This window comes from Hyphomonas sp. TMED31 (genome assembly GCF_002172815.1).
Lineage (GTDB): Bacteria > Pseudomonadota > Alphaproteobacteria > Caulobacterales > Hyphomonadaceae > Hyphomonas > Hyphomonas atlantica.
Genome location: NZ_NHCK01000021.1, coordinates 1 through 44,191, shown reverse-complemented (window position 1 = coordinate 44,191; position 44,191 = coordinate 1). Strand labels below are relative to the sequence as shown.

At 58.0% G+C, this 44,191-nt stretch carries 33 protein-coding genes and 1 pseudogene; 8 read left to right on the top strand and 26 right to left on the bottom strand.

Annotation, left to right across the window (positions count from 1 at the left end; all coding sequences use genetic code 11):
• The 4 genes and pseudogenes from CBB91_RS03865 to CBB91_RS03850 form a co-directional block, all read right to left on the bottom strand.
• Window positions 1-210 (bottom strand): annotated as a pseudogene (locus CBB91_RS03865) (hypothetical protein); the annotation flags it as partial.
• Window positions 207-590 carry a BlaI/MecI/CopY family transcriptional regulator gene (locus CBB91_RS03860; RefSeq protein WP_272981907.1) on the bottom strand — a complete coding sequence of 128 codons (384 nt, stop codon included), beginning with the start codon at window positions 588-590 and terminating at the stop codon, window positions 207-209. The gene CBB91_RS03860 and the pseudogene CBB91_RS03865, both read right to left, overlap by 4 nt.
• Window positions 591-718: 128 nt before the next feature.
• On the bottom strand, window positions 719-1,000 hold the full coding sequence (locus CBB91_RS03855) for a hypothetical protein (RefSeq protein WP_162175928.1): 282 nt from the start codon (window positions 998-1,000) through the stop codon (window positions 719-721).
• A 91-nt stretch (window positions 1,001-1,091) separates the two neighbouring features.
• A complete protein-coding gene (locus CBB91_RS03850; RefSeq protein ID WP_273012203.1) occupies window positions 1,092-1,802 on the bottom strand; it encodes a molecular chaperone DjiA in 711 nt (236 codons plus the stop codon).
• Between the two features lie 188 nt (window positions 1,803-1,990).
• On the opposite strand from CBB91_RS03850, the gene CBB91_RS03845 reads away from it, so the two are divergent.
• On the top strand, window positions 1,991-2,536 hold the full coding sequence (locus CBB91_RS03845; RefSeq protein WP_273012201.1) for a fasciclin domain-containing protein: 546 nt from the start codon (window positions 1,991-1,993) through the stop codon (window positions 2,534-2,536).
• 68 nt (window positions 2,537-2,604) lie between these two features.
• Here the strand turns inward: CBB91_RS03845 and CBB91_RS03840 are convergent, their stop codons facing one another.
• From CBB91_RS03840 to dusA, 6 genes are all read right to left on the bottom strand, one after another.
• Window positions 2,605-3,486 carry an ion transporter gene (locus CBB91_RS03840; RefSeq protein WP_273012199.1) on the bottom strand — a complete coding sequence of 294 codons (882 nt, stop codon included), beginning with the start codon at window positions 3,484-3,486 and terminating at the stop codon, window positions 2,605-2,607.
• Window positions 3,487-3,575: 89 nt separating this feature from the next.
• The gene (locus CBB91_RS03835) at window positions 3,576-4,046 is read right to left on the bottom strand and encodes a nuclear transport factor 2 family protein (protein ID WP_273012195.1); all 471 of its coding nucleotides are present in this window, start codon (window positions 4,044-4,046) and stop codon (window positions 3,576-3,578) included.
• A gap of 46 nt (window positions 4,047-4,092) precedes the next feature.
• Window positions 4,093-5,817, bottom strand: coding sequence for a hypothetical protein (locus CBB91_RS03830; protein ID WP_273012192.1), 1,725 nt, complete (start codon window positions 5,815-5,817; stop codon window positions 4,093-4,095).
• Window positions 5,814-7,304 (bottom strand): response regulator, encoded by a 1,491-nt coding sequence (locus CBB91_RS03825; RefSeq protein ID WP_273012190.1) that lies wholly within the window; start codon window positions 7,302-7,304, stop codon window positions 5,814-5,816. Before CBB91_RS03825 ends, CBB91_RS03830 begins: the two co-directional genes overlap by 4 nt.
• 35 nt (window positions 7,305-7,339) lie before the next feature.
• Window positions 7,340-8,896: a YifB family Mg chelatase-like AAA ATPase gene (locus CBB91_RS03820; protein ID WP_273012187.1), complete on the bottom strand. Its 1,557-nt coding sequence runs from the start codon at window positions 8,894-8,896 to the stop codon at window positions 7,340-7,342.
• 90 nt (window positions 8,897-8,986) lie between these two features.
• The gene (gene dusA / locus CBB91_RS03815) at window positions 8,987-9,958 is read right to left on the bottom strand and encodes a tRNA dihydrouridine(20/20a) synthase DusA (RefSeq protein ID WP_273012184.1); all 972 of its coding nucleotides are present in this window, start codon (window positions 9,956-9,958) and stop codon (window positions 8,987-8,989) included.
• A gap of 142 nt (window positions 9,959-10,100) precedes the next feature.
• Between dusA and CBB91_RS03810 the strand changes: the two genes are divergently transcribed.
• Window positions 10,101-10,772, top strand: coding sequence for a 4'-phosphopantetheinyl transferase superfamily protein (locus CBB91_RS03810; protein WP_273012181.1), 672 nt, complete (start codon window positions 10,101-10,103; stop codon window positions 10,770-10,772).
• Here CBB91_RS03810 and CBB91_RS03805 read toward each other — a convergent pair.
• The 4 genes from CBB91_RS03805 to CBB91_RS03790 all read right to left on the bottom strand — a co-directional run bounded on the left by CBB91_RS03805 (window position 10,769) and on the right by CBB91_RS03790 (window position 23,780).
• A complete protein-coding gene (locus CBB91_RS03805) occupies window positions 10,769-16,873 on the bottom strand; it encodes a beta-ketoacyl synthase N-terminal-like domain-containing protein (RefSeq protein WP_273012179.1) in 6,105 nt (2,034 codons plus the stop codon). The two genes, CBB91_RS03810 and CBB91_RS03805, sit on opposite strands and share 4 nt — an antisense overlap.
• Window positions 16,870-17,730: an SDR family NAD(P)-dependent oxidoreductase gene (locus CBB91_RS03800; RefSeq protein WP_273012177.1), complete on the bottom strand. Its 861-nt coding sequence runs from the start codon at window positions 17,728-17,730 to the stop codon at window positions 16,870-16,872. The genes CBB91_RS03805 and CBB91_RS03800 overlap by 4 nt, the downstream gene beginning before the upstream one ends.
• Before the next feature lie 590 nt (window positions 17,731-18,320).
• Window positions 18,321-22,235 (bottom strand): beta-ketoacyl synthase N-terminal-like domain-containing protein, encoded by a 3,915-nt coding sequence (locus tag CBB91_RS03795; RefSeq protein ID WP_273012174.1) that lies wholly within the window; start codon window positions 22,233-22,235, stop codon window positions 18,321-18,323.
• Between the two features lie 27 nt (window positions 22,236-22,262).
• Window positions 22,263-23,780: a PfaD family polyunsaturated fatty acid/polyketide biosynthesis protein gene (locus CBB91_RS03790; protein WP_273012172.1), complete on the bottom strand. Its 1,518-nt coding sequence runs from the start codon at window positions 23,778-23,780 to the stop codon at window positions 22,263-22,265.
• A 472-nt stretch (window positions 23,781-24,252) separates the two neighbouring features.
• On the opposite strand from CBB91_RS03790, the gene CBB91_RS03785 reads away from it, so the two are divergent.
• The 3 genes from CBB91_RS03785 to CBB91_RS03775 all read left to right on the top strand — a co-directional run bounded on the left by CBB91_RS03785 (window position 24,253) and on the right by CBB91_RS03775 (window position 27,261).
• Window positions 24,253-24,780 carry a RimK/LysX family protein gene (locus CBB91_RS03785; protein ID WP_273012170.1) on the top strand — a complete coding sequence of 176 codons (528 nt, stop codon included), beginning with the start codon at window positions 24,253-24,255 and terminating at the stop codon, window positions 24,778-24,780.
• Window positions 24,773-26,305 (top strand): UUP1 family membrane protein, encoded by a 1,533-nt coding sequence (locus CBB91_RS03780; protein ID WP_273012167.1) that lies wholly within the window; start codon window positions 24,773-24,775, stop codon window positions 26,303-26,305. The genes CBB91_RS03785 and CBB91_RS03780 overlap by 8 nt, the downstream gene beginning before the upstream one ends.
• The gene (locus CBB91_RS03775; protein WP_035547400.1) at window positions 26,302-27,261 is read left to right on the top strand and encodes an alpha-L-glutamate ligase-like protein; all 960 of its coding nucleotides are present in this window, start codon (window positions 26,302-26,304) and stop codon (window positions 27,259-27,261) included. Before CBB91_RS03780 ends, CBB91_RS03775 begins: the two co-directional genes overlap by 4 nt.
• Here CBB91_RS03775 and CBB91_RS03770 read toward each other — a convergent pair whose 3' ends face one another.
• The 8 genes from CBB91_RS03770 to CBB91_RS03735 all read right to left on the bottom strand — a co-directional run bounded on the left by CBB91_RS03770 (window position 27,262) and on the right by CBB91_RS03735 (window position 36,856).
• Entirely contained in the window at window positions 27,262-27,993 is a 732-nt protein-coding gene (locus tag CBB91_RS03770; protein WP_273012163.1) for a proteasome-type protease, read from the bottom strand.
• 33 nt (window positions 27,994-28,026) lie between these two features.
• On the bottom strand, window positions 28,027-28,827 hold the full coding sequence (locus CBB91_RS03765) for a transglutaminase family protein (protein ID WP_035547405.1): 801 nt from the start codon (window positions 28,825-28,827) through the stop codon (window positions 28,027-28,029).
• Between the two features lie 4 nt (window positions 28,828-28,831).
• Entirely contained in the window at window positions 28,832-29,773 is a 942-nt protein-coding gene (locus CBB91_RS03760) for an alpha-E domain-containing protein (RefSeq protein WP_035547409.1), read from the bottom strand.
• A gap of 3 nt (window positions 29,774-29,776) precedes the next feature.
• Window positions 29,777-31,207, bottom strand: coding sequence for a circularly permuted type 2 ATP-grasp protein (locus CBB91_RS03755; protein WP_035547412.1), 1,431 nt, complete (start codon window positions 31,205-31,207; stop codon window positions 29,777-29,779).
• A 90-nt stretch (window positions 31,208-31,297) separates the two neighbouring features.
• Window positions 31,298-33,064 (bottom strand): glycoside hydrolase family 15 protein, encoded by a 1,767-nt coding sequence (locus tag CBB91_RS03750; protein ID WP_272981879.1) that lies wholly within the window; start codon window positions 33,062-33,064, stop codon window positions 31,298-31,300.
• Window positions 33,061-33,837 (bottom strand): trehalose-phosphatase, encoded by a 777-nt coding sequence (gene otsB, locus CBB91_RS03745; protein ID WP_345906722.1) that lies wholly within the window; start codon window positions 33,835-33,837, stop codon window positions 33,061-33,063. The genes CBB91_RS03750 and otsB overlap by 4 nt, the downstream gene beginning before the upstream one ends.
• Window positions 33,792-35,186 (bottom strand): trehalose-6-phosphate synthase, encoded by a 1,395-nt coding sequence (locus CBB91_RS03740; RefSeq protein ID WP_273012155.1) that lies wholly within the window; start codon window positions 35,184-35,186, stop codon window positions 33,792-33,794. The genes otsB and CBB91_RS03740 overlap by 46 nt, the downstream gene beginning before the upstream one ends.
• A 176-nt stretch (window positions 35,187-35,362) precedes the next feature.
• A complete protein-coding gene (locus CBB91_RS03735; protein ID WP_345906721.1) occupies window positions 35,363-36,856 on the bottom strand; it encodes an FMN-binding glutamate synthase family protein in 1,494 nt (497 codons plus the stop codon).
• A 379-nt stretch (window positions 36,857-37,235) separates the two neighbouring features.
• On the opposite strand from CBB91_RS03735, the gene CBB91_RS03730 reads away from it, so the two are divergent.
• A complete protein-coding gene (locus tag CBB91_RS03730; RefSeq protein WP_081805978.1) occupies window positions 37,236-37,664 on the top strand; it encodes a DUF2853 family protein in 429 nt (142 codons plus the stop codon).
• A gap of 81 nt (window positions 37,665-37,745) precedes the next feature.
• Here CBB91_RS03730 and CBB91_RS03725 read toward each other — a convergent pair whose 3' ends face one another.
• The 4 genes from CBB91_RS03725 to CBB91_RS03710 form a co-directional block, all read right to left on the bottom strand.
• Entirely contained in the window at window positions 37,746-38,882 is a 1,137-nt protein-coding gene (locus CBB91_RS03725) for an acyl-CoA dehydrogenase family protein (RefSeq protein WP_273012150.1), read from the bottom strand.
• Complete coding sequence (locus CBB91_RS03720) at window positions 38,879-39,202, bottom strand: hypothetical protein (protein WP_035547429.1); 324 nt, start codon at window positions 39,200-39,202, stop codon at window positions 38,879-38,881. Before CBB91_RS03720 ends, CBB91_RS03725 begins: the two co-directional genes overlap by 4 nt.
• 3 nt (window positions 39,203-39,205) lie before the next feature.
• Entirely contained in the window at window positions 39,206-40,420 is a 1,215-nt protein-coding gene (locus tag CBB91_RS03715) for an acyl-CoA dehydrogenase family protein (RefSeq protein WP_273012148.1), read from the bottom strand.
• Window positions 40,421-40,531: 111 nt separating this feature from the next.
• Entirely contained in the window at window positions 40,532-41,965 is a 1,434-nt protein-coding gene (locus CBB91_RS03710; RefSeq protein WP_273012146.1) for a glycosyltransferase family 2 protein, read from the bottom strand.
• A 129-nt stretch (window positions 41,966-42,094) separates the two neighbouring features.
• Here CBB91_RS03710 and CBB91_RS03705 point away from each other — a divergent pair, with 129 nt between their 5' ends.
• Complete coding sequence (locus tag CBB91_RS03705; RefSeq protein WP_273012143.1) at window positions 42,095-43,633, top strand: FAD-binding domain-containing protein; 1,539 nt, start codon at window positions 42,095-42,097, stop codon at window positions 43,631-43,633.
• Between the two features lie 274 nt (window positions 43,634-43,907).
• The gene (locus CBB91_RS03700; RefSeq protein WP_273012141.1) at window positions 43,908-44,090 is read left to right on the top strand and encodes a hypothetical protein; all 183 of its coding nucleotides are present in this window, start codon (window positions 43,908-43,910) and stop codon (window positions 44,088-44,090) included.
• Window positions 44,091-44,191 lie beyond the last annotated feature (101 nt).

Below are 44,191 nucleotides of genomic sequence, written 5' to 3'. Positions count from 1 at the left end.
CGGCAAACCCGGCAGGGCCTGAACCGCGACCTGACCAACCCCCGGCATGAAGGCAGACGCGACAAACGGCGCAAACATCAGCGCGGCTGCACCGCGCCAGATAGCCTGTGCAGCTTTGGGCGACGGGTTAAGTGATGATAATGCTGACGCAAGCACCCACAATGCGGCGCTCCAGACAAAGGTCAGGCAAACAAGTCCGAGCACGCTCATGCCTTGTCCTCCTGTTCGCCCTCAGCTGCATTGATGATGGCGTCAAGCTCGTCCAGTTCCGCGTCAGAGAGNTGAGGACTTTCAGCAAAAAGCGCCGCTGGCAGTGGGCCNTCCATATCCAGAACCTGTCGCGCAAGATGGCGAACAAGCCCNCCNAGAGTCGCCGTGCGGTCAATAGCGGCAGTGAACACGGTTATTCCGTGAACATCCTGCCGTGTGACCCAGCCTTTCTCTTCCATACGGGCAATCACGGTCCGGGTGGTTGACGGCTTCCACCCCTGCCCCGGCCCAACGGCATCATGNACTTCGCGNGCACTCTGCCGGCCATGCGCCCAGAGGTGTTTCAGGACATTGAGTTCAGAAGGATTTGGCTGTGACATGGGCACCTCGCTAACANTGACACGAGAACGCTACATTTGTAGCGAGTCCGCGTCAAGTGAAACGTATGCGCCATCCCTTGCAACAGTATTGCAGCGCTTCGTAACTCAATTGTCGGAAAATATCGCGCCTACTCGACGGTCCAGCCGCGCGGCGTACGCCGGGCATCAAGTGTCATGGGCTGTTCATCTGGGCGCTGGGGCGCCGTGCGGCGTACACCCCTACGACCAGCAAACCGCATGACCAAAGCCGCCGCCGCAAGCAGAACGCCCGCAATTGCGGTCATCAGCGCCAGCATTCCGGCGAACAAGACGAGCAATAACCCAATGCACAATTGCGCCGCCAGGCTGATTGCACCTGATACGGCACCTGCAAGCTGAAAACGGGCGGAACTGGAAGCGGTGTGGGTCATCATTCTCTCGTCTGAACAACAAACATGGCGTCAGCGTTGCGTTCCGTCAATGGAATGCAATGCCGATACCATGTGAAATCACGCAATTGCCTCAATCGGGCCGGATGAGCAGGCCGCGTTCCGTGCGGATCTGGGCATAGGCCGCCGTGATCGACGCAGCCTTGGCGTGGGCTGCATCTTCGAATTCCCGTGGCGCGCCCATCTGCACAACGCGGTCAGGGTGATTGTCCGCCATCAACTGGCGATATGCCGCGCGAATGGCGGAAAAGTCGGCATCNTGCGCNACGCCNAGAATGTGATAGGGATCGTCCCCGTCTGGTCCCAGATGACTGGCCTTGATGCGGCGGAATGTTTGCTCAGTGAAACCAAACGCCTCGGAAACCGTGCGCAAATAATCGAGTTCATCGGCCGTAACAACGCCGTCTGCCCCGGCAATCTGAAACAGACCGTCCAGCACGCCTTCCAACAGGCANGGACGGTCGTGATAACGACGGCCAATCTTGCGGGCATACCCTTCATAGCCGCGAACCGTCTGGCGGGCGATGTTGAATACGCGACGCACGCTGTCGGCATCTTCNGGCGCAGCGCGGAANACCCGCGAAAACGTCATGATCTCTTCGTCGGACACATTGCCATCCGCGACGGCCAGCTTGGCGCCAAGGCCAACAACCGCCGCTGTGAAGCCGACATCGTTCGGATCTGGCGCGCAGGCGAAATCGCCCCCGTCGGCGGAATCGCCGTCGGAGTGATCCGGNTCGAACAGGCGACGTCCGCCTTCAAGCAGTCTGGTCCACAAAGACATTTCCCGCAAATCTATACCCCATTTTTCCAGATTTGGGAGAGCGGCATGCTGACAGTTACGTGAAGTACTGCTCACAATTTCAATCGTGAATAATTTTTTAGATTCTGATCCCGCACGCAGGTGGCTCGTACAGAGGGGCGCAGGTGGATATGGTTCCACCCGCCAATTCATATGTTGGACCCCCAGTTATGAAACACCTCATCGCGCTTTCCGCCGCCCTTGCCCTGACCGCAGNTCCTGCATTTGCCGAAACCTGCCAATATACGAAGCAAAAGACTGCCCATCAGGTTGAAGCCGAACTGGTCAAAGGCGAATGGACCAAGATGGACATTGTCGACACCGCAGCAGAAGCTGGACAGTTCGAGACGCTTCTGGCGGCCGCCACCGCTGCCGGCCTGGTTGACGCCCTGAAAGGTGATGGCCCGCTAACCGTTTTTGCGCCAACCGACGAGGCCTTCGCTGCACTGCCTGACGGCACGGTCGAAACTCTGCTGNTGCCGGAAAACAAGGACCANCTCGCCGGGATCCTGAAGCTGCACGTTATCGCCGGCAGCAAAGTGACGTCAGATCAACTCGCCGGACAGACACTCACCGTCGACACGCTGAATGGCGAAGTCGCGATTGACGGCACAAATGGTGTGATGGTGAACGACGCGACCGTCGTGAAAGCAGACATCATGGCCTCGAATGGTGTGATCCACGTCATCGACAAAGTATTGCTGCCGAGCAGCTAGGTCTGTACTCAAGCGCTAGAAATCTGGCCCGCCTGAAACTCTTCTGGCGGGCCTTTTATTGCGGCCGACTACTTCCTTTGAGACTCGACGACTGCCCGCAACGCGGCAATCTCTGACCGCATATCCTGGATCGCGCTCAACACGGCAACACGCCCCTTCTCCGCCGTCATCAGCTCGCCTTCCAGCTCCTCCTCGATCTCGTCGAGTCCCTCNTCAATGATGGCCTGCTGCTCGGCTGCCAGCGAGTCCACGATGAGCGCGATGAAGAGGTTCAGGATGGCGAAGCTGGCAATGAAGATGAAGATCAGGAAGAAAAGCCAGGCGTATGGATTGCCATCGTCAATAACTTTCTGAACCACTTCGAAACGCCAACCATCCATCGTCATGACCTGGAACAGCGAATAGGCAGAGCGCGGCAAATCTCCGAACAGNTCCGTGACTTCCTCATTGTCCGTATTGCCGAACATGTTGGTAGCCATGACTGCGGCGACATACGTGATCAGTGCAAGCACGGCGAAAATCGCGCCCATACCCGGAAGCGCCTTCATCAGCGCTTCCGTGATCCGCCGCATCATTGGGACAATGTGCAGGAGACGCAGCACGCGCAGCACACGGAGTGCCCGCAGCACACCAAATGCGGCACTGCCTGGCACCAGCGATACGCCGATCACGATGAAATCGAACCAGTTCCAACCACGCTTGAAGAACTGCATCCGATAGACGATCAGCTTCAACAGGATTTCGACCGCAAATATGTATGTGATGGACTGGTCGATGACATCCAGCGACCGTACCAGACCGGACGGCAGGCTCGCGCGATAGGTAAGAATACCCAGGATCACAGCATTGATGATAATCAATGCGATGATCGAATGTCGGAACCACGGCTTCTCAACCATGGCTTCCAGAGCAGAATTATGCGTGTCGAAATCGAGCGTTGCGCGTTTCATGGTCTGTGCCGTTCCCCTCCGGTCGATAGGCCACAAGGCGTTCTGCCCGCAACTGCCCGGCATGCCAAGTCATCGGATGTGGATCGCCCCTAGTCGGCTGACGTTGTCGTGTCCGACACGATGACCCATTCANCAGCGATCTTGCGCATGACCAGCGTGTAGAGACCGGACGGGTTGTCGCCNTCTACCTCCAGCATCCAGCGGCCATGCGCGATGGCCGCATCAGGGGAAAGCAGCTCGATCTCATAGTCCGAGGTGATCAATTGGCCCATCTTTTCGGGCGTGTCATACCGCTTTTCGTATCGCTCCAGCGTCGCATCCCANCCCCGCGCGACGTTGCCACCTGAAGCGAAGCGCAAATTCGGCGANTTCCAATAGCCCGCCATGAATGCCGGGATATCCCCGCGATTCCAGGCCTCGTCCTGCGCCTGCAGCACGGCAGTTATTGCGGCGGCCTCCTGCGCTTCAGCTGCGCCGCTCAGATGAGACGATGGCTCAGAATACGTAGCGCACCCTGTAGCAAGGATCGGCAAAATGACCGCNAAAACAGCTGACCGCATCACAAATCTCCNGGTTCGGANCCGCNTNAAAAAGCGGGGCAATGTCCTACCGTTTCAGATAGGCCTGACGGGCCCATTCTAGGGCACTCAGCGCAACCGCAACACCCCCTAGCCAGAAGGTGATGATGAACACGTCATAAAAGCCGTTCTGCTCGATCATTTCGCCAAGCCATGGCCGCCCGAGCGTGCCGATCAGCATCGTCAGGGACGCTAGCAGGGCATATTGAACCGCAGCGAAACGCGGGTTCACCACGGACGTCAGGTATGCCGTCATCGCCACAAGCGCGAACCCGCCCGCGATGTTTTCAGCAAAGATCGTCACCATCAGGCGCGCCATGCGCTGGCCTTGGTCTGACGCGATCATCACCTCCTCCGGCTGCAATTTCGCGGCCCATTCGGCAAAAGCAATCAGCGGCGCATCGAGATGCGTGAACGCGAGGAAGCCATCAACCGCCGCCGCGCCAGCGGCAAGGTCTGCGTAAAGCAGATTGGTAACCGCCGCGACGATGCCGCCAACGAAAAAGACAGGCATCCGGCCCAGCACAGCGATCAACGTCGCGCCAATCAGCGACCCGAGAATTGTGGCGACGACACCGAAGAATTTGGACGCAATCGCAACATCATCCAGCGTGTGGCCGAGGGCATCGAGATCNGTGCGCAGATAGAAGGGATAGGCGAACGATCCCCAGACGGCATCCGTGAACCGGTAGGTCAGCGCAAGAGCCAGCACGAGAATTGTCCACCAGCCGAGCCGGGAAATCAGTTCCATCAACGGATCAAAGATCGCCCGAAACAGGGTGGAGAGCAGCTTGTCACCACGTGTCTGCCCCGCAACAAATAGCGGCGCTTCTGTTGCAACGGCCTTCTGCGTGAATACAAGCAGCGCCGCCACGACGGCCGGTAGCACAACCGTCAGCAAGACAATGATAGGCCCCTGCTCTGACACGAAAACACGTGATGAAATATCAGCGCCAAGCGCCAGCTTTCTCACGACAAAGATACCGATCAAGGTGAAGCCGACCACCCAACTGAGCGATACGANGANNACGGCAGGCAGNGTCACTNTCCTTCGCAGNGACGGCAGGAAGCTCATCCGGCTCGTATCTGGCTTTGAAGAAGATTCCGGCTCCGGCGCAAGCAGACTGCCCAGGACAGTNAAGGCAATGAAGACCGCCATCATGACGTAGGAAACGGTCCATCCAACGCGCGCAGCGACCAACAGGGCGAGGAAACCGGATATGAATCCGCCTGATTTGTAACCGAACTGATACAGCGCCGACATCAGATCCTTGTCTTCTTCGGATCGCGCCACCTCGATCCGCCACGCATCGAGGATCAAATCGTGCGTCGGCCCAATTATGGTGATCACGAAACAGATCAGCGCGACGAGGCCTATGTTCTCGGGCGGATTGCTNAAGGCCAGAACGATCAGGAGCAGCGCTATCACCGACTGGCACAGGACCAGCCAGGATCGCCGCCCCCCAATACGCAAGAAAGGTACATTCCGGGCACGGCCAAACATGGGGGCCCACAAATACTTGAACGAATAGCCGAGCGAGACCAGCGCCAGAACGCCGATTGTGTCCGTATCGATTCCTTCCTGCGTCAGCCAGGCGGAGAGAACCCCGACAACCGCGCCATAGGGAATACTTGCCGCGAATGAGAGGATCAGCATCGCCGCCATACGGCGATCCTTCAACGCCTTGAAGGCGCGAACAGCGCGTGAGGGCTCTTTCACCGCGGGCGGCGTTGGCGCCGATGTATCGCTCATGCGGCGCCTTCGCGCCGGGCGGCGCCGATCGTCCAGTTGATGGCAAGTGTCCGCAAGGCTTCAGCATCCAATGGCTTGGCAGCAACCCCGTCTGCGCCGACCGCCTTGGCTTCGCGTTCAATATTCGGGTTCATTTCGGCGGACACTGCAATGATGGGCATGCGACCGCCGTGCTCGCGGATACGCCGCATGGCTTCAAAGCCATCCATAACAGGCATGCGCAAATCCATCAGGACGAGGTCAGGGGTCATCTGGGCGACAGTCTCCACGGCTTCGCTTCCGGTGGAGGCCACAGTGACGCTAAAACCGGCCGATTCCAAGGCACGACGTGCGATCAAGGCGTTTACCGGATTGTCATCTGCAATCAGAACATGACCTGCGCCGGTTTTCTGTTCCGGCTCGTCCGGCGCCAGCTCTCCCGACCTCACGACAAAGACGCGCTCNGCAATTGATGACGCGCGAAGCGGGCGAACCAGCCAACCGGCACATCCGAGACTACGGAAGCGATCAATTGCGCCGCGATCCTCCGGTCGCAAAACGACCAGAGATGGCTTCTGACTCGCAAAACTGCGGACAAGCATTTCGCGCAAGTCTGCACCGATGAGCAATACATCGACATTGGCTGGGACATCGGGATTGGACGGATTGATCAAGACAGTTCGCACGGACGCCCCGTGCAGCGCGGCTGCGGCGGCGAGGGTCGAGGCAGCAGGCAACCCAACCAGTCCGACAGTCATTTCCAGTTTCGGAAGATCATGGGTTGGCGCCATGTCTGCTTTGGCAAGCGGCAGAAACACATCAAAAGACGTGCCCAGTCCTGGCGCGCCCGAAATCTCGACCTTGCCTCCAAGCAAATCTGTCAATCGTTTTACAATGGCGAGCCCCAGGCCGACGCCGCCATCATTGAACGCATCGCGCGTGGTGGACTGCGTGAACGCGCTGAACAAGNTCTTGCGATCTGCTTCGGCAATGCCCGGGCCGGTATCAATGATCCGGAATTTCAACCCCTCTTCAAGGGCGATCACATCCAGCAGAACCGCCCCTTGCTGGGTGAATTTNAGAGCATTCCCCACCAGATTGAACAGGATCTGCCGTATACGACCNGCATCCCCGGAATAGGTCGGCATNGGCAGAGGATTCGCCCTGACNGCAAGATCAAGTCCGGCGGCGTGNGCGCGAGGACTGAGCAGCTCAATCACTTCGCGGCCAAGNCGGACGGGGCAGAAATTTTCGACTTCCAGATCAACCGCTGACGCATCCAGACGGGCATAATCAAGCACATTGTTGAGAAGATCGAGAAGCCGCGCGCCGCTCATACGGATAGCTTCAGCATACTCTCTTTGAGCTGGCGCAAGCTCCGTTTCCAGGAGCAGGGATACAGTTCCGAGAATGCCGTTCAGCGGCGTGCGTATCTCATGGCTGGCCGTAGCGAGGAATGTGTCTTCCGGCTTACCGACCTGTTCGGGGGATTTTGATGCGTCCGTCATGCCCCTCCCCATAAGGCAAAGCCTTTAGCATTCGTTTAACCGACGAGCCCGTCTTGCGCCGGGATTGTTGATGCTTCCGGCCCTCCAGCCGGGCGNTGCCGATAGGATAACGCCTCCGCGATGTGGATACGGCGGACGCCTTCNGATCCTTCCAGATCAGCAATCGTGCGCGCCACCTTGAGGACGCGGCTATAGCCCCGTGCCGTCAATTGAAGCCTGGCGGCTGCATCTGACAACAAGGCCGCACCCGCCTCATCGGGGGCAGCCGATTTCTCCAATTCCGGCAGCGGCGTGTCAGCGTTTACAGGTCGGCACGTATCGCTTGCCATATGCGCCAATCGCTCGGTCTGAATATCGCGCGCCCGGGCAACNCGCTCCCTCACTTCCGCAGAGCCTTCTGCGGGCGGCGGCAAAGCCAAGTCCACCGCTGTCACGGGTGGCGTGTCGTAGTAAAGGTCAATCCGGTCAAGAAACGGGCCGGACAATCGCGCCTGATATTGCTGTGCACAACGCGGGCCGCGCCTGCATGCGGCCGCGCCCGGTCCTCCCCCGCAACGACAGGGATTCATGGCGGCGATCAGTTGAAACCGGGCTGGATAGCGCACATGCCGGTTGGCACGCGACACGACGGCTTCGCCCGCCTCCAAAGGTTGACGGAGACTGTCGAGAACAGTGGCCGTGAATTCCGGCAACTCGTCCAGGAACAAGACGCCATGATGCGCCAATGACACTTCACCCGGCCGGGCCTTTATGCCGCCGCCGACCAGCGCCGCCATTGACGCAGAATGGTGTGGTGCCCGAAAGGGCCGGCGACGCGACAGTCGCCCTCGTTCCAGCAATCCGGCTATGGATTGTATCTGGGAGACTTCCAGCAATTCCCGGGCAGACAGTGGAGGCAATATCCCCGGCAAGCGCTGCGCCAACATGGATTTACCTGAGCCCGGCGGCCCGCAGAACAGGAGATTATGCCCACCGGCAGCGGCAATTTCGAGCGCGCGCTTGGCACCCTCCTGGCCTTTGACATCCCGCAGGTCTGGCCCCGCAGGCGGTGTGGCAAGCTCCCCCGGCTGAGGCGGGGAAATTACTGCGCGGCCCGTAAAGTGATTGATCAATGCGATGAGGCCAGTTGCCCCGACAACGCTGCCGCCCGCCCAAGCCGCCTCTGCGCCACAAATCTGTGGGCAGATTAGCTGGAGATCCATTGCCTCTGCTGCCATAGCCGCAGGCAACACACCTAATGTCTCCCCCAATGAGCCGTCGAGAGACAACTCGCCGATCGCTGCATAGGATTCGAGCTGATCTGGCGGGACCACGCCCATCATGGCGAGAATTGCCAACGCAATTGCCAGATCGTAGTGGCTGCCTTCCTTGGGCAAGTCCGCAGGCGCAAGGTTCACAATGACACGCTTTGGTGGCAATGCGAGGCCAAGAGACGCGAAAGCAGCCCTGACACGTTCGCGGCTTTCGCCAACGGCCTTGTCCGGAAGTCCGACAATATGAAATGCGGGTTGCCCGCCCGTCATTTGCACCTGCACGTCGACGGGTTGCGCCTCAACGCCTTCAAACGCAAATGTCGTGACCCTACAAACCATGTCCAAACCCCTTCAACCTGGGTGAAATGGTTAACAGAACTCCGCGAACAAATAAAGAACGAAATTCCGAAAAGTTGAAACGCCTTTACATCAGGCGTCGTGCATCACAGCGCTGAGCGCTTCGTCCAGAACCTCAAGGCCCGCGCCCTTTCGCACCGCTTTTTCAGACAGGGTACGACGCCACTGACGCGCACCGGGGCGGCCATTGAACAGACCCAGCATGTGCCGCGTCATGCCATGCAGTCCCATACCTTCTGCCAGGCGATCCGCCATGTAAGGCCGATATGCTTCGATTGCCTCGAAAGGCGATACCGCTGCCCCTTCGCCAAACAGGGCTGCGTCGATCTCTCCGAGCAAGGCGGGCGTCTGATAGGCCGCGCGCCCGAGCATAACGCCATCGAACGTATCCAGATGCTCTAGGCAATCTTCAAGGGTCGTGATGCCGCCGTTCAGAACAATGGTCAGGTCGGGCCGGGCAGCCTTCAGCCGCGCGACAAGTCCGTAGTCGAGCGGCGGAATATCCCGGTTCTCTTTCGGGCTGAGCCCTTTCAGCCAGGCTTTGCGCGCATGCACCGTAAACACATCACACCCTGCGGCGCTTACGGTTTCGACGAAGCCAAACAGGGTTTCTTCCGCTGGCAGATCGTCAATCGCGATGCGACATTTCACTGTGACTGGAATGGACACGCGAGCCCGCATCGCGCTTACACAATCGGCGACTTCCTGCGGCCGAGCCATCAGGCATGCGCCGAATGCCCCAGACTGAACCCGGTCTGATGGACATCCGCAGTTTATGTTCACCTCGTCATAGCCGAACTGTTCTGCAATCGCAGCGGCCTCGGCGAGCTTGACGGGTTCATTCCCCCCGAGCTGCAGGACGATCGGGTGCTCTGCCTCCGAGTAGCCAATCAAGCGCTCCCGATCACCATGAATTACCGCATCTGCGGTCACCATTTCTGACCAGAGCAGCGCACGCTTCGACAAGCACCGATGAAACATGCGGCAATGCCTGTCCGTCCAGTCCATCATCGGCGCAATGGAGAAAGTATAATTCAAAGGCATGGCGGAAATCACTTGGGGGCGGCGGATTGGAACGAGTGCGCCTTCTAGCGGAAATAAGTGGCCTGTGCATATTCTTCGCTGCACAATCGCGTTTCCCTACCGTTCCAAAAGTCACAGGCACAAGGCTTGCAGCTGGTTCTACATGGTTTCCATCGACCCATTCGCTTTCCATTTTGACGCTCATGTGCCGGATCACACGATTGTTCGGATCATGGATCATGCGGATGTTGCCGCACACTCCGGCATGCTGAGCACGGTGGATATCCAACGGCTTGCCATGCTCAAAGATGCGGGAAAGCGCCGCGATCTTGAACGCTCGCTGATCGCCGTAAAGCGGGAATTGGCGGATCTGACGGGAAAATCCGCCTCCCAAGTAGACGTGACGCACGATAGCAAGGGTGCCCCTGCCCTTTCATCCTCACCCGGCATGCACATTTCGATTTCAAGGACCGCTGGCTGGTCGGCCGTGGCAGTGTCGCGGCAAAATGCCTTGGGGATCGATATCGAGCATATGCGTCCCGTCGACTGGACGTCTATGCAGAACATGGTGTGTACGTCGGAGGAAACGGCATTTCTGTCCAGGCTGGGAGCTGATGCGCTCCCCGCCTTCTATCGTCTATGGACCGCAAAAGAAGCTGTGATGAAAGCCGTCGGCGAAGGATTTCGTATGGGCGCGCGCAGCCTGAGTCTTCCGAATGCGTTCCTGACAGGAGCAGAACCACACGCTCTCATTTCGACCGGACACGGAGTCTTCAGCGTAAGCTGCACTCATCATGATCATCTCATGGTCAGTTTGGCGACCGCCACAGACTAGACCCGGTCTTCCAGAGCAAGACTGAAGGGACCAACTTCATACACCCGAAGCCCATCNCGCCACAGACTGCCNCGAGCCGTAACCAGATATCCGTTTCCCCGCTCTTCAATCGAGGTGATTTCCATTACGGTTACGACCTCTTTCTTATCGGGCGTTACCTGACCTCTATAGCTCCATTTGAAGGGTGCGCCGGTTGCGATGGTTTNGAAANGCGGACTGCTCATCCCCTGATCCATTCCCTTGAGCAGGATGGCACGCGCAAGAAGCTGCGAGAGGGCATCGAGACCAAGTGAGCCTGGCTGAACTGGATCCTGATAAAAGTGCGCCTTGAAATACCANGCATGAGGATCAACCACCTGTCGCCCTCTTATCAGACCAAGCCCCGCTTCGCCGCCCTCGGCATCAAAATAGTCAACGCGGTCAAGCATGCGAAGCTGGCCACTGGGCAGGCGTTTCTCGATCCTCTTCGTCTTCACATTCTGGCCTGGTAGTTCGAACGCGTCTCGGAAATGAGGTTTGTCTGACAGGCCCGCCTGCCGCGCCAGTGCGGCAGCCGGGAAGAAACCAAACTGGGTCGTCAACTCCAGTACAGGCTCACCGCTGGCCAAGCTTACCTTCACGGCAAATGTAACAATCGTCATTGGTCCGACACGGGAGAAAGCAGTCAGCTCACTGTCGACAACCAATGTGCCGTCTTCTGGTCTCAGTTCACGGTGAAGGACACCTTCGCCTTCCAGGTTTCGGAATTTGAGGTCCCCAGAGAGCGCGAAACCACAATGGCTGGCCAGCCAACCGCAAGGCTGCAGTGCNATCTCGGACAGAACGGCAAAAGGCATGGCGCCATTGCGATTGTCGTGGAAGTACCAGGCATCTGGTGGAATGTCATATTCCGCACGAACCCGCGCGCCTTTTTCCGGAACTCCCGGACGCGTCGACACATCCAGAACGCGCGTCATCATATGATAGGGGTCCTGAGGCAGGCGCGGCACGATACCTTCCCGGTCGAACCGATCATACATGTCGCCGAAAGCTGCTGACGGCGCACCATTGGCGCAATCAAGCAAGGCTGCATGATCTCCACGACTCTCGCCCTGAGGGCCTGTCCGGATCGGTTGTTCAGCGACACGAGGCACCGGCCAATCCCTGCGCAAGCGCAGACCAAAGCGCGGGCAATGGAAGACCTTCTTGCCATCGGAGCTCGCCAATAAGGAGGCGTAGATTTCGGGGGCCTCGCCATCGACGATCTCATCGATGAACACTTCATAAGTCACGTCATGATCTGCATCCGGAATGACCTGTCCCCGGCACACGAACTTCGCCATATGCCCNGGCATTGGCTCAAAGACATAGCCATCCCGTTCGGTTAGCAGGCCCGCCGCCGCTGCGTAGAACTCCAGCGTCTGAACAGCCGCCTCTGCCATCAGGGTCCCCGGCATGCAGGGATCATTGTGGAAATGACCGTTGTAGAACCAGGCGTCCTTCGGCACATGCGCGCGAGCCTTGAGATACCCCCTGCCCCATGGGCCTCCATGTGGATCGAACATCTCCACATCATCGAACAGGGCAAGACGATCATCAGGCAAGCGATGCGGACGAGAGCGGGCTGCTGCCAGTTCGAACCCATCACCGAAGCAGGCCCATGCATCACCAGCCCGATAGGCTGCGATATCTTCGGCAGTGAAAGCGCGCTTGCGGCTGGCGCCCTCCGCCTTGAACTCNGCAGGCTGAGCGGTTGGTGGCGCGTCCTTTGTGGCATCCCACATGACGCCTTTTCCGGACGCAAGTTCGTCATCACTGAAGAAACCAGCCTGTCCATTGCGCACCGAGAAGACGCGACGATCACCCGCCAAACAATCGTATTGGAAGAAGAACATCCGCACGCCAGCCAATGTGGCGTGACCCGTTATCTCGATCTGNAAGCGTAGCGTTTCGCCAGGCTCCGGCAGGCCTCCGTCATGGAATGTGATTTCACACCCAAGCAGGCGGTAGACACGGTCATTCTGGTTCTTGAAGTCTGCCCCCATCCAGCCAATCAAGGTCAAATCCGCCTGGCCACTTTCAATCAGCGGCCCCGGCCTGATGCGACCGTCATGGATGAACCACTGGTCCCCAGTCAGATCCGTTTCGGTCCAGATGACACCGGTGCTCTCCACCCCTGCTTCAGCGTCGATTCCGGTAATCCGATCCACAAGCAGCAAAGGCGGCGCTGGCAGCCGAACTTGGCGGTCGTACGTATCCTGCTTCCTGAAGCTTTTNCCAAAAAACTCCGACATTTTCTCGCGAGCAGATTTCTCAATCTCCGGATAATCCCAGTTTGGTCCCACCGGCGTACGCGGCAGCAANGGCTCTGTACCCGCAATCACCTTGCGGGGCGGCGGTAATCGCCGGTCCGACGGAGGCGGCGCAAAGTGAACTGGCTCATCCATCGTCGCAGCGGGACTTGATGGAGGGTAGACAATATCAGAGAGCGCAGGTGCTGCGGGCATCCTGAAGGATGATGCAAGCGGGGGAACGATTGGCGGCGCGTAGGGGACCGGCCGAGTGAGTGGCCAAGCTTCGGGCCGCCTTGACGCATTGCGCCTCGCTGCGTCCAGTGCCTCCGCGACTGGCTTCATCTTGATGGCGCGCCCGTCTGCGAACAGGAATGCCGCCAACTCCGCAATCTGGGACAGGTCAGCAGATTCGATCCGGTCTGTGGCGACAGCCTTGAACTGCTTGCCTTCAAGAATGTTCGCCAGAGCAGATGTCAGTGTGTCTCGTGGGCCAAGCTCGACGAATGTTCGNACACCATCCTTCCATGCTCGCTCGACTGTGGGNGGAAAGTTTACCGTATCGACGGCCTGCCGGGTAAGCATGTCTGCNGCCAGTTCGCTTGTGGGCTCATAGGCTGCATTGATGGCGTTGGCATAGAGACGAACGTCTTTCCCTTTATGTAGCTTGCGCGTGTGCAGACGCCGCCAGGTTTCTGCGAATGGTTGCATCGCCTTGGCATGGACGATGAGGTGCTGATGCATCTTCGCGCCACTGCCGGGCCCCAATGCTGCGCAAACCTGTCGGCAGGCTTCGGCNGGGCCACCAATCATGCAGTCGGTCCGCGAATAAATGATCGTGATCTCGACACCGTCATGTTGTGTGACTTCTGCTTTTACGGCCTCAACCGGCGCCTGCACCCGCCAATTCGTCCAGTCCGCTGGAACGTTCGGTCCCCAGGCCTTTTTCGCAGTCTCGAAATCTCCTCCGATGTGACGCTCGTACATGGCCGCGTCAGAAATCTCGTCCAGCAGTGCGCCGGNATCTCGCCAGAATCCAAATGCGAACAGGGCATTGCTNTCGCCAAGCGACAGTCCGAGTGCGGCATCCGCTTTCACGCCGAGTATATCCTGCAGAAGGATCGCGTGTGCCTGGCTCAACAAGGTACCGGCGCACAATTGTTCAAATTCGCTCAGACTGGCGCGCGCCAACAATGGTGCAATCTCTTCAGCCTTGTCGAGTTTTGACAGGCGCTGACGCAATTCCGGAAATGCTGAAAGCAAGCCGCGTCCCATACGCGGATATACGGCGGCCGATCCAGTAAACATGAAAGCCAGCTCACCTTCGGGCTTGCCCTCACCAAACTGAATGCCCTCCCCGTCTGGAATTTCATCCTGCTCCAACTGTTTTTGTACGGATTTCTGCCGCTCCCGAAGCGCGTCTTCTGTCGGCGCGAGAATTGCGATGCGGCATTTCCCTCTGCCCCCCGCCTTCCCCGATGCAATTCGACTCGCGAGCGTTGCCTTGTCCTTTCCGGCAGCCCAATACAAATATGGCGTCGGTCGCAAGGCATCCGGCACAGGCCTGGCGTCTGCAGGGCAGAAGGAGAGCGCGCCTGTACAATTCGCAGGCGTCGAGCGTGCTACAATTTCCAAGGCCTCTGGCGAACTTCGCAGATCGGGAATTGCCCCGCCAGCCGTCAGCATATGGCCGCGCGCGGCCAATTGCGCGTTTAGCGCCAGATCGAACACGACAGATGCACACGGAGCGACTCCAAACACCTCGTCCAAGACGCTTCCAGTAGAGGCTTGTGTTCTGGTCCAATCAACAAACTCTATTGATCCGAAACTATGATCCTTGGCAGACGCTGCGTCATCCGCACGCTTGAGCACTAGCGCAGCAGCCTGATCACCCGGCTGGACCGTGACTCCAAGTTCAGCCAAAACTGACACTCTGACCGGCTCCGCCGCGAAGTCTGCCGCCGCAACAATTACCATATCCAGCCGCGCGCTGCCGAGCGCCTCAAGGGCGAGATCAAGCGCGGCAAGGCCGGATGCCGCTTCCGCCGACACCGAGAACCCCATGCCATGAAAATCGTGAGCGTAGGTAACGCGATTGGCCGTCATGTTCGCCATCGCCCCCAGCACTGTTGAGGCTNGTAATGGCGGCGCCACAGCAGCCTCGGCTTGCACCAGCGCATCAGAATNCGAGCGCANGGCTGTGAGCGCAGACAGACGCTCTCTCAGCAACCAACGCGCAGAGTCCGACGCGCACCCCATTGCTGTGAAGATGCCGACGCGCTGAGGATCGACAGGCGCTACCGAGGACAGTGCCTCCTCAACCACATCCAATATCGCCAGCTGTTGCGGCTCGGCCTCAAGCAAATCCATTGGGGGTGTGCGAGCAGCTCTGGGGTCCGCGCCAATCTTCCGGCAAGGCCCGACGGGTTTCAACGGAGAATTCATGATCCTGCGCGTCACGGCGTCCGCACCGCGATCAGTTCCGGCCATGAGACCGGTGCCGCAAATCACCACTTGTGGACGTACGGATACGGGATCGATCGGCTCTCTTTGTTTCGCATTTGGATCATACTGATCCAGGATCAAATGGGCATTATTGCCCCCAAATCCGAAATTGCTGATCGCAGCTCGGCGGACACCGCCTTTCATTTTCCAAGGCGCGGCATTCTGGACGACGGTGAGTCCGCCCTCCTGAACTGGTCCGATCAAGTCCCCGGCGACCGGCGTTGGCGGCAAGCTCTCACGTTTGAAAGCTTCGGTCAGCTTCAGAAGACTGGCCAGCCCAGCCGCCGTGATCAGATGCCCGGTATTTGCCTTCAATGAACCAATGGCGAGAGTCTCATTGTCGGCGAACATTTCGGTGGATGCCTGCACTTCGACACCATCACCCGTCGGTGTCCCGGTCGCATGGCACTCCAGATAGGACACACTGGCCGGGTCCAGTCCAGCCATGTCATAGGCACGGCGCATTGCTTCTCGCTGACCATCACCAGAAGGTGCCAGCAACCCTTTGCGTCGGCCATCATTGGACAGACCAATGCCACGGATCACGCCATGAACCCGGTCTTTCTTGCGGACGTCTGACAAACGCTTCAAGACAACCGCCACCGCCCCCTCAGAGGGTACAAGTCCGTCCGCCCCGTTTACAAATGGACGGGATTGCCCGGTCGGACTGAGCGCTTTCAAAGCATCGAACCCGATATGCAGGATAAGATTGTCCGCTGCGTTCACGCCCGCTACGAGCGCGCAGTCTATCGCTCCCGACTGCAACCTGCGGCAGGCGATCTCCAGCGCATAAAGCGAGGAGGCACAAGCCGCATCAAGGGAAAAGGCCGGACCTGACAATCCCAGAACATCAGCAATCAGGTGTGGCGGAAGGGACGCGTTCAACGTCGCTCGCGGATTTTCGGCCTTCTGCCCGGCCCAGAATTCGGCTGCATGTTCCGCGTGCGCCATAGACGGATAGGACAGGTTCGCGACGAATACGCCGCCCTTCCCCTTGCGAACTTTTGGTGTGCGCGCGTCAGACCATGCGTCCAGCGCAGCGCGCAAGGTCCACCCACAAACCGGATCAGCAAGGGCGGCTGCCTGCCAGGACTCGGAGGCGTCATTCGGACGGAAGGCTGCTTCGAACCCATCAACGGTTCCGGACACATATGCGCGGGAGAGCGCTTCCGACTCAGACAATCCCAGATGATTGGCCGATACTGGCCCGTACACGATGCGCTTGTTGAACACGATATCGCCGAGCTCTGCCGGGCTCATTGCGCCTGGCAAGACACACCCCTGTCCGACGATTGCGATCGGTTCGAACTGGTCTGACATACTCATCCTGCCCACTCATCCCCGATCAGAAGCTCAACTTCACTTCGTTCACCCTGCAGGATTTGATCAGCGAAGATACGTGCGCCATCTTCCAGACCGATCAGGGAAATACCACGCGAAGCAAAATGACCCGCAAGAGACGAGTCGACCATGCCGCCAGCCCAAGGCCCCCAGCAAAAGCTCTTCACAATGGCGTCAGGCAAATCGGCAGAGAGCTTTCTCGCCATCGCGCCCAACCAGGCATTCGCCATAGCGTAGTCACTCTGTCCGACATTTCCGAATACGGCCGATGCGGACGAGAAAAGGCCGACATGGCGGAGCTGTGATAGATCGATAGCTTCCAGCAACATGGCCAAGCCTTCAACCTTCGGCCCGAAAACATACGCGACATCTTCGCGGGATTTCTTGAGAGCCAGCCCATCCGACAGCACCCCTGCCCCGTGGACGAGTCCTGTAATGGAGCCATACTGTTGTGAGACTTTCGCAATGGCGGACTGGATACTCGCACGATTTGACATGTCGGTGCGTAAATACACTGCTTGCGCGCCGGACATCGAAATATCGTCCAGCGTCTCTCGAATCTCCTGACCCGCCAGCAGAGCTTTCGCCTGTCGATCGACGTCCGGAAGCGATGGCGTCTGACCGCTCGCGCGAGCGACCGAAATCAGCGCCCCGCGCAACTGTTTCATGTCGCTTGTAACGTCCATCCCTTCTGGCCACGGGACAATGTCTGAGCGGCCCGCGAGCACAAACACTGAGCCGGACTGTCTGCGAGCGAGCTCTTTCACACACGCCGCGGTTACGCCGCGCGCACCGCCTGGAACGAACCAGACATTTGACGCTTCGACGACGGCTCGGCTCAATCGAGGTGCTTGGTGAATTGCTTGAATGGCCGCTCCTTGCCGTGTCAAAACCGCGTCAGACAAATCGGTACCCAGAGCGGTCGTTACCAAATCGGCCCACCCAGTTACGCGTTCGCCAGCGGGCAAACTCCACGTCACCACATCATGGTTCGGCCATTCCTGACGCAAAGTTCGCGACAGTCCAGACAGCCCACACAATTGATCAGCAGCCGCCTCAGAAGACGGCTCCAACATGATTATCCGAACGCCGCGGTCATGAAACTGCCGACACAGATTCAAGGCCTGCCAATGCCGTTCCGTGACAGGAAGACCTGAATGCCCTTCCGTGAGGATGACAGTGCGAAAGTCATCAGATGCCTCGCCCAGAATCCCTGCCTGCGCACCTTGCGACTGCAGGAACTCGACAAGGGCATATGCAAGCTCCGGCGCCGCACCCGATACTGCGAACGGCCCCTGCGCAGCGATATCGACAACCCTGCTGAAGGGCTGTGATGCGCCGAGTGAAACGACACGTACTGAACTTTCATAGTCCGGAACCGAACCGGCCTGAGGGCCGGGACGGGAGAGCGCGGCTGGCGCTCCGCCGCCCCCTACCCAAAAAAATCAGCGATCGCCCGGATCGTGCGCAAGTCGGCAAGAACCTCTGGATCGACTTCGGGCAGCTCCGGGTGCTGATCGCGCAGGGCGGACAAGATTTCCACCTGCTTGATCGAATCGACCCCAAGCTCGCCCTCAAGGTCCATGTCATCTTCCAGCATATCTTCCGGATAGCCGGTCTTCTCCGCTATCAATGCCCGAACTGTATCGGCGGAAATGCCGCCATTGGCCGCGCCCCTTTCCGGCTCCGACACACTCACAGGCGCCGCAGCTGGGGCCGCCGCTCCCGTGCCGGATGCATCAATCATTTCGGCAATTGCCGAAATCGTGCGCAATTCAACAAGCTGTTCAGGGTCGATTTCCGGGAGGTCCGGCATGCGCTCTCTCAGCGTAGAAAGAATCTCCACCTGCTTGATCGAGTCGACGCCGAGTTCGCCCTCCAGATCCATGTCCGGTTCAAGCATATCCTCCGGATACCCCGTCTTCTCTGCAATTATCGCGCGGACCAGGCCAACCGAATCTGCCCCCAGTACCGGCTGCGTGACTGCAGGCGCTGCCACGGGCGCAGGACTGGCAGGTTTCGGCGCCGGAGCACTTTTTGGAACCGGTTCGGGTTCAGGTGCTGGCTCGGGCGCGTCCTCATGATAGGCCCCATTAGCTTGCGACTGAACGACAGGAGATGGCGCAGCAACGGGCGCCGGCTTCGGTGCTGGAGCAGGCGCTGGCAACGCGGCTGGCTTTGCCGGCTCGCTCGGCGTTTGTCCGGCAAGTTGAACCGCGACATTCAGAAATGCCGAATGCGCCGTCGACATGGCTGCCATATAATCCGCGTGGCGTTGGGAAACTTCCTGCATGATACGCTCAGTGGTCGAAGCGGGTGCTGCAGGTGCGGAACTTTGTACCGAAGCGAAATACGGGCTCGGTGCGGACGGATCTTGGGTCATGGAAGCGCCTGTCTGTTCTGGAAGGTCTTGAGCAGCCGGACGTGGTGAAACCCCAGCCCGGACCGAAGGAGGAGCGGATGATTCCGCCATGGTGGATTTCGTGGGCATCGCTGGCTTTTCGGGGTTCGGTGTCGCGCGCCCCTCAGCGCCCTTGGCCGGCGGATACGGCTTGTTGTAATTGCCGCCAGTGATCTTCACTGCATGCTTGGACGGAGCTGGATTGGGCGGTTGTGGCGGAAGTTCAGCAAACAGCGCCGGATAGTCGAGCTCGATTCCTGCTACGCCCAACGTAGCAATCGCGAGCAGGAACTGGTTCACCCCATTGCGCCGCTTGTGGTCCAGCGAAATGGCGAGATGAGGCCGATCACCCAATATATGACCGACGAGACCTGTCACGACGCCGCCTGGACCGACTTCGACGAAAACCCTTGCTCCGTCCGCATACATGGCCTCAACCTGCTCACGGAAACGCACCGGCTGGATCAGCTGGTCGGCGATGAATGCCGGCAATTCGGCGACTTTCGCATCATACTTCCGGGCGGTGGCATTCGCATAGACATCAAGCTTCGGCGCGCGGAGCTTCTGCTTAGCAAGCAGCTTTTCAAAAGGCGGCACCGCCTCTGCGACAATCTCGGAATGGAAGGCGGTGGCCACCGGAAGCATCCGCGCCTTAAGGCCTCGCGCGTCGCATTCCGCCTTGGCCGCCTCAACTGCCTCCTGCGCACCTGAGAGGACGACTTGGTCCGGACCATTATCATTGGCCAGCACCAGGCCCTGACCCACTGTTTGCAGCACGGGTTTGATCGCTTCTGCATCCGTCTGAACCGCAAGCATCGCGCCCTTGGTGTTGCCAGCTGCCTTCGCCATCAGGGCGCCGCGCTCCGCCGCAACTGTCAGCGCGGTGTCAGCATTCATTACGCCGCCAAGGTGCAACGCCATGATTTCCCCGAAACTGTGCCCGGCGGCCATGTCTGCTTTGAGGCCAAGCTGCGATAGCAGCCCCAATTGCGAGAGTGCGACCGCCGCGATGGCGGGCTGGGCATGCTGCATCTCTGTCAGAGTCTGCGTTTGAGCGCCGAAGTCGACTTGATCAAAGGCGGCAGGTGGAAAGGACAGTCGATCCAACCGCAACCTGCCGGTACGTTTGTGACCGGCCGCCCTGTCCCATGCCTCACGCGCCAGAGGGAAGGCCATCGCCAGATCAGAACCCATGCCGACATACTGACTACCCTGGCCAGAAAACATGAAAGCAGTTTTGCCAGTCAACGGCGCGTCCAGCGAGGCAACGCAATCAGCCTTGAACGGACGGACACCGATCTCGCCAGCCCTGATCTGCTGGGACAGGCTTTCTGTTTTTGACTTCAGATCCGCCAGAGACTCAGCAATGATTGCTGCGCGCGCCGGAGCGTCAGCCCTGAAGGCAGCGTGCGTTTGCGACGCGGCGTACGCCAGCCCGGCTTCGTCTAGCTGACCAGGTGCGGCCTCAATCGCGGAGGCAAGCGCATTGCCCGAATCCGCACTAAACAAAAAGAGCTCAGCTGGCATCACCCGATAAGGCTTCGCCGCTGTCTTGCCGAGATACTCCTCCAGCGTCACATGGAAATTGCTTCCGCCAAATCCGAATGAACTGACAGACGCGCGGCGCGGGCGCTTTTTGGGCGCAATCCAGGGGCGAGCCTCGGTGTTCAGGTAGAAGGCTGGGCTATCCTTGATGACTTCCGCAGGTTCTTCAATCTTGATTGTAGGCGGAAGGATTTTACGACTGAGCGCATTCACGACTTTGACAAGACTGGCGGCGCCGGCGGCGGCCTTCGTATGTCCGATCTGGGACTTGATGGACCCAAGCGCGCACCAAGGCGCTTCAGACTCAACCTCACCGAAAACCAGATGCAGTCCNTCCAGCTCAGCCTTGTCACCGGCTTTCGTCCCGGTGCCATGCCCTTCAACCAGGTCGACGGCTTCCGGGCCGTACCCCGCTTGCTCATAGGCACGCCTCAAGGCGCGCGCCTGCCCTTCTGGCACCGGCGCATAAATGGCTGTGCCTTTACCATCTGATCCACCGCCAAGTCCCCGGATCACCGCATGGATCGTGTTGCCATCGCGTTCCGCATCTTCGAGGCGGCGCAGCGCCAGCATGCCGATCCCTTCACCAAGCATGGTGCCATCGGCTTCGTTCGAGAACGGCCGGCAGTCACCTGTTGGCGACAAGGCCGGCGTTTTTGAAAAGCACATATACATCAGGATGTCATTGAGCGCGTCGACGCCACCAGTCAGCACCGTGTCGCTGTCGCCCGAGCGCAGTTCATGCAACGCGATGCTCAGTGCAGAAAGACTTGAGGCACATGCCGCGTCAGTGACCATGTTGCTGCCGCCAAGATCAAACCTGTTGGCAATCCGTCCGGCTACGACGTTTCCGAGCAGTCCCGGAAATGTCGCTTCCTGCCATTCGACATAGTGGCTTTCGATCCGCTCGGCGAGCGCAGTGACTTCACTTTCCGGCAGTCCGGCTTCGCGCATGGCATTGACCCAGACCGGCCGTTGGAGACGACCTGCCATATGCGCCGTCAACTCGGTAGCAGACGCTACACCCAAGACCACGCTCGTACGAGATTTGTCGATCCGACCCTCGCTATCACGCTCAATATCCTGAAGCGTCGCATATGCCGCGACCAGCGCCAGCAACTGTGCTGTATCCGTCCCCTCCATCGCCTTTGGAGGGATACCGAAGGTCAGCGGATCGAAAGCGACAGGATCAATGAACCCGCCCCGCCTGCCATAAGTCTTGTCCTTCGTCCTCGGATCACTGTCATAATAGTCTTCGGTCAGCCAATGCGTGGACGGCACATCCGACAGCAAGTCGCGTCCCTCGAACACATCACGCCAGAACCCGGTCACATCCCCGCGCCCTGGGAAGATCGCGCCCATGCCTACAATGGCAATCGGTGTGGCGGCTTTTGAACTCATGGCTTGCTGACCTTGTAAGACATCATATCAGAGAAACCTTTTTGGCGTGCAGGAGAACGCAGTGGGCGGCACAGCAATGCCTGCAGCGCGCATTTGCCCTGCTCGCGTCAATCGTGCCGCACCTTCCATCAGATTCAGGGCGATCTGGCGAACCGTCCGGTTCTCGATTGGCTCCAGAAATGTGCCAGCNACCCATTCATTGAATGCGCCCTGGGCTGGCCCGCACCAGATCTGATAGTCCGAGGCCTTGTCGGCCACACCCTCACGCGCCCATTGTGCGCCCATGAACAGATAGCGACGCGCCACGAGCGCCAGCCGCTTGTTCCCATCCGCCTCAGCGCGCGCCGCTTCCTTCGGGTTTGATTGCAGCATGAAGGCTCGTGTCTTCTGCCAGACATCGTCAAATGGCTCGCCCAATACGTCTTCCAGCCAGGCCCGATCCTTCTGTGTCATCGTTTCGAACGACAAGCCCGCCTTGTAGAGCGCGTGCAGTTTGCGCCCCCGCATGGCGAACAAGGTTCCGCGCTTCAGCACCTGCACCTCGACGCCCTGTTCGAACATGTCCGCTGCCGGAGCCATCCCGACATCGGCTGGCCCNGCCTTGGCNAGCAATTGTCGCGCAGGTTCGGACAAACCCGACTCGATNGCCGCCTGATTGATTGATCCGGTCAGGACATAGGCTGCGCCCATCTGGAACGCCGCCGCTACGCCGTGNGGTGTGGCAATNCCGCCGCCCAGGCCGATACGGATCATGTTCGCATCGANACCCGTTTCCGCGGCTACTTGATCACGCGCAATAGACAGNGATGAAAACAAGGGNGCCGNGGCGCGGTTGTCGGTGTGACCACCGCTATCNGCCTCAGCNGTNATGTCGAGTGCGACAGGAACCTGCGCCGCNAGTTCGGCCTGCTCCGGCGATATGCGATTTTCTGATACCAGCGCGCGCAGAATTTTCTCTGGCGCAGGCTGCATGAATTGCCGCGCGACTTCAGCGCGCGATACTTTCGCGAAAACATGATTGGCGCGCCGGATGCNGCCTTGTCCGTCCCTCGACAAGCCAAGCGCTGTGTATCGGACGACTTCTGGCGACAAACGCATATAGGCTGACGCCGAAACGCGCCTGACGCCCATCGACAGGAACAAGTCCACGACTTCTGCTTCGTAGCCCGGCTGTTGGGGTGAATGAATCAGATTCGCACCCCAAGAGGTTTGCCCCTGCGCAATGCCTGCCTTGATTTCCTGTATGCCCGCCTGGATCGTGTCGGGCTTCAGTCCGGCGCTGCCATAGAACCCGACACATCCTGCTCGAACGGCTTCGATAACCATCCTGGGCGTGGCGATGCCCCGTGCCATTTCGCCGACGACATAGTTGAANCGNGCACCATGCGCCTGTGCAAACGCCGCGTCTCCCAGCCATTCCGGATAGATCGCAGGTAGAGATAAAGATCGCGCATCTGCCGACTTCGCAACCAGCACGCCATTCTGGACATGCACATCCACATTCTCGCGAACGCAGTCCAGAATCTGATCCACCGACCGATCCATAAAGCCTTCCTGCCTATCACCCCCGAATTCTTCGGGATTCGATCCATTCTCAACGTCAACATGACGCCCGGCATTTGTGATTGCGAACCGAACCACTCCCCAGCGTCTTACAGTCTCCGAGACAGCCGAAGCTCTCTCCCTCCGACGTTCATTCTATAGCAGCAATTACAGAACGCAACCTGAAATAGAGTTTTTTTAAAATTCTATTCTTGGTTAATTTTTGTGGGGTGATACACGCAGAAGGTGCAGTTTATTGACATGCAAGACCGGGGCCACAGTCGATCCTCGTATTCACCATAGAAATGACACGAAATCAGGTTTTTGAGGCAAAAATGGGCGTCGTCAGGGAACTTATCAGTCTGTACCACGTCCCCAATTGGGACGCCGAAGTGATCCGAACGCTATCGCCTTCACCGCTCGCATGGTAGGTGAGCAGAGGACTGCCTCGATTAAGGCAAAGGGACAAATTCACGTGAAGTATTTCAGATCTATCGTGGCCGCGATGGCCCTTCTGTCATTGCCCGCAATGTCAGCCTCCGCTGACAGCAGCGACCGGACCGACGACCCGGTAACCATGGGCTATGTCGAGAACGTATATGTCGGAAAACTTGGCCTTGAGATGAAAGGCAAGCTGGATACGGGTGCCGATTCCAGCTCGGTGTTTGCACGCGATGTTCACATCTACAACAAATCCGGCAAGGANGACTGGGTTCGCTTNCGGCTNGTCGGCAAGAATGGGCGCACCGTCCGATACGATCAGAATGTTCGGCGTTTCGCGCTTATCAAANTGAAAAAGGGCGGAACCATCAGACGNCCTGTGATTCACTTNCCGCTATGCATCGGCGGCGTAAGCGGCCTGGCGGAAGTCAATCTGGCTGACCGGGAAGAATTCGAATACGATTTCCTTGTAGGACGCGAATTCATGGCGTCCCGTGTGCTTGTCGATTCCGCCTCGACGTTCATTGCTCCTGGCAGCTGCGAAACAGAAGACCGTGAATAGCTTTACCCATACCCGATTACTTGCCCTGGTTCTGGCCGCCATTGGCCTTGGCATCTTCGCGACGAAAGTGCTTCAGCACGATTATCCGCTGACCCCCGGCCTGCAGACCACAACTTGGGATTTCGAGATCTATCTCGACTTCGANACGAGCAACCAGCCAGTTCGGCTGGAAACCTTTGTTCCCTCGAACAGCGAAAATCGCCGCGTATCGCAGGAACAGTTCTACAATGGTGCTTTCGGATTGAGGCTGAATGGCCGCAATGATGAGGGCCGGACCGCCATCTGGACGTATCGTTATCCGAATGACCGGAAGGTGCTTCGATACCGTGCGCGCCTGCTTGGCGAGACCGTTGAAAGCCCCCTTCCCGACGACATGCGCCGAAAACTGCGCCGCGCCGCGCCTGAGGCAGAAAANGACCTTGAGCGACAGGCTTTCCTNGTNTGGTCCACGGACTTGCGCCGGCGCTCAGCCGATGACGAGTCTCTCGCAGATCTCGTTCTGGAAGAGATCTTCGTGGACGGGGATGTCGATGAAGTCGACGCCCTGCTATCGCCAGCCCTGCCACGCCCAATCGCACGCCTTGCGCTTGCCCGCGATGTCTTGACCAGTCAGGGTATCCCTGCCCGCGTGGCGAATGGCGTATTCTTGGATTCTGCGCGCCGCCGGGCAGAAATCCGGCATTGGCTCGAATATCATGCGGATGGCGTTGACCGCCGTTACTTCCCAGGTCCGGATCCGCAGGAATTCTTCACGATCTGGCATGGCACCAAGGATTTCATCCGGGCGGAAGGCATCTCCGATCTCGACCTGCAAGTCAGCATCCAGCCCGTCAATGCNGCTGTCGCGGATGTGGTGCAACGTGTCGCCAAGGACGAAGGCTCGGCGATGCAATGGTTCTCGTTCAATCGCCTGCCNATCACCACGCAACTTGTCTATCAGGTTCTGGTGACCATTCCGGTGGGCATTCTGATGTTGGTCTTCCTCCGCCAGTTCATTGGCCTCCAGACCCTCGGCACATTCATGCCTGTCCTGATCGGNATTGCGTTCCGCGAAACGGCGCTCGTCAACGGAGTCATCCTGTTCACGGCGCTCATCGCGCTGGGACTCGCCGTGCGTTTCTATCTGGAAAAGTTGAAGTTGCTGCTGGTTCCACGATTGGCGACCGTTGTCGTGTTTATTGTTATCTGTATGGCCGTTATCGCGCAGATCATGAACAATAGCGGCCAGCGCATCGGCCTTTCAATATCGCTGTTNCCAATGGTCATTCTGACGATGACGATCGAGCGCATGTCGATTGCCTGGGAAGAATACTCGGCCACCGAAGCCATCAAGCANGGCATCGGCAGCCTGATGGTCGCTGCGGCGTCTTACCTCGTCATGACCAACACGCATGTCGAGTATCTGATGTTCAACTTCCCTGAACTGCTTCTCGTGATCATGGCGATCTGCCTGCTGATGGGTAAATANACCGGATTGCGCCTCAGTGAACTGATCCGCTTCCGCGAGTTGGACACACGCAAATGATCGGACGGTATCGGGCTTTGCGGAAGGCTGGGCTGCTCGGCATCAACGAGCGCAATGTCCGCCTCGTGAATGAGCTCAACCCNCGNCGACTGATCCGTCTGGTAGACGACAAGCGCGAGACCAAACGTCTCGCCAACGCGGCAAACATCCCCACGCCGGAGCTTTATGGCGTAATCGCCAACCCGTTCCATATGCGCCATCTGGAGTCTTATCTGGACAAGCCTGATGGTGTGGTTATCAAGCCTGCCAACGGCTCTCAGGGGAACGGGATACAGGTGTTGATGGAGCCGATGCGGGGCGGTTGGCGCCGGTCGAACGGCCAGCGCGCCCTTCTGGAAGACATCCGCTTCCACGTGAACAATATCCTGTCCGGCATGTATAGCCTCAGCGGCCAGCCGGACGTGGCCATGTTCGAGTATCGGGTNAAATTCGACGAAATCTTCAATCCGATCTCATTCGGCGGTGTGCCAGACATCCGCATCATTGTCGTTCGCGGNATTCCTGCCGTTGCGATGGTGCGCCTGCCAACCGCAGAGTCGGATGGCAAAGCGAACCTGCACAAGGGTGGCGTGGGCGTTGGACTGGATCTGGTCACAGGCAAGACGCTGAGCGGTATGCAGAACGGCAAGACCACAGACATACATCCTGATACCGCGAACCCGCTGCGTAATTTCTCGGTTCCGCATTGGGATACGATGCTGGAAATGGCCTCGAAGGCGTACGATGTGACGGGGCTCGGTTATCTCGGCGCAGACATTGTTCTGGACAAGACAAAGGGACCGCTTCTTCTGGAGCTGAATGCACGGCCGGGGCTCGCCATTCAGATTGCGAACCGGATCGGCATTCGCCCACTACTCAAGGCGACACTGGAAGCAGATACCGAAGGATTGGATGCACTCGGTCGGGTAGAGCTTGCCCGCAAGCTGTACCGAAGCCATGTGCCCGAACCGATCTGATCAGAATTCGTAGTCAGGCAATGAATTGAAGGCGAGCTTCAATGCGTCGCCCCATTTCGAAGAGATCGTCGAGAAGTAAGGATCGTTCTCCTCGACCCGCCGCTTCTGGCCGACCTTGCAGGTATCCAACTCAATGGTTTGCAGGTCGAGCGGCATACCCACGGACAGATTGGCCTTCAGCGTCGAGTCGAACGAGACGTATAGCAGCTTCACGGCCTCTTCGAATGTCATGTCGGGACTGAAAGCCCTCAAAATGATTGGACGACCATATTTGGTTTCCCCGATCTGGAAGAAAGGGGTCTCGTCACTCGCTTCGATGAAGTTCCCTTCAGGGTATACAAGGAACAACCTTGGCTCCATGCCAGCGATCTGACCACCCACGATAAGCGTCGCGCCAAAGGCTGCCTCCGATTCCGGGCCGCCATCCCCTTGCGTGCGGATCACCTCTTTCAGCGTGTCGCCCACCAATTTAGCGACCTGGAACATGGTATCCGCCGCCATGATGCTGGGATTACGTTCTTCCGGTGCTTTCAGTCGCTCATCAAGCAGGCTGATGACGGCTTGTGTTGTCGCAAGGTTGCCAGCCGTCATGANGGTGATCACGCGGCTACCCGGCTTCTCCCANGTGAACATCTTCTGAAATTTCGAGATATTGTCGATGCCCGCATTTGTGCGAGTATCCGACATGAAGATAAGTCCCCGGTCCAACCGAAGCGCAACGCAATACGTCACTGGGTGATTCTCCGATACAAAAGCTCTCGCAATCTACTGCTGCACTTGAATGGATACTACCAGGTTTTCAGCGCCTGCCCCGTACACCATGCCGCGGATCGGCGCAGCGTCCCGATAGTCCAAGCCGGTCGCAACCTGGATGTAGCGCGCGTCTGGGCAGATGCCATTGGACACATCGAACCCTGTCCATCCGAGGCCATCCACCCACGCCTCCGCCCACGCATGACCCGCGTCCTGATCAATGCGGTCTGTCATCATCAGATAGCCGCTGACATATCGCGTCGGAAACCCCAAAAGCCGCGCAACTGAGATGAAAATGTGCGCATGATCCTGACACACCCCTTGGCCCTTCTGCAGCGCTTCTTCAGCTGTGGTCTCGGAATCGGTTTCGTTGGTTTGATAAGCCACATGAGTGGCAATTTCGGCCATTACCTCATGCAGCACGCCCACATCCTGTGCGGTGTTGCTACCGAACTTTCCCGCAAGCGCCCGCAATCCTTTTGCAGGTGCCGTCAATCCTGTCGGACGCTTGTAGAGCCAAAGCGGTACAAGCTGACGATGCCCGCCCATCATGCCGGACATGTCGTGCGTTTCCACCTCACCTTTCACGCTGACGGTCACGCTCGAAGCGTCTGGATCCACCTGGACCAGGTCGACAAGATTCCCGTGATGATCTGTGTAGCTGGTCTCCAGACGCGCCCCATCAATAGACAGATCCCATGACAGGATCGATTGCGAGGGCAAACTGACAGGACGTTTACGAACCTGTTGGAGNGCGTACGATACGCCNGTCTCATAGGTGTAGGTCGATGTGTGATCTACTGTCAGCCTCATCCCATCACTCCGCAAACCTGTAGTCTCGTTCGATCTGGGTTGATAATGCAGCGTTGCGACCGAGAAAGTCCGTCAGGAACTCATGCAGGCCGCTATCAAACACGCTGTCTACATTCGTCGCGGCCAGACTTGCTTCCAGAGACGTTGCCAGATCGTGGGCCATGACGCGTTGGCCGTACTGCCGAAACAGACAGTCGAGCTCATGCGTGATCGTCTGGTAGCAATAGGCCAGAGAGCGCGGCATGCGCGTGTCAAAAACAAGAAAGTCAGCGATGGAGCGCGGCGTAACACTGCCGCCATTCAGCCAATGAAATGAACGCTGCGCAGAGGCAGACCGCAAGATCATCTCCCACTGAACATTGTCGAGGGGAGAGCCGACAGACGCACTGGTCGGCAGGAGGACATAGTACTTGGTATCAAGGATACGCGCCGTGTTGTCGGCTCGTTCGCACATGATGCCGAGAATGACGAAATTATAGATGTCGTTGCGAAGCATCGTGCCGGTTGTCGCGCCGCGAACTTGCGCACCTTGCTGCCGGATCATGGTGAGGATTTCAGGCAAATCAGTTTCCGAGGGGGGCCGCTTGAGCGCATCTCTCAACGTCATCCAGAAATCATTGATCGCCTCCCACATTTCCCGCGTCAGGGCGGTGCGGGTCATACGGGCATTTTCCCGGGCGGCGTGAAGGGTCGACAAAACACTGGAGGGGTTTGATCGGTCACGNAGCGCAAAGTCTGCCACCTTGGCCCCATCAATCATATCATGTCGCGCGCGATAGGTGTCATGGCAACCGGCCGTAACCAGAACAGATCGCCACTCCTCTTCCCCTGGCTGCGACCGGGTCAGCGCCATGCGGAAACCAGCCTCCACAAGGCGACTTGTGTTCTCGGCGCGCTCCAGAAGGCGGGCCATCCAGAACAGACCAGATGCAGTGCGTCCGAGCATCTCCTAGCCTTCCTTCAAAACCCAGGTGTCCTTGGTGCCACCACCCTGGCTCGAATTGACAACGAGTGAACCCTTTTTCATGGCCACCCGTGTCAGACCGCCGGGCGTCACATCAACACCGTCTGGCGACACCAGAACGAAAGGACGCAAATCTACATGGCGGGGCGACAATCCGGCCTTGGTCAGGATAGGTACCGTAGACAGCGCAAGCGTCGGCTGCGCGATATAGTTCGCTGGCTTCGCAGTCAGCTTTCTTCGGAAAGCTGCGATCTCTCGCTTGCTTGCGGCTGGCCCGACCAACATGCCATAGCCGCCTGATCCGTGCACTTCCTTCACCACCAATTCTTCCAGATGCTCCAGCACATAGGCCAGCGCATCCGGTTCAGCACATCGCCAGGTTGGAACGTTCTTCAGGAGCGGCGCCTGCCCTGTATAGAACTCGACGATTTCCGGCATGTAGGAGTAGATCGCCTTGTCATCCGAAATGCCCGTACCCGGCGCGTTCGCAATGGTGATCCCGCCTGCGCGGTAGACGTCGAATATTCCAGCGACACCCAGCATGGAGTCCGGTCTGAAATTCAAGGGATCCAGAAAGTCATCATCCACGCGGCGATAGAGTACGTCAATTGGCTCGTAACCTTGCGTCGTCCGCATCGCGACCCGCCCGTCCACCACGCGCAGATCGTGGCCTTCAACAAGTTCGACACCCATCTGGTCGGCAAGGAAAGCGTGCTCAAAGTAAGCCGAGTTGTGAATGCCGGGCGTCAGTACGGCCACAGTGGGCCTGTCGGCTGACGATTGCGGCGCAGACCTTTCCAGGGATCGACGAAGGGCCATAGGATACCCGGAGACACGCTGCACAGGCACTTGCGCGAATAGCTCGGGAAACATTTTCAACATCGTTTCCCGGTTTTCCAGCATGTAGGAAACGCCAGATGGTGTCCGCGCATTATCCTCAAGCACGAAGAATTCGTTTGGTCCTGTTCTGACAAGATCTATGCCAACTATGTGCGTGTAGATCCCGCCCGGCGGATCGAAACCGATCATCTTGGGCAGGAATGCATCATTCTCGCGGATCAAGTGTTCGGGCAAACGGCCCGCGCGAATGATCTCCTGTCGATGATAGATGTCGTAAAGAAATGCATTGATAGCGCGGACCCGCTGTTCAATGCCGCGAACCAGCAAAGCCCACTCACTGGCCCCAATAATACGCGGCACCAGATCAAACGGAATCAGCCGTTCATCGGCTTCAACATCACCGTAAACATTGAACGTAATGCCGGTGCGACGGAAAAAGGTGCGCGCTTCCCGCGATTTCTTCAGCAGTGCAGACGGCGTCGCGCCTTCAAACCAGGAGGAATAGCGGGCGTACGGCGACCGTACCGCTTCCCCGAAGCCATGCATTTCATCAAAGACGTCGTCACTCTCACCCATGATTTCAGCAACGCACAGTCGCTGAATCAGTTCAACAAACTCAGTTCCGGCCGCTCAGCATCGAACCGAGTTCGCTAAAACTGTGCAGGTTTATGTGACTGCTGCCCAAGGCTTGCTCAGCAGTGCCGCAGAATTGATGATTCCGACCATGCAATAGGTTTGTGGGAAGTTCCCCCAGAGTTCACCGGTCTCCGTATCCACGTCTTCAGACAAGAGGCCCAGATGGTTGCGGGTGGCCAGTACAGTCTCAAACATGCGCCGTGCCTCTTCGACTCGGCCGACGCGATACAGCGCGTCAATGAACCAGAACGTGCAGGCCGTAAAAGCGGTCTTCGGTTTCCCGAAATCGTCCTCAACCTTGTAACGGTACACATGATCGCCCATGCGCAAATCCCGGTCCACTGCATCGACTGTGGCGACATAGCGCTCGTCCGTTGCGGGCAGGAATCCGATCTCCGCCATCAGCAGGACTGACGCGTCCAGATCCGTACCGCCGAACGCGGCCGTGAAAGCTTTGACGTCATCATTCCAGGCTTTGTCCAAAATGGTCGCATGAATTATGTCTGCGCGCTCTCTCCAATAGGCAGCGCGACTTTCAAGTCCGAGCCTGTCAGCGATCAGCGAGAGGCGATCACAGGCGGCCCAGCACATGATCGCGGAAGATGTATGCACATGAGCGATGGTTCGGAATTCCCAGATGCCTGCATCCGGTGTGTCGTAAACGGCAAACGCCCGTTCGCCCACCGGCTCCAATTGTTCGAACTCCGCAATACCGGGCTGAGCGAGCAGTCTGTGGTCGAAGAAAGATTGTGCAACGCCCAATACAACCTGACCGTACACATCGTGCTGAATGTGCTCCGCAGCCTGGTTGCCACGCCGGACCGGACCTGAGTCCCTGAATCCCGGCAAGTGAGGCGCGAGGTCTTCTGTCAGATCCGCTTCAAGGCCGATTCCATAAACAGGCTGAATATGTCCACCCTTCGAATGGGCAACAATATTCCTCACCCATCTCATATAATGTTCCAAAGTACCCATTCCGGACAGTCGGTTAAGCGCGGTCACAGTAAAGTACGCATCACGAATCCAGCAGAAGCGATAGTCCCAGTTGCGGGAAGACCCTTCATGCTCAGGAACGGACGTTGTCAACGCGGCAACAATTCCGCCTGTTTCCTCAAACACGCACAGCTTGAGCGTTATGGCAGCGCGGATAACTTCATCCTGCCACTCAAATGGAATGGCGAGGCTTCGCGCCCATTTCGCCCAGTATTGGCGCGTACGTTCTTCCCAATCACGGGCAATGACGCCAGGAGAATCCGTCAGGGATTCATCAGCCCCCAGAATAAAGGTCACATCCTTATCCAGAATAAAGCTGGTTTCTGTCAGAATGTAGGAAACCGGCGCATCAGTCGTCACCCGGAATGACAATTCCTCATCGACGAAGCGCACATGATTGACACCTCGAATTGGCTTCAAGCGGCGTCCGCCCCAATCCGTTTCCGGTGTGAGGGAAATCTTCAGCTGCGGCGCGCCCGAGATTACCTCGAAACGCCGGACCAGGCTCGCGGGCCGAAAAGTGCGCCCCTTATGCTGAAAGCGCGGAGCAAAGTCGACAATCTCGAGAATTGCTCCGTCTTCAGCCTCCATTCGCGTGCGCAGTATAGCCGTGTTGCGATCATAGGTCTGGGAGCGCTTGGTCAAGCCCTCCATCCAGACGGTGAACGTTCCGCCGCCACCCAACAGCTTGTTGAACACAGGCTCACCATCAAATCGCGGAAGGCAGAACCATTCATAGTCTCCGCGCGAATTGATCAGGCCGGCAACAGTCCCGTTTCCGACAACTCCAAGATCCAGGCTCATAAATCTCCCAACATCTCTTTCAGGTAATTTTCGACATCCTTATGGGACGTCAGCCGATACTCTGCAGCGCTGGCCCCTTCTCCAACTTTGACAGACCATCCACCCAGACGATTGGCGACAAGAATGGCGTCTTCATCTGTCTTGTCGTCCCCAATCATAATGGGAACCCGCCCCTCGAAGGGAGGTGCCTGCATCGCCTTCTCAAGGCAGACACCCTTATTCGCCCCGCTCGGCTTCGCCTCAAGCACCATCTTTCCGGATTGCAGCGCGTAGTCGGAATACTCTGCAAGAGCGCTTTCCAACTGCAAGGCCAACTGCTCACCCTTGTCGGGCGCAGCGCGATAGTGCACAGCCAGAACAGGCCCTTTCTTCTCCAGGCGCACCCCGTCAAAAGTGCTGATCACAGATTGAAACCGACAGATGAGCCCATCAGGAGCGTCCGTCACCGTGTCCGCCATCCTCTCTCCCGGAGCGGCGGAACGGAGACCATGATTTCCAAAACGCCACAAGGCATTCGGGACGCGCTTGGACAGATCCGTCAGGTCGCGTCCAGACAGGATGGCGAGCGCACCATTCAGCTTCTCTGATAACTGAATCAACACATCATCCATGCCCGGCGCCAGAAATACGGCATCCGGATCATCCTGAAGCGGCGACAATGTGCCGTCAAAATCGAGGAACAATGCGACCGTATTTTCCAGCCTTGGAGGAGAGACGTCCGGCTGGCTCATGCCGGAACCTGCTCGAAGGCGGTCATGAAGCGGCTTCGCCACCAGCCGATGTCTTGTTCGGAAATGTTGTCGTAGAGCTTTTGCCAGCGTTCCCGCCGTTCCTCGCGCGGCATTTCAATCGCCTGCTTCACGGCTTCGGCGATCGCCGAACTGTCATAAGGATTGATAATCAAAGCCTCCTTCATTTGCTCCGCTGCGCCGGCAAACTGAGACAAGATCAACACGCCGGGGTCTTCAGGGTCTTGCGCGGCGACAAACTCCTTGGCGACCAAATTCATACCATCCTGCAAAGGCGTCACAAGGCACGCCGTGGCAAGTCTATATAGACCGGCAATCTCCTCGCGATCATATCCGCGAGCGAGATACCTGATCGGCATCCAGTCGAGATCACCATAGTCTCCATTGATGCGCCCGGACAGGGCATCCAGCTGTTCGCGAAGCTGCGCATATTCTTCTACAACGGAGCGCGATGGTGGCGCGATCTGCGTGAACGAGATCTTGCCGTGCAACTCGGGATATCTGTCGAACAGATCCGCCATGCCTTCGAAACGCTGTGGCAATCCCTTGGAGTAATCCATTCGGTCGACACCGATGACCAGATCCCGCTCTCCAAGAAACCGGGACAGGCGGCTTGCGGCGCGCGTTGCTGGTTCGTCCTGCGCTGTCTGCGCGAATGACTTGCTGTCGATGCCGATCGGACAATGCAGCAAATGCACAATACGACCTTCAACCAGGAACTTGCCATCTGGCTGTTCCTCGGCGCCGAATTCCTCTTCCAGATACTGCGCCAGATTGGCCAGATCTTTCCGGCATTGCAGGCCGACAACATCATAAGCGCACAGGCCTTTCGCAAGCTTGCGATGCTCCGGAATAGCGCGAAAGACTTCTGGAGAGGGGAATGGAATATGCAGGAAGAAACCGCAGCGTCCTGTCCATCCTTCTTCCCGCAATATACCGCCCAAAAGCAGGAAGTGGTAATCGTGCACCCAGATCAAGTCGTCCTCTGTCGCCTGACGTCGCACAATGTCGGAAAATTTCTCGTTGATCTCCACATAATAGCGAAAGAACGAAGAATCGAAGACGGCAAGATCGATACGATTGTGCATCACTGGCCACAGCACGCTGTTTGAATAGCCCAGGTAAAACCCATCGAACTGATCGCGGGAATAGTCCGTCAGGGCAAACTCCACCCCATCCTCGCTGGATTTGCGGGCGCGATTGCTGGGAAAGTCCAGAATGCGACCGCTCCAGCCGATCCAGAGTCCTCGTGTATCGGCAAGCGAGTCCCACAAGGCCACAGCGAGCCCACCGGCGCGGCTTTCCTGCCCCGCAGCGGTCCTGTTCGAAATCGCTATCAGTCGACTACGCTTTGGCGTCTCAATTTCAGTCATTGCCCATCCTGTCCCACTTGGTCTAACCCGCGTCCAGCCATGACCAAAGCGCGCGGCCAAAGACTGGATGCGGAAACCATCATGCTGCCCGCTTTCTATGCACTAGCACAGAACCGGATGAAACAAGGCTGGTTCCGGTGAAACTGTGATGCGGCCGCCCCCTTCTCGTATTCCCGCTAAATTGCTGGGTGGAAACTTGCCGCCTGTGCCATGCGCCATTCCTCAGCCAATTGGGTCTCATCAGGCGCATCCAGCAATTGCCCGTTGGAGATCAGTTGGTAGGCTCGTTCGGCGGTATAGGAGATGTCTTCAGTGACCCTGTGCATCACATGGCGAGGCGTCAGCTCAGAAGGATGCGCGCACCCTGCGGCACCGACGACTTCCATCAGCGCCTTTACCGTATTGTGATGAAAATTCCTGACGCGGATCGCCTTGTCTTCGACGACCAGACCACGCTGGCGTGACATGTTCGATGTCGCAATGCCCGTCGGGCACGTATTGTTGTGACAATTGAGGGACTGGATACAGCCAAGCGCAAACATGAAGCCACGCGCTGTGTTCACCCAATCTGCGCCAAGTGCCAGAGACGAGGCCATTGAGAACGCGCTGATCTGCTTGCCCGAACATGCAAGGCGAACCTCGTCCTTCAGCCCCGTTCCAACCAAGGCGTTACGCGTCAGAACGAGTGCCTGACGCAAGGGGGCGCCAACATGGTCTAGAAACTCCGCAGGCGCAGCGCCGGTCCCACCTTCGCCGCCGTCAACAACCATGAAGTCAACGCGCAGACCTGTTTCCAGCATCGCCTTGCAGATCGCCAGGGTTTCCCACCGGTTGCCGACTGCGAACTTGATACCAACAGGCTTGCCACCTGACAGATCACGCAATCTGGCAACAAACTCCAGCATCTCGATGGGCGTCGAGAAAGAAGAATGCGAAGGCGGAGAGATGCAAGTCTGCCCGATTTCAATGCCGCGCGCTTCTGCGATTTCCGCAGTCACCTTCTCGCCCGGCAACACGCCGCCATGCCCTGGCTTGGCACCCTGGCTCAGCTTCACCTCAATCATCTTGATCTGGGGGTCTGCGGAAGTTTCGGCGAACTTGGCAGCATCAAAGCTTCCATCAGATGCGCGACACCCGAAATAGCCAGACCCAAGCTCCCAGACCAAGTCACCCCCTCCCTGTCGGTGATAGCGCGAGACACCCCCTTCCCCCGTGTCGTGATAGAACCCCCCAAGTGCGGCGCCTTTTGAAAGGGCTGAGATAGCGTGCGCTCCCAGAGACCCGAAACTCATGGCGGAGATATTGAAGACACTTGCCGAATAAGGCTGGGACGTGCCAGGCGCGCCCACCATCACGCGCGGGTCGCTCTCGGTGGGATGTTGTGCGGCGATAGAGTGCGCCAGCCATTCATAGGGCGGCTTGTCCATATCCAGATGACTGCCAAACGGCTCCACCGAAGATACATTCTTTGCTCGGCGGTACACCATCGCCCGATCTTCCAGATTAAAAGGGCGACCTTCTGTTTCGCTCTCGACAATGTAGGCACGCAGAAAGGGGTGAAGCTCCTCCGCCACCCAACGGATCCGCGCCACCAATGGATAGTTTCGCCAAAGACTGTGCTTGCGCTGGAAGACGTCATACAGGCCAGTCAGCGAAAATGGTGCAAGCACGGCAGCTGCGTACAGCAGCCATGGCTGCAGTCTCCAAAACACAAGACACCCGACAAGCAGGAGTACGATAGTGATCCACGGCAAGTATCGGAACATGTCAGCCCTCATCTCATGTCTGGTTTGCACTCAAGATGTGTACTCCCAATCCGCACAGGTCAATCAATGTAGTTCACGCCCTGAACGAAACGTGCGATCAGCAACCCAACTGCCATTTTGTCCGTATACTTCATGTTGCTGAGAATCGTTTCACTACCGAAAAGGGGTTGGCAGGCTGTGGAAAAACAGTTCAGTGTCCAATTCACGTTTCAAACTGATTCGTATTGTGAGCTGCGTAAATTCAAACACGCCCGTTCGTCGGGCCCATTGAGGAGAAACTCCCATGGCAAAAGCAACCAAAGCCAAGAAAGCCGCGGCGCCGAAGAAAGCCGCTGCACCAACTGCAACAAAAGCCGCCAAGGCACCTTCTCCGAAAGAAGTGCTGATGGAGAAGTATGTCACGGACCTGAAAGACAAGGTTGGTGAAAAACGCTCCGACATGGATCTTCTGAATGCCGCCGTGAAAGCTTGTGGGCCAACAATCTACAAGGCCGACTCTGCGACGGTCGCTGCGTCCGACAAGGAAGAACTGGCCCGCATCAAGAAAGGCTTCATTGCAAAGAAGCTTGGTGTAACTGACGATGCGAAAGCAGACGCAGCCATTGCCGACGCCGTTGCGAAGTACGGAAAGTCCGTTCGCGCAAAACATCGTCCAGTCATGTACTACCTGATTGCCAAAGCTCTGAAGAAGGGCTCGGTTCTGAAGGGCTAAGCCAGCGTCTCTTGCGAGATAAAAATAAAGCCGGGAAGGATCAGACCTTCCCGGCTTTTTTCATTCAGTGTTTCCGAACCGCTAGTAGCCTGCAAGGCGCGCGTAGCGATCCCGGTGCCAGCTGGCAGATCCGAACATGGCTTCCTGCACACGAGCACGTTTCATGTAGAGGCCCGGATCAGCATCATCCGTCATGCCGATACCGCCATGCATCTGCACGCACTCATTGGACACCAGATGCACCAGTTCGCTTGCCTTCGCTTTTGCGAGACTTGCAAGTTCGGCGACATTCTCCTTGCCCTCATCAACGGCAGCAAGCGCAGCTGCCACGCAAGAGCGTGTCAGCTCCAATTCAGTGAACATCTTTGCGGCGCGGTGCTGCAGAGCCTGGAACGATCCAATCAACTGGCCGAACTGTTTGCGGCTGTTCAGGTATTCCAGCGTCATATCGAATGCCGCTTGCGCACTGCCAAGCATTTCTGCCGCCTGTCCCATGGCCGCCCGATCAAGAACTGGCTCCAGCACATCGGCGCCTTTATCCACTGCGCCTATGATTGCACTGTCCGGAACGATCACATCTTCCAGCGTGATATGAGCCGCGCCATGCGAATCGACGGAGTTCAGCGCCTGAACTGACACGCCTTTGGCATCGGCTGGCACAAGGAACAGCGTAAGTCCGTGCCTATCGCCCGCCTCGCCATAAGTGCGGGCCACCACGATCAGCATGTCAGCATGATGCGCATCGGCAACGAAACGCTTCATGCCATTCAGCGTGTAGCCCTGACCATTACGCTCAGCTTCCGTTGCAACACCGAGTGGATTGAAGTGCGCGGTTTCGTCTAGCGCCAGCGCAAATGTCGCGTCTCCGCCAGCAATCTTTGGCAGCCATTCAGCCTGTTGTTCCGCACTGCCACCCAACTGTAATGCACTGGCCGCGATCAATGCAGTTTGAAGCACGGGTGTGGCAGCCAGAGTCCGCCCCTGCGCTTCCAGGATCTGACCCAGGCCGACAAGCCCGAAATGCTCACCGCCTGGCTCATCCGGAATAATCACACCGAAGAAGCCAAGTTCGGCCAGCTTCTGGCGTGTGTCCGGGTCTACACCATTTGCCCCACTATCACGCAGTTTGCGCAGGCGCGTCACTGGCAGTTCATCGCGCGCAAATGCCATTGCGGTATCCCGCAGCATTTCCTGGTCTTCCGTCAAAAGGAATGTCATCTGAATATCTCCGAAGCCTTGCGTTTGTCCCTGGTGTTCTTTGCAACACGCCGCACGTTTTCCGCTTCGCGCCCAACCAGCAGTCCGGCCAGCCCGGCCGTACTCCAGAGAGCGCTGGCAGCGAGTGCCAGCCTGATGCTTGTCAATTCGAGGCGCGCCGCCTCCATACCCGCCCACACATAAAGTGCGGCAAGCGTGGACAGCAGCGCGAACATCCACACAGCCGACTGCACCAGCCAACGCCCACGGAAGAACGGAGCCAGGACTCCGGCCATGAACGGTGTGCCGAGAAACAGAAGGATGATCTGCGTGGACGACATGGGTTACTTGTGGTCCTTGAGGCCCAGCACGCGTTTGGAGATCACGTTCAGATTGATCTCACTCGTACCGCCCTCGATCGAGTTACCTTTTGAGCGCAGCCATTGGCGCGTGACCTTCTTGGCTGCCGGATCAAAGCCCTCGCCTTCCCAGCCAAGCCCTTCCGTGCCGAGCGCCTCAACGAGTAGCTCATGCCGGTCCTGGTTCATCTTCGCAGCACCATACTTCAGAATGGATGCTGTATGGCCAACTTGCTGGCCCGCTTTGGCTTGTTCCGCCTGGCGTTGAACAGTCAGGTTGAATGCCTTGGCATACATCTTGTGGTCAGTGATCCGCCCACGGAGGTCACCATCTATCAGGCGACCTTCACTGTCGGTGCCAATGTGCATCTTGGCGTATTCTTCCGGCCCCAGAATGCCAGAGCCACCTGTGCCGCCAAAGCCTCCGGCAGAAATGGACGAGCGCTCGAATTGCAGCAGGCGTTTGGCGATCTGCCAGCCACCGTTCACTTCGCCGACCAATTGGTTCTTCGGCACTTTCACATCCGTGAAGAATGTTTCGCAAAATGGGCTCTCGCCGGAAATCAGCAGAATTGGACGCGCTTCGACGCCTTCGCTCTCCATGTCGAACAGGATGAAGCTGATCCCTTCATGCTTGGTGCTCGTATCGGTCCGCACCAGACAGAAAATCCAGTCAGCCTTGTCAGCGTAAGAGGTCCAGACTTTCTGACCATTGATCAGGTAATGATCGCCCTTGTCTTCGCAACGCGTCTGCAAGTCTGCCAGATCAGACCCCGCGCCCGGCTCGGAATAGCCCTGACACCAGCGTGTCTTGCCCTTCACGATATCCGGGATGAAGCGCAGTTTCTGTTCTTCATTTCCAAATTCCAGAAGCGCCGGGCCGAACATCCAGAGCCCGAAAGAGAACAAGGCAGGCCGCGCCTTGATGCGGCGCAGCTCTTCCTGCAGCACGCGGTTCTGCTCTCGGCTGAGGCCGCCGCCGCCATACTTTGCTGGCCACTCCGGCGCGGTCCAACCTTTTTCACCCATCCGCTCCAGCCAGACCTTGGCTTCAGGGTTCTTGAACTTTTCGCGTTTTCCACCCCAGACAATCTCGTCATCCTTCATGGGCGTACGCATCGAAGGGGGGCAATTTTCTTCAAGCCATTCGCGCGTTTCAGCGCGAAACTGCTCTAGGTCGACTGATTCATCATACGCCATATCGGACTCCTCTGGGGGCAACAGATCGTGCATCGACTGTATGCCCAAGCCGAAGGACCGCCAAGCATTGACCTTGCGTTAGAAAATGCGGGGGCGCTGTTCCCGGCTCCGTCAGGCGTCCATATCGTGTGGCGTCTTCACCCAAAAATGCGGTCGCCGCGACAGGCTGTAAAGCGCGCGCATCATAGCGAAGTACTGAAGAGGCCAGTAAAAAGGGATAGTCAGGATATCCCGCAGCCGGACCGCAAAAGAAGACGTCGGTACAGTCAGCGCCGCGATCACGCCAACAGCATAGGACGCTGCCAACATGCCCAAGCTGATCGACCCTATACTTGCGTCCGGCACCAAGAGGCAAACCGCGCACCAGACAAGCCAGGGCAGATGGACAAGTGCCGACAAGATAGATGCGCCGAGGCTCAATTGCATCGAGATGAACCCCAGAACGCCCATCTCCTTTATGGCCGTGGATGGATACCGCATCAGAACGAGCCAGGTCTGGATGAACCCCTTCAACCAGCGGGATCGCTGACCGACCCATACATCGAGCTGTTGAGGTGGGGTTTCGACAGTTGGCGGCGCAATAACATCAACCTTCTTCCCCAATCTTGCGAAACGCAGTCCGAGATCGGCGTCTTCGGTCACATTCCAGGCGTCCCAGCCGCCAACCGCCTGAAGTGCCGCCTTGCGAAAATGATTGCTGGTTCCGCCAAGTGGGATCGGCATACGCAACCGGGCCAGCGCCGGCATCATGCGGTTGAACTGGATTGCGTATTCCAGCGCCCAATGGCGCGACAACCAGCCGCCGCCACGCACATTGCCCGATAGTGGCGCCTGCACACAAGCAAGCTGCGGGTCCCAGGCGAACCGGCGGGCCGCCTCCATCAGCTGACCGGGGTTCGGACGATCCTCCGCATCATAGACCGTGACAAATGCTCCCCTGGCCCGGGCCAGTCCGTAGTTCAGCGCACGCGGTTTCGTCTGCGGCTGACCGGGCGGCAGCACCAAAAGCTCAGTCCCCTCGGGCCATATCTGCTCATGGATTGCGTTTTTCGTATCATGATCCCCCTCCTCCAACAGAAGCTTCACATCCAGCAGCCGTCGGGGATACTCCAACGACATCAGACTGTTCGCCAATTGCGGCATGCATGCCGCCTCGTCCTTGAGAGCAATCAGGATGGTGTAGGTCGGCAGGAGCAACGATAGCGATGCGGGATTGGTCAGAAGATGAACGGAACTCGGGCCGAACAGGACCAGGCCGAGCCGGTACAGAATCATCAACGCGAATACGCCAATCCCCACGGCTCCAAAAATCGATAGCAACCAACCAGGCGCAAAAAGTCCGCAGACTCCGGACACTGCCAGCAAATGTCGAAGCAGTTTGGCCTGATCAGTGGCCATACCGGTCTTGGCAGACATGCCAAGAAATCTTGCTGGGAAGGCCTCGGCCGCATTCTCCGCCAAACGCGGGTCGGGCTTCGGTTCAGCAAGATTATCAAACAGATGCAGCGGGAAACGATCCCGCGCAGTAACTCCCTCAGCGCCCATAAATGGTAAAGACGAACTTTACCATTGACCCGCAAGAAACCAGAAGTTGAATTTGTTTCGGTTTCGCAATGAATTAGCGCATGCGCCGAAAAGATTGGACAAAGAGGAACAATGTTCTATATTTGTTCCATGAGCGATCTACATGTCATCTGGTTCAGACGAGACTTGCGGGTGCATGACCACGCAGCCCTCGTGGCCGCCTGCGCATCAGGCGGGCAGGTCCTGCCCCTCTACATTTTTGATACCCGGCATTGGCATCGCCCAGACACATCCGGCCGCCAATTCGACTTTCTTTTGGAATCCCTTGCAGATCTCGACGGTGCCCTGCGCAAACGCGGAAGCAAGTTGTGCCTGAGATCCGGCAACGCAGCCGAAGTCCTGTCGCAAATTCACACCCAGTACGGGATCGCCTCCCTCCACTTCCATGCGGCAAGTCACGATCCGGAAGAGACGGAACGCGTTCAGCACGTCCGCAGCTGGGCCATGAAAGCCGGAATCCCATTGCGCGAGCAGGCCATAAGGCGTGCGATGCCATTAACTCCGGAAGAGTCGGAAACCGCTTTCCGGCACTACATGCGCCAGCCACGTCTCAATGCACCGGAAAACTTGGACACGCCGGATATGGTGTCGGAAGACTGGCCGGTCGCATCAGATTACGGATTGGGTGACGACGCATGTGCAGGCCGCCAGACTGGAGGCCGCACCAATGGTGTGCTTCAGCTGCGCCAATATCTGTCAGGTCGCGGACGGCCGGCCTCCAAACGCAATCTCTCTGTTACGGACCGGGAATCATCTGCCTCCGGCCTGTCCCCCTACCTGAACTGGGGCACATTATCGGATCGCGAGGTCTGGCAGGCGGCGATGCGTGCCAAAGGCGCCCTTCTATCCGATGGGGATGAGACGTTTGCCGCCTCGCTCGACGCATTTGTTGAGAATCTGGAACAAAGGTCTCGCCTGCTGACCGCCAAACCACGGCGTGAGCAGGTTGAGAATGCCGGTCTTCCACATGATATTTTCAAACGTGAAATGGTCGGCGCGGCAGATCCCCGCTTGGCTGCCTGGGCCAGTGGCCGCACAGGTTTCCCACTTCTTGATGCCAGCATGCGCTGCCTTCAGGCCACCGGACGCCTCGAATCGGAGTTGCGCAGCCTGCTTCTGTCATTCGCGACGTGCCATCTCTGGCTGGATCCGACTGCGCCTGCCCAGCATCTGGCGCGGCTCTCCACCGATTTTGACGGGGCCCTGTTCTATGGGAACGCACGGAAAGTTGTCGGCGTCAGCTCACACCCCGTCGGGCAAATACCGAATCCGGTACGACACTCCCAGATGCGCGATCCTGAGGGCACCTTCATTCGAAAATGGATACCTGAAATCGCTGACCTCCCGGACGCGCTGATCCACTCGCCTTGGGATGCCCCAAAAAGTCTGCTCGCCGAGAAGGGCATTGTCCTGGGCCAATCCTATCCGATGAGAATGGTTGATCATATGGCTGCGGCCAGGGCGGCTCGCCGTCACCTGTTCCCTGAGCAAAGTTCGCATGCGTTGCCATTTGGTGTTCCGGCACGGCCGAATATGGCGCGCAGGGCGGGCATGTCGAAGTCTGGACGTGTCCACGCCGTACCTGCCAAGTCGGTTCAGCTCAGCTTCGATTTGGGTGGCCATGCCTGATCCATGCGAACGGAACGGGTTCCGCTTGTCGCATCGATTCAGCGCTACAATGCATTGCATGAATTCTTCTCCAGTTTATTCGGCATCGCTTGACTTGAAAAACGCGCAACCATATCGATATTCGGCAAACAACAGTGCCTTGAATTTGTTGGTATTTATTATTTTTCGATAAAAACTTATTGATTTTCGATAATTTCTGACCTAGATAGAGGGTGTCGGCGGCGGGATGGTCTCGCCAAGGACATCAACAGAAAGCTAGAAGGAATTGAAAATCATGATCCCCCGCGCCCGTCAGAGCGACATCGCCGTACCAGCCACCGAAAGCATGATGGCCCTCTCCATCATGACCGGAGAGGCAACTCACCGGACCCGGCCGGCCAATGATGTCAAAGCGGAGGATCGTCAGAATCTTCTGGTTCGCCGCCGCCGCCGCTTCGCCCGCCGCGAAGCGCACTAAGCCCGCCTGCCGGCGCCGCGACAATCGGTTCCCCTGCCGATCGTGGCGCCGGCCTCCCCCCGCCCCCACACTCACAAGCCCAGAAGGATAATCTCACCATG

What these genes read in the sequence shown, in the direction of transcription:
- CBB91_RS03855 (WP_162175928.1), bottom strand. Translation starts at nt 1,000, where the DNA reads ATGACCCACACCGCTTCCAGTTCCGCCCGTTTTCAGCTTGCAGGTGCC.
- dusA (WP_273012184.1), bottom strand. Translation starts at nt 9,958, where the DNA reads ATGCCTTTGAATTATACTTTCTCCATTGCGCCGATGATGGACTGGACG.
- CBB91_RS03810 (WP_273012181.1), top strand. Translation starts at nt 10,101, where the DNA reads ATGGTTTCCATCGACCCATTCGCTTTCCATTTTGACGCTCATGTGCCG.
- CBB91_RS03755 (WP_035547412.1), bottom strand. Translation starts at nt 31,207, where the DNA reads ATGGGTGAGAGTGACGACGTCTTTGATGAAATGCATGGCTTCGGGGAA.
- CBB91_RS03750 (WP_272981879.1), bottom strand. Translation starts at nt 33,064, where the DNA reads ATGAGCCTGGATCTTGGAGTTGTCGGAAACGGGACTGTTGCCGGCCTG.
- CBB91_RS03740 (WP_273012155.1), bottom strand. Translation starts at nt 35,186, where the DNA reads ATGACTGAAATTGAGACGCCAAAGCGTAGTCGACTGATAGCGATTTCG.
- CBB91_RS03730 (WP_081805978.1), top strand. Translation starts at nt 37,236, where the DNA reads ATGGCAAAAGCAACCAAAGCCAAGAAAGCCGCGGCGCCGAAGAAAGCC.
- CBB91_RS03725 (WP_273012150.1), bottom strand. Translation starts at nt 38,882, where the DNA reads ATGACATTCCTTTTGACGGAAGACCAGGAAATGCTGCGGGATACCGCA.
- CBB91_RS03720 (WP_035547429.1), bottom strand. Translation starts at nt 39,202, where the DNA reads ATGTCGTCCACGCAGATCATCCTTCTGTTTCTCGGCACACCGTTCATG.
- CBB91_RS03715 (WP_273012148.1), bottom strand. Translation starts at nt 40,420, where the DNA reads ATGGCGTATGATGAATCAGTCGACCTAGAGCAGTTTCGCGCTGAAACG.
- CBB91_RS03710 (WP_273012146.1), bottom strand. Translation starts at nt 41,965, where the DNA reads ATGGGCGCTGAGGGAGTTACTGCGCGGGATCGTTTCCCGCTGCATCTG.
- CBB91_RS03705 (WP_273012143.1), top strand. Translation starts at nt 42,095, where the DNA reads ATGAGCGATCTACATGTCATCTGGTTCAGACGAGACTTGCGGGTGCAT.
- CBB91_RS03700 (WP_273012141.1), top strand. Translation starts at nt 43,908, where the DNA reads ATGATCCCCCGCGCCCGTCAGAGCGACATCGCCGTACCAGCCACCGAA.